The organism is Mesorhizobium sp. M4B.F.Ca.ET.143.01.1.1, assembly GCF_004792275.1.
Classification (GTDB): Bacteria; Pseudomonadota; Alphaproteobacteria; order Rhizobiales; family Rhizobiaceae; genus Mesorhizobium; species Mesorhizobium abyssinicae.
Map to the genome: position 1 here is coordinate 1 of NZ_SRSR01000015.1, position 57,671 is coordinate 57,671.

The following is a 57,671-nucleotide window of genomic DNA, read 5'->3' on the forward strand; positions in this document are numbered from 1 at the left end:
TGATGAGCGAGCTCGCCGGATTTGCCGGAACGCTGCAGGCCGATGGGTTCACCGGCTACAATCAGATCTACAAGGGCGGCGTCATTCGCGAAGCTGCCTGCCTGGCCCATCTGCGCCGCAAGATATTCGACGTTCACGACAGCCAGCCGACCGAGCTCAGCACGACGGCGATGGCCGGCATCCAGGCGATCTACCGGATCGAGGAAGAGATACGGGGGCTCCCGCCGGCCGAGCGATTGGCCGCACGACGAGGGCGGACCCGACCCCTGGTCCGGGCGCTGCGACGACAGCTCATGCGCCAGGCCAAAGGTTTGTCGCGCCACGCCGATATCGCCAAGGCCTTCGCCTATGGCACCAGGCGATGGCGCGCGTTCAACCGCTTCCTCTACGATGGCCAGCTCGAGCCCGACAACCTGATTGCGGAGCGCGCGATTCGTGGATTTACCGTCGGCCGGCGCAATTGGCTTTTCTCGGGCAGCTTCGCCGCGGCCGAGCGGTCAGCGGTCGTGCTCAGCATCATAGAAACCTGCAAGCTCTGCGGCGTCGATGCCGAAGCCTACATGGCCGATGTCGCCGAGCGAATCCAGAACGATTGGCCAGCCTCGCGCTGGGATGAGCTGATGCCGTGGAACTGGGTGCGCCGCCAAGACATGCCGCTCCCCTTGGCGGCATGAGCGCGCTCGATGACATGGCGCTGTCGGACCAGGCGCTCGAGGCCTGGATGGCCGCCAAGGCCAACCCCCGCCCGCTGGTGCGGACCGTCTCGGCGCTGGATGGCTTCGTGACGGCGGCGGTCACCGGGCCGCGGTTCGCGGACCCGCAAGACTGGATGTGCCCGGTCATGGGGTTGCCGCGCGATGTTCTGGCCAAAGGGTCTGCAACCGATCACGCAGTGTTTGCTAGCGTCGCCAGGATCCACAACCGGATCAACGAGACGCTGTTTGACAGACCGCAGGATTATGCACCCCGCTTCACCACCAAGCCTAGCGGCGGCATCGACCCGCGGCCGTGGTGCCAGGGGTTCCACGCGGCCATGAATCTCAACATCAAACGCTGGAAACGGCTGCTCGACCTCAAGAACCCAAACCACGGTCTGCTGCTGCCGATCCTGATCTACTGCGTCGACAAAAAAGGGCGGCCCGTCCTCGGCAAACCCAGGCCGGGGCCCGCGACCGCGCACTTCATCGAGCATGAGGCCTACAAGGACATCGCCCTGGTCATCCCCGCCCTTCGCGAACTCCACTATGTCACCCGTTATGATAACCCGCAGTGATCGCGGCCGGCGCATCAACTAACGGCTGACCGCCATACACGCATCGGGCGACTTCGGGTAAGGTGCCTTGGTGCACCGCTTACCGGTCAAGAGCGGCGGTGTTTTTTGCTTTCTCATGCTGTCGCCTTCGAGGGTAACGCGATGGCCGTTGTGGGTGGAATTGATCGGCAAAGGCCGAGTCGTTGGCCAAGGTTGACATCAATGGCTTGAGGGGGCCGCCTCGGCAACGTTCTCGGCCATCATTGATGACATTCCTGAAAGCCTTGTAGATTCAAAACGTCGCCTTCCTATGTTGCGGGTCGAGCCAGGGGAACCGCCGGGATCCTTGGCTCGCTCCGAGCGCCACAACATAAATTTGGCCACCACATAACGGCTGTAGCCATATCCGCCGGGATGGCTTCCTCGATACTCCTCCCACAAGATGAGGAGCGTGACGCCCGGGCTTCTTTCGACGGCAAGATGGGCCCAGTTCGGCTCTGTCTTGGCAGAGGCCAGCTCAACCCGCCGTACTGCGTGCTATTCCCAGCACGACCGCAATCTCGCGGCCGGCAAGCCGAAGCATTTGTCTCAACTGTCTCATGGTCAGTCTTCTTTTTGCCGGCATCAAAATCTCCCCGTTCGTAGCGAGGTATTTGATTCCCAAGTTGCTCACCCAGGAGGTCATCTTCAGTGCCGAAAACTGGCCGGCCTTTGGTTGGAACGGTGGCCAGCTTCATACCGGAGTGGTGGCCGAACAAAGACCATCGTCACTGTCGAGCCACGACGTTCGCGGATGGGCTCCAATCGATAGCAAATTCTGAAATGTCCACCGCATCCAGGTGCGCGGGGTAAAGGGCCTCTTCCTTGTAGCCGTGCGAAGTGGCAAGCAGGACGACCCGCGCATCACGGGGAACCGCGCACTGGGCGAGTAGCCTTCGCAATCCGGAGAAGGCAGCAACACTCGAACGTTCCAGATACAAGCCTTCCCGCCCCAAAAGCGCCTGATCCGCGGCGACTTCAGCATCGGTCACGGCTACCGCCGAAGACCGCGTCATCTCCAGCGCCTTCAAGGACTGATATGTTACCGTATCCCCGCTGATCGACACCATGCTAGTGCTGCCAGGACAACTGCCGGTCATGCCCTGCCCCGCAAGAGCACGGGCGATCCGTGGCAGGGGCTCAACGGCGTGAACTCTGGGCAATGACCGAATCAGCCCCGCTGCCTGGAGGTCAACATAGCCTTTTGCGATCCCCCAGATCAGATCACCACGCGATGTCGGTACCACGATATCGGTCGGGGCGGCCTGACCAAGCTGCAGATAGAGCTCAAAGGCGATGGCCCGATAGCCATCGACCCCGAAAGGATTGCTCCCCACGGGCGGGGTCAGGTAATTCGTCACAGGATACCATTCGCCGCGGCGCGCCATTTCCCGAACGAGCTTCCAACGATCGTCGGGATGCGCCGTCGCGATGATCCGTGCGCCATGCGTTTCAAGTGCACGCCGCCAGTTCGGCGTGATCTGCGGGGTTGTGACCACCACGCATTCGAGCCCGGCACGGGCCGCATAGGCGGCCGTAGACACTCCGGCATTGCCTGTAGAAGCGACCGCGACGGTAGAAGCCCCAATGTGGAGCGCCCTCTGCACAATCATAGTCGCCATGCGGTCCTTGTGGGAGCCAGCAGGGTTGACGAATTCGTTTTTCGTGTAGAGCGTCCCGACACCCAGGGCATCAGCCAGCCGCTTTATGCCGGAAAGGGGCGTATTGCCCTCACCAAGCCCGGAAGCCATCGGATAGCTGAGCCAGTCGCTGATGCCTCCCGGTTCGAGTGAAGACGGAAGTTCTGCGAAATGGGGGGCGACACTTGAAGGAATACCCGCGTCACGACACGCCGGACATCCTTCGAAGTAATCGTCGATTGAATGGAGCATGTCGCAACGGATGCATTGCATCCCGGCGACACGGGGGTTGAGCTTGACCGCCATACGCTAGGCCTTAGGGGGAAGATGCGATATCCTGTAATAGTTCGAAGAGGCAGTCGCCACGTTTGGTCAGCGTCGGATAGCGCCGGGAGACAACCATGCCCGAACGAGCGAAATAGACCTTCTGCGGCTCTCTATGCGGCCAGTGAAGCGAATGGATCAGCCCGGCCAGCTGCCCTTCCGCTACATCGTGGCCGGGCTCGGCAAGCGGTTCAAAAAGCCCGTCCGTCTCACCATAAACCATGAGCCCGGTGCTGGAACTTTTCATTAGCCGCACAGGCCCGGCCGTCTCGACTTTGCAGGAGGGCAGAATGCCGACATGCTTCAGAAGTCGCATAGCACCGTTCACCGCCAGATCGGTTCCGGCCGGGCTCAGCGTCGCACCGCCGCCAAGCTCAGCCGTGATCACAGGAATACCGCTACTCTCTGCAGCGGCCGGCAGAGTTGTATTGCCCCCCATGCCGGTGCCGTCTGTCAGATAGCCGATCGGGGCGCCGAGCACCTTGAGCAATTCGATCTGTTTCTCATGCTGCTCCGGTGTCTTGCCCGGACGGATCAGACCGCAAGGCATGTAAAGAAGCGAACGGCCTCCCGAGTGCAGATCGACGATGAGATCGGCCATCGGCATGAGAACGGAAGTCACGTAGTGGGCGATCATGGAAGTCGCCGTCCCATGGGCCAGCCCCGGATAAAGGCGGTTGAGATTGCCATCATCGATGGGCGACACCCGACTCCCTGCTTCGACCGAAGGGAAATTCAGGGACGGAACGATGATGATGCGGCCAGCCACGTCTTCGGTCCTGAGATTCCTCGCGAGGCGCATCAGGGCGATCTGGCCTTCGTATTCGTCACCGTGAACGCCGGCGAGAAGGACCGCGGTAGGACCGTTGCCGTTTTTAATGCAGATCAGCGGGATCGGGATCCACCCATAGGCTGAGGTATCAATCGAAATCGGTAGACGCAGGCAATCCTCCTGCTTCCCGTCCATTTCATAGTCGATCGGCGACCAAATACGCGTGAATTGAGACATTTCTTACCTTCTCATGCTGGATTGTTGGCTGCCATGATCGCACCTAGCGCGCAGGTGATTCCTTGCCACACACCGCTGTGCGGTTCATTTCGGCTCCCTGATAGCAAGAGCTACGACGACGACATCCGTAGCTCAGGTCACGGCGTTCACTTGACAAACTCGGATAATTGGGCAGTTCGCGGGACGGAAGGAATTTCAAACATGCACGCCAACTTGTCGAAAGGAGATTCCGTAATACCGTAAATTGTCATTCCCGCCTTATTTGTCGTGATGTGGTAAAGTCGGCGAAGCATGGGGTACCCGCTAGGAACACCAAAGACCTCGCCTGCCTTTCCTGAAGCCGGTACCGCATCAATGAGTATTCTGATATTTGTGATATCGACATTGTGACGACTAAGCACGCTGGTTACAAAACCGGCGCCGAACTCATCAACGATATCGCCGTCGACATCTGCCGACAGATAAGTAGCGTCGTACATAATGGGAGAATCATCCCCAGAGAAGACCATCTTGCGGACGCAGAGCATCGCCACTTCCGGCGGCTCGAATGTCTGCATCGCGGGTTCCGCAATCTTCTCCCGGGCGATCGACAGGAGCCGCAGGTTGGCATTCACAAGCCAAGACATCGAAGCATCCAGCTGGAGAAGAAAGCGTTTGTTGTCCTTTACGAAGGTCCCCTTCCCCGCAATAGACGTCAGCATGCCCAAGGACTGCAGATCACGCAGCGCCCGTTTTACGGTAATGGCGCTGACCCCGAATTCTTCGCTCAGCATTACCGTGGACGGGATGAGCGCACCGGGCTGATAGGTCCCGCCCTTTATCCGCTCCAGAAGTTCTTCCCGGACCGCCTCGTGGAGCGACGGCGCGCTCTGCAACTGAGAAATGCTCACAGAGCTCTCCTATCCTTGTTCCGACCTTACTCGAACCACCCACCATACCGACTCGCCGGGACTCTTCGGGTAGGACCTCAGGACAAATGCTTCGGCACAGCGGTATACCTAGTATAGCGCCGAAGTCAACTGGTTTGCGCAATCCAGGCCTTCCCGAGACCGACACGAAACCATCTAGTCGACGGATGACATCGAGAAGCGCTTTGTTAGCTCATCAGGATTGCCAGATCCTCGGCCAGGCGATCGATCTCACGAATATGTCTAGCGATAGCGGCCCGCTCGTCGTCGGGAAGCACCTGCCACTCGAGCCAGGGAGCCAGGCACGGCCGAGATTGTTGAACAGATCGGCATGCGGGCACTTCGGCACGACGTGCGCCTGCAGTATGCCATGCACCTCGTTCTTCACGCGCGTGCGGTGCCGCACGACCTGATTGCGCCGGGCGACGAGACGGCGAAGCTGGTCGTCGGGAACCCAGACCTCCGGCAGAAAGCCGCTGGCGTGAAGCTGCGCCAGAACACCGCCATCGATCTTTCGGTTTTGATCCTGGCATGGGCGATATCGCCTTCACCTGCATCGGGTTGGCGACAATCACCCGGCCGAGGAAAGGCGACAGCACCCGCACCACCGCCATAGCATTGCCGGTCGCCTCGACAACGACTTCGTCCGTGCTGTTCAAGCTACGGCCATATCCCTCCAGTCCGGAACGGGTCATGTCGACCCGTCCGTGATGGCGCAGCCGGCCATCTTCCCAGAAAACCACTTCCGCAAAGGAGCGATGGATGTCCCATTCCAATTACACGTCTCATTGGCTCCCTCTCCTTGAACAATCGGGAGCCGGCGGGCGACGCGACACTAGGATTCGCGCTCTCGGCGCAACCGGGCAGGTCGCAGGGGCGGCCAGCTACTAACGCGAGCTCGCAGCTCATCGAATACATCGGCCTGCCCGCACTTGGCGTGCTCCCGGTGCCCCTGTCCCGGATGGTCGCACCATACGCCGAAAATCTGGCATCTCCAGCGGGGGATCAGATGGGACCGTCATGATCATACCGGTTACTAATGCAATATCTGCTCAAGGAACGTCCGGACGCGGTCATTGGAGGGATTGCCGAAGAATTCCTCCGGCTCGCTCTGCTCGACGATTTTGCCTGCATCCATGAAAATCACGCGATCCGCGACATTGCGTGCAAAGCCCATCTCATGAGTTACGCAAACCATCGTCATTCCGTCCTTTGCCAATAGTGTCATAACGTCGAGAACTTCCTTGATCATTTCAGGATCAAGTGCGGAGGTCGGTTCGTCAAAAAGCAGCACTTTAGGCTTCATACAAAGTGCGCGGGCAATCGCGACGCGCTGCTGCTGTCCGCCCGACAACTGGCTTGGATACTTCTGCGCCTGTTCTGCTATGCGCACCCGCGCGAGGTTTTCCAGTGCTATGGATTCCGCTTCTGCCTTGGCGATCTTGCGAACGCGCCGCATGGCAAGCGTGCAGTTTTCAATCACGCTCATATGCGGGAATAGATTGAACTGCTGAAACACCATTCCGACATTGCTCCGCACCTCGGCAAGCCCCTTCATCCCGGGCCGGAGTTCTACTCCATTCACGACTACACGGCCCTTCTGATGCACCTCCAATTGATTGATGCATCGGATGAGCGTCGATTTGCCGGATCCCGAGGGGCCGCAAATGACGATGCGTTCGCCATGGGCCACCTCGAGATAAATGTCGGTCAAAACCTGGAAATCTCCGTACCATTTGGACAGGTTCTCGATCCGAATGGCCACGTCAGCCGCTTGCACTGCCTCGCCGCTATGATTCGGCATGTCTTGACGATTGATCGCGATCATGAAGCACCTCTTATCATCTGTCCTTTTCATGCTGTGTGGGATGTCAACCCGAGGCGACGTTCCAACCGGCTGACCAGCGCGACGGCGATCAAGGCCAGAGCGAGGAACAGCACGCCGGCGACAGCCATTGGCTCGGCGTAGCGATAAGTTGCCGAGGACACATCGAATGCGCTTCCCAACATTTCAGGGACCGCGATGACGGCAAGGTATGGGGTCGCCTTTAGAATCGACACGGAGTATGCGCCTAGGGGCGCCGCCACGTTTCGTAGCATTTGCGGTGCAATGACGAAAATCAATACGTCGAGCCAGTTCAGCCCGAGACTGAAAGCGGCTTCGCTCTGCCCCGCAGGGATGGCGTCGATCCCCGCCTTGAACACCTCGGACAGATATCCGGAGTAGTAGATGCTCAGCCCCAGAACGCCGATAACGAAAGCAGGGAGAGTGATCCCGTAAGAGGGTAGAACGAAGTAGATAAAATAGAGCTGGACCAGAACAGGTGTGGAGCGGATTGCATCAATCAGCAGCTGGGCTAAAGGGCGGACTATCCAGTGAGACCTGCGAAGCATTTCCAGGATGAACCCCATAACCGATGCGCCGATGAAGCTCAGTATTGCCACAAGAATCGTGTTGCCGATTCCCTTCAGCACGAGCGGAATGATCTCGATTGCAAAACCTAGGTCAAAGCTCATTGATACGCCTCCGCCCCTTACCGAGCTTTTTCTCCAGATAGCGGCCGAGAATCGTCACGGGGTAGCAGACGATGAAATAGGCCAACAGCAATCCAGAATAGATGCGCACCGGATCGTAGCTGAGTTGCGAAATCTCCTTCGCGCGGAATGTCATGTCGGTGAGCGTCAGCAGCGACACCAGGGCGGTGCCCTTGATGAGTTGGATTGCCAGGTTGATGAATGTCGGCATCATGGCGGCGATCGCCTGCGGTAATTCGATCAGCCGCAGCACATCAAACCGACTCAGCCCGAGAGCCAGCCCCGCCTCCGTCTGCCCCCGATCGAGCGCCTGTAATGCCGCGCGGACAGACTGGCTGCCATATCCGCCGATGTTGAGCCCAAGCACCAGCGCCCCCACGGCAATTCCAGACAGATAGATCCCGAAGGCGGGCAACGAGTAGTAGAAGGCATACAGCAGCACGATGAGGGATGAACTGCGCCAGAATTCGATGATAGCGGTGATGCCGAAACGCGCCCAACCGCGCAGAAAGTGCTGCAAGACCCCCGCAATCAGCGCAAAAGGGATCGCATAGCATAGACCGAGCATGGTCACGACCGCCGTGATGTCGAAGCCTTCGAATATACCCCGCATAATGTCGAAGAAGCTCATTCGTCCTCGCGTCTCTTTATCTGCTTCCTACCCCGACGAAGAACATTTGGTATCGGACGGCTCGCCGCGTGAAAACAGAGTTTCGCGAAGACCGCAGATGCGCGGCCTTGGTCCTTTTCGGAACACAACACTGCGGCGACGGAGATAAAATGGCCTCAGACCAACGTGCCTAAGCACAGTGCCTGTCGGGAAAGTCGCCTCGGGTTGGCCAACCGCCGGCACGATTTTTTGGTATACCCAAGGCATGTCAGCAGGATCTCCCTGCAAAAGCTCGTCTTACCCGCTGTCTCTGCAATTCGCAGGTTCGCGAGCGCCTCACAGCGGCCAAAAGTGGCCGACTTCTGCGACGCACCCCTGGCGAAATTCGCTCCCATTTGACAGGCGCCGAGACACCAACAACAGCACGCGCCAAGCGACCAACTAACATGTCTTGTCTCAACCCTGCTTGAAGAAAGAGAACCCGGGAAGTAGATGGCTCGGCCCCCGGCAAGAAGCCATGACCCGCTGGATGGAAGGGAGGCAGATCATGGCACCAGACGAATCCTTCGGAGTTAGACCAGAATTTCAGGGAATATCTTTTCGGAAAGCTTGGTGATGAGTTCGGCGCCGTCCTTCGTCACCACGGCGACCTCCTCCAACTGGAATACTCCACCGTTCAGTTCGTATTTCGGCTCGACGTGGATGATCATCCTCTCATGCATCACCTCCTTCGAGGTGGCCGCGATCGAGGGTGGCTCCGTTAGGTTGCGACCAGATCCATGGCCGATCCGGGACGCGGTTGCGCTCGGCAGCCCCAACTCAGTCTGCTTGGCAAACGCTTCGAACGCGGCATAGACATCGGCACCGGTCATGCCCGGCTTGATTGCAGATAAGGTCGCGATTGTCATGTTTCGGACCTGCGTGTAGATGCTTTGCTCTTCGTTGGTGACGCGCCCGGCCTTGGCGATCCGATTGACGTCTGAAATCGAACCCAACATTCGGCAACCGATATCGACCCAGATGAAATCATCCTTTGCCAGCGGCCGATCGGTGGGCGGCAGACTATAAGCGAAATCCTTGCGTCCGAAACGCACCGGGAGCCACGGGACCGACTCGGCGCCACGTTCGATCAGCTCCAGCGTCAATGCCTTGGCGAACTGTTTTTCCGTCGTTCCCAGCGTCAAGTTGTTCAGGCAATGGTGGAACGCGTCATGCGCGATCTCGAGCGTAAGCCGCTTCTGGGCAATTTCCGCCGGCGTCTTGATCATTCGGATGGGCCAAATGGAATCCGCACCTTCAACAAGCCGTGCTGCAGGGAACCGAGTCTTCAGCTTGTCGATCAGACTGAGGGAACCGACGCCGAAACTCTCGAATCCGTAATCCAGCGCAATTCTGCGAGGGTCGGCCCGTCCAAGAACCTCGGTGACTTTGTCGACCGCACCCTCGATGAAGCCGGAATATTGCTGGTGCACCAGACCTGCAGGCAGTTCGGACGTTTGAGAAAATGCCTTCGCTTCGGCAGCGGCCGCCACGACCATCACCGCGTCGCTGTCTTTCAGAACGACTAGAAAATACGGCCGAGCTTTGGATGCCCAGAACAGAGACTTGTAGCCGCTGAAATATTCAAAGTTGTCTTGGTCTGAGATCACGAACGCATCAACAGATTGTTCTGCCATGCACTTGCGGAGTGTGTCGATGCGGTCCCGGTACTCATCTGCGCGTACGAGAAACCTGTCGTACATGTATATCACCTTCATTGAAACAACGGAACTGATTCATTATACCAGGTATAATTATTCGTCAAGGTTGTCGCTGCATAATGTTTCGTGAGCACCGCCCCTTCGTTATGCCTGCACAAGTCGCCGCCCCACGCCCTGCTCTATCCGCCAATCCCGGTTCAATGCAGCCGATGCGGAACGCATGCCTTGAAGAGCAGCTTACCCGTCAATGGCGCGAGAACGGTCCCCATACGAATCAATCAGATTATTATTGTTGACTTGTCGGTATACCTGCTATACGGATTCGGAAGTCACCCTCAAACAACTCCAACAAGAGCTTCAGATGGGAATCCTCAGCGTCAATCGCAAAGCCGCAATGCTCATCACCGTAGCGCTCCTCTCGGTTGGTCTGTCGTTGATGGTGGCCAACGCGGAAACGCTCACGCCGCAGGTCGCAAGGGAAGGCAAACTAACCATCGGCATTCACAACCGTTGGCCTTGGGGCTTCAAGAAAGACGATGGCACCGTATCGGGCGTTCATCCGGACGTTCTGAAGGATGTCGTCGAGCCGCTTGGCGTCAAGGAAGTTGACTTCATTGTGATGGACTTCGGCGCGCTAATCCCCAGCCTGATGTCGCGCCGGATCGACGCGGTGGCCTCCGGCATGAACATCACTCCAGAACGCTGCAAACAAGTTAGCTTTTCCGAACCCTTCATGGCCACTGGCGATGCGGCAATCGTGAAAGCTGGAAACCCTTTGAACATTCACAGCTATGCCGACATGGCGAAAAACTCCAAGGTTCGAGTGGGTGATGCGCGCGGCACATCCACGACAGAGAACGCGATTGCCTCGGGGGTGCCGTCGGAGCGGATCCAACTCTTCCAAGACTACAACGAGCTGGTCGCTGCGCTTCTGGCGGATCGCGTCGATGCGATCTTGATGACCAGCGGCACAGCCCTTGGCATTTTGAATGACCCCAAAATCAAGGGTCTCGAGCGCGCCGCTCCGTTCACTGGACGCATCATGAAAGACGGCAAAGAGGCGCTCGGCTACTCGGCAATTGCATTCCGGCCTGAGGACGCGGATTTCCGTGATCGGTTCAACAAGAGCCTCGCTGCCAGAAAGTCCGAAGGCACCGTCTGGGAGAAGCTGTCGTCGTACGGTTTCGTCAAGTCCGAACTGGCCGGTGACGAAATGACCGCAGAGACCATTTGCCAGGGCAACTATCGGTGAGTAACGCCGCGCAGGGCCATATTGCTCCACGGTCGGCTTATGGCCCGGGGCGAATAGCTGAACAGCCCGCCTCCGCTTCTAGGTCCGTATTCGAACCTGACCCGAATTGCCCTGCGCACCGTGGTATTGCTGCTGTGCGGTCAATGTCGCCATTCAGTGACTGACCCGGCGAATTGTAGCCGGTCTGCTCGCTGAGACGCACCAGCCAGTACATAACGGTTCACGACAGATCCATGGAACAGTCCCTCGACCTCCCGACCAACCGCCGCTGGACAGATGTAGATTACGAACTGGACAGCGGCTTTGGTTCGCGCGCACATATCGGAATGGTGGTCATTTCAAATGACCAGACACTGTCTCATGAGGCGCACGCTATGCTCGATCTACCCGGCGTCGCCCTTTACGAAAGCCGCGTGCTGGCCGCGCGGCAGAAAAATCAGGCGGTCACCATGGAGGTGCTTCGGAAACAAGTCGACGACATCGACCTCGCGGTGCGGCAGATTAATAGCCTGCGCCCTTCGGATGTCGTCGCCCTCGGTTGCACCTCTGCCGCGATGATCATCGGCCCCGAGGAGTTGCGCCGGCGCATCCGGAACGTTCATTCGAACGCGTTGGTGACGGATCCATTCACCGGCATTGTGGCCGCCCTTCGCGCACTCGGCTCGCAACGCATCGCATATGTCTCCCCCTACCCTCGCGATATCGCGGAGACGACGATCACGAGGATCGGAGCAACCGGACGTGAGGTCGTCGTGGCGGCGGCGTTTCACAACGCCAGCGGCAATATCGGAGACGAAGCTCCCTTCATCTCACCCGCAAGCATCGAACTTGCGGTGACGCGCGTGATCGACGGAGCGGACGTCGATACGGTGGTAATCGCCTGCACGCAAATGCGCGCCGCCTCGGTGATCGGCAGTATCGAAAAGCAAACGGGCAAGCACGTCATCACATCCAATCAGGCGCTGTGCTGGCATGCCCTGCGTCTTGCCGGTTGCGACGATCCCGTGCCCGGCTGCGGGCGGCTGTTCGAAATCGGCCTCGCGCCAGACGCGGACTGAACCGCGCTGGGTCTGCTAGGAACTGTATCTAAGATGGCGACTTCGCGAAGCGGCGCCTTCGGCGATCATTCTGTTGAGCTCGCTGAGCAGCTTTCTCGCCATAGCGGTTGGTTGGCTTTGACCGGGTTGCCTGCGTCTGCAGCTTCCGCCTGAAGGGGCCCTGAACAACGCGGAGTGCAGACAGCCACGAAGCGCGACAAGATCGAGGACCGTTCCAACGTTTGCTCTGCCGCGCCGATGACGCGTTTCGCCTGACGTTGGCCGCCGCTGGCTAGCCCTTCGACGACGATGCGGAGGCCGTCAAATACGAGGCTCAAATTACCGCTCTTGAACGGGCTCGTCGGCCGGCAGGCTCTGGAACTTGCTTACATTTCGCGCGGCAAACTTAAAAAATCATGCGGACGTCGACAAACCGGACGTCAGCCCCTTTCGCAATCCGTGAGCTGTTGTGAAGGCCAGAATCTTGACACTACTGCACAAATGATATCAACATTGTGAAAATGTGATCACAAGGATCTTGGATACATATGTCTTGGGACGACGGCGAGCTCAAAGCGTTCAGCGGGTGGCTGGACCGAAACGGTCCTGTCGAAAGCATTCAGGCGGTGATCTGCGACTTGAATGGCATCATGCGGGGCAAACGGCTGCCGGTCGAGCAAGCGCCGAGGATTCTCGGGGGCGGGATCCGTATGCCGCTCTCGATTGTTGGCGTCGACATCTGGGGCGAAGACATTATCGGTAGCGAGCAGATCTTGACGACGGGCGATCGGGACGGTCTATGCGGCGTCACCGGTCGAGGAGCCCTACCGGTCAACTGGACGTCACGGCCGAGCGCATTGGTGCCGCTCTGGCTCTTTGTCGAGGAGGGCAAGCCATTCCCCGCCGACCCGCGGCAGGCGCTCGCGGCCATCGTCAGCGGGTATCGCGAACTGGGCCTCCGGCCGGTCGTTGCGACGGAGCTGGAGTTCTACCTCATCGACCCGGAACCCGGCAGCGCGGTTCCCCCGATCTCGCCATATACCGGCAGGCGGCTGGACTCCGACGCGATCCTGTCGATCGACGAACTCGACGACTTCGGGGAGTTCTTCTCCGACGTTTACAAGGAATGCGCTCGTCAGAACGTGCCGGCCGATGCGGCGATCGCGGAGAACGGCATCGGCCAGTTCGAGATAAACCTGTTGCACACCGACGATCCGCTTAAGGCGGCGGACGACGCAATCTTCTTCAAGCGCATCGTCAAAGGAGTCGCCCGGAAGCATCGGCTCGCCGGAACCTTCATGGCCAAGCCGTATGGCACTCGCTCTGGAAGCGGTATGCACATCCATTTCAGCCTGCTCGACCAGGACGGCAACAACGTCTTCAACGACGGCAGCGACGAGGGCTCGTCCGTGATGAAGCATGCAGTGGCAGGTCTGCTACAGGGCATGGCCGAGACCACGCTCGTGTTTGCGCCGCATTTCAATTCCTACCGGCGGCTCAGGCCCGACACGCTTGCGCCCACCTCTGTCTCCTGGGGTTATGAAAACCGCACGTCCGCAATCCGCATTCCGGGTGGAAATCCCGTCGCACGTCGTATCGAACATCGGGTTGCCGGCGCCGACGCCAATCCCTATCTCGTCATTGCTGCGATCCTCGGGGCCGCCTTGGTTGGAATCCGCAACAAGTGGAAGCCACCAGCGCCGGTCGAAGGACAGGCTTGTTCGGTAGAGAAATTGCCCAAAATTCCTGCCGAGTGGGGGCAGGCGGTCGATGCCTTTGAGACGGGGCCGATTGCCGCCGAAATCTTCGATCCCGTGCTCCGTTCGATGCTGATCGCCTGCAAACGCCAGGAGATCGCCGGCTTCGCCGAGCAAGTCACGGATTACGAATTCAGCGCTTATCTGGAAATTGTTTGATGCTCACGAGACAGAAATCCTACGCTGGCGGCGGCAACTATCCTTCTAGAGCAGATTCGACTTACTCCGGGTCATAGCCGGCTGCCTCGAAATAGTGCCTGCATTCCTCGGCTGTGAAAGCTGCGAGGCAGTTGGCCACGACCGACCAGAGTTCGTCGATGGTTCGGGCTGCAGCCTTTCTCAGGAGGGCCTTGAGTTTCGAGAAAGCCATCTCGATCGGGTTGAAGTCGGGCGAGTATGGCGGCAGGAACAGGAGCCGCGCGCCAACCTTCTCGATCGCCTCGCGCACCCCGCTGATCCTGTGGGCCGGTAGATTGTCCATGACCACGATGTCGCCGGGGCGAAGCTCGGGTGCAAGGACCTGCTCCGCATAGGCGAGGAAGGCAGAACCATTCATAGGGCCATCGAGCAGCATTGGCGCCGCCAAGCCGCCCAGCCGCAGGCCGGCCGTGAAGGTGGTGGTCTTCCAATGGCCGTGAGGAACGGCCGCCCGGCATCGTTCGCCGCGCAGGCTGCGTCCGCGCAACCGCGCCATCTTTGTGGAAGCCGCGGTCTCATCGATGAAGATCAGCCTCTCGGGGCGAGATCGAGCTGGTCATCGAACCAGGTCCTGCGGCGGCGCAGGACATCGGGGCGCTGCTGTTCGGCGGCGTGCGCCGTCTTTTTTTAAACGTGATGCCGCGACGCTCGAGGAACAGCCAGACCGTGGACGGCGCTACCCGAACGCCGCACTCGGCGGCAAGGCGCTCCCCGATCTCGGCAAGCGTGATGTCCGGCGCGTGCTGGATGAGGCCAAGAATGAAGGCCTCATGCGCATCGAGCTTCGAACGCGCCGGCTGGCCCTGCTTGCGCGCTTCCATCTCGCCGGTCTCGCGATAGCGGCGATACCAACTCCCGGCCGTCGAAATACCGATCCGGAAGCGACGCGCCGCCTCCCGCGTCGAAACCCCGTCTTCAATGGCCGCAATCACGCGCCCACGAAGGTCCGCGCTCAGGCTCCTCGTCATCATCACCTCCTCGCAAATCACCGGGACAGTGAATCAGACAGGATCTATCGCGTGAAGGTCCTCAAACCGACTCTGTGTTCATCAAAGATGCTCTAGCTACTATGCCGCCTCGCGAAACATCATCCGAACGCCGGTTCGGCTTCAAGGCCGGATCGAAGCCGATATCTCCGTCGTCGGCGCCGGCTATTCCGGGCTCTCGACGGCGATCCATCTTGCCGAAAAAGGCTACAAGGTCGTCGTCATCGAGGGAGGGCATGTGGGCTGGGGCGCTTCGGGTCGCAATGGTGGCCAGATCGTCAACGGCCTCAATGCCAGCCTCTCAACGATCCTACGCCGCTATGGCGAGGATGCCGCGCGCTTCATCGGCGGGCTGGTGCAGGAGGGCGGCAAGATCATCCGTCGCCTCGTCAGCCAGTATCAGATCGACTGCGACCTGAAGCCGGGGAACATCTATGCCGCCTATACCCCGGCGCATATGAAGGAACTCGAAGCCAAGCAGGCGCTCTGGCGCAAATACGGCATGGACGATCATCAGCTTCTCGACCGAGAGGGGCTACGCAAGCTGGTTAACTCGGACGCCTATTGCGGCGGCATGCTCGATACGACCGGCGGACACATGCATCCGCTCAATCTCGTGCTCGGCGAGGCGCGTGCGTTCGAAGGCATCGGCGGCACGATCTACGAGCAGTCTCCGGTCACGCGGGTCGACCACGAGGCGGCGCGGCCTGTTGTCTATGCGGAGGGCGGCGAGGTTCGGCGCGCATCGTCGTGCTCTGCGGCAATGCATATCTCGGTGACGCAGTGCCGAAGCTCATCTCACGCGTCATGCCGGTCTCGACGCAGATGATCACGACGGCGCCGCTCGGCGAAGAGCTCGCACATTCGTTGATCCCGAGCGACATGTGCGTCGAAGACGTTCGCTGTATCCTCGATTATTTTCGCCTGTCTGCCGACAAGCGGGTAATCTTCGGCGGCGGCACCGTCTATGGAGGTACCGACCCGGCCGACGTCGTCGCGAAACTCAAGCCCAATCTCGCGAAGGTGTTCCCACGTCTCAAGGGCGTGAAGATCGATTATGCCTGGAGCGGAAACTTCGCGCTTTCCTTCACCCGTGTGCCGCAGATGGGCCGGATCGGCACCATACCTATTTCGCCCACGGCTATAGCGGTCACGGCGTGACCGGCTCGCATCTCTTCGGGCGCACTCTCGCCGAGGCGATTGACGGCGATACGACGTGCTACGATGCCTTCGAGAAGCTGCTCTGGTATCCGTTCCCCGGCGGGCGCATGTTCCGGGCGCAATATTCGACGCTGGGCTCGTGGTGGTACATGTTGAGAGATGCGGTCGGATGGTAGCGGCACCTCTTTGCAGGTGACAAGCCAACGGAAGAGAGCAAATTGCTCGACAAGAGAAAATTCTCCATAACGGGGAATGGGTAGTACTAGCCACGCAGAACGATTTTTTATGGTCAATCCGGCGACCGAAACGCCCGTCGATGCCATTGAGCCACAGGTGGAGAGCCGCATTAGGCCTATCGGAAATTATATCGTCGCGACCGCTCATTGAGTCCCGCGTTCGGGGCGTAGCCGGAATGGGGGCGACTGACTTATGGTAAAGCTTGAGACGTGTCCGCTAAGCTGTGTGTGAACGCTTAGCGCAGCCATAGGACGATTGCCGCAACAGTGGCGACGGGGCGGTAATTTACGGGCGGTTTCTCGAAGCGGGTTGCGACCCGGCAGAACTGCTTGAGCTTTGGATAAGCACCATTCGACGAGGTGACGCCGGACATAGAGGTGCCGGACACCATCACCGCGTAAAGGAGGAACAAGGCAGCGAGGTAGGCCGCCATAGGCGCTGCTTGTTCGAGATCCCGTCGCTGGGACGAGGGCTTCGCAAAGTCGGGAGTACTGCTGTGAAAGCTTCGGCAAATCACGCGTCCTAGATGACCTGCCGGCTCAAGGATCTGATGGGATGATGTGGCAGTCTTGGTGCTGACCACGGACAGAAGCATCATCCCAGCGGCGTGATGATTACTCGAAGGGACTTGACGAGTAAGGGCCCATTACAGAAGACTACTAGCCCGCAAGCGCTAGGAGCTTGCCGATTGCCTGTTTATCGAAGCCGCCGATGCCCTCGCAAATGTCGGCTCCGATCGCCTCGGCAACGGCATCCTCGTCACGCTGTCGCAGAGCCTCGATGGCTTCGCGATGGCGATCAATGACATAGAGTTGTGTGACGTGATCCATTGCGATACCAAGGATCGGACCGAGTTGCAGCCAAACGCTTTCAATCAGCGGCATAGCCACCTGGTCGGGATTTGCCATGTAGATTTTTCGATGGAATTCCTGGTTGGCGATCAACGCCTCAGCCTTTTCGCCGGCTAGAATCGCCACTTCGATCGCGTCATCAATCGCGACTATCACATCGATCTGGCGATCGGAAAGATAGGCTACCGCGCGGCGCGCAGCATGGGATTCAAGTACGAGTCGGAGCGAGATCAACTCTTCGAAGCGGGTTGGCGTCATTTTCGGCACAACAATGCGGCGATTTTCCAATAACTGTAGTGCGCCGATCGAGGTAAGTCGCCGTAGCGCCTCGCGCACCGGCGTCGAACTGCTCTCCAACGCCTCGGCGAGCCCGCGGATAGTGAACGAAGTTCCCGGCGGAAATGCGCCTACCATAATGGCCTGTCTAAGCCGCTCAAAGGCATAGTCATGCGTTGTCATGCCTTCCGACCGGGGAAAAGCAGGCAGTGCGGGCATTTTCAAGCTCATTCTCGCCTTCCGCTTCGAGACGCAACTGATTTAGTATAGAGAGCCTGACTCGAGAATGAACACCATGTCAAATTCGATGGTTTGTGATCACAATTGTTCTCGGACGCGGCCAACTTGTTCGCATCCAAGAGTAAGATGGCACAATCGCGGTTATTGACATTTCGACCGCTCCTGATTCGTGGCGCCGGGCGATGGCGAGTGAATGAGAGGACCTCGTTGCACGGATAGATCTTAAGTCATGTTTCGGGCGGCGAATGAGTTGTTGGTGACTGGGAGCGTGACGCAGCAAGCTTACGAACATCGACGCCTTGTCGGCATGTGCGAGTAGCCGCCTTCCGGAGCCACCTTCAGAAAAGGACCGGGCGGGGAAACTCACGTGAGTGTAGATAACCGGGTCACGCCCCGGAGACCAGCGCAGGGATGGCCAAAGCTGCATTCGACTCATCAAGAATGGAGAAACTGTATCGGCCCTGTGCATCGAGATCGACCGAGTAGCTCAGGCGATCGAGTATGTGGTTGTCCTGGTCCAAGGTGACGATCCGCGGCTTCAGCGAGGTGATATGCGCTTCGTCCAGGTAGATGGAGTTGCAGGCAATGATCTGGTCGTCGGGCTGGCAGGTGCGGGCCGCAGCACCATTGAGGATGCAGCATCGTGAGCCTCGCTCGCCGAAAATGACATAGGTCGAAATCCGCGCACCGGAATTCTTGTTCCATATTTCCACGAACTCCATCGGCAGGATCCCGGCTGCTTCGCAGTGGTCGGGGTCCAGCGTTATCGAGCCATGGTAGTCGAGGTTTGCTTCGGTGACGTGGATGCCGTGCAGCTTGCCGGCGACTATTTTTCGCATTGATTCCATCCATTTCAAACAGCAATGTTGATGTCCCGTGGGCGTTTGCAGCCGACTAAATTGCGACGACGGGCGCGCCTCCGCTGAGACCGGCGCCCGCTGCCGCCAAAAGAATCTTTTCGCCCCGCCGAAACGGCTCCGTCTGATGAGCCAGAGACAGGGAAAGCGGGATCGTCGCGGCGGAAGAATTGCCGTAGTCCGCGATTGTCTTGATGATCGCTTGATCGGCTATGCCGAGGTTTCGCCCCACAGCATCGAAAATACGGGCATTTGCCTGATGCGGCACGAACCGATCGATGTCTTGTGGCCGCATTCGGGCAGCGGCAAGCACATTTTTCGAGCAGGCGGTCATCATGTCCACGGCCTTGCTGAACACGTCGCGGCCATCTGTGATTGTCATTCGGGTTTGCTCGATGTCGAGGTCGCCATGGAACGGCTTGTTGCTGCCGCCTGCCGGGATCTGGATCAGCCCGTATCGCGAGCCGTCCGAATCCACCGAAGCGCCGAGAATGCCTCGATCCGGGTCCTCGCAGGGGCCAATCACCAGCGCGCCGGCGGCATCGGCGAAAAGGACCGCGCTGGCCCGCTCGGCCGGATTGATGCGGCGGCTGAGAATGTTGGCGGCGATCACCAGCGCTGATTTGCCGTGCACGCGGGTGAAGCCGTCCGCGAATATCAACGCATAGATGAAGCCGGCGCAGGCGCCGGTCAGATCGACAGCGCCGGCCCGGCTCAGTCCCAGCCGGTGTGCGACCAGCGGCGCGCTGGGTGGCAACAGGTGGTCGGGCGTCGACGTGGCAAGCAACAGCAGGCCGATGTCGCTTAGGTCGATGCCGGCGCTCGCCAGCGCCATGACGCCCGCATGCGCGGCAAGGCCAGACAGCGTGTCTTCGTCCGTTGCCCAGAAGCGCGACCGAATCCCAGTCCGCCGCTCGATCCAGCCGGGTTCGAGCCCGAGACGATTTCGATTTCCGGGGTCTCCACCTTGCGCGCGGGCGCATGATGACCGAACCCGACAATGCGCGACGATCTGATCATGGCCACGAACCGAAGCGTTCGCCGGCCTCCTCGATCGCGTCATAGAGTCGATCGAGTTCGTCGTCGGTTATGCAGTAGGGCGGGAGAAGGTAGAGGACATTGCCGAGCGGGCGCACAAGCAGGCCGCGCTCGAGGAAAAATGTGCGCAGCTTCGGACCGATCTCGGCGAGATAGCCGGCTGAGCCGGCGCGCAGATCGAGGGCCGCGATCGTGCCGGTCGCCCGGCTACCGGTGAAGTTGGCATTGTCGCGAAAGCGCCGAAGCCCCGCGGCCTGCCTCGCGCTCAAACCTGCTATCCGTTCGGCCACCGGTTCGTCACGCCAGATCTCGACATTGGCGAGTGCTGCCGCGCAGGCAATCGGATTAGCGGTGTAGGCACTCGAGTGGAAAAAGGTCTTCTGCCGGTCCACGGAATAATGGGCCTGGAAGATGGCATCGGTGGCGAGCGTGGCCGCCAGCGGGATCGCGCCGCCGGTCAGGCCTTTCGAGGTGCACAGGATGTCGGGATTGGCGTCCAGGATGCGCGTGCCGTCGGCCTTTTGGAGATAGGCGCCTTCAGTCAGAACGATTTCAGGGATCGCCGGCTCAAGCGCGTGCTGAGTGAAGGGATGCCAGACTTGAGATTGCGGCATCATTCAGCTCCGGCGATCTGGTCGAGGTCGAAGCCGGCGACCATCGCCTGCCAGCGTTTCGTCCGTCAGCGGATCAAGGTGCGGCAGCCTGCCGAGCTGTGGCACGCCGCTGAATTCCACAATTGTCCTTTGCGTGTCTGCTACCTCGTCGCCGATGAAGGCGACGCCGATGATTGGAATAGAGCGGGCACGCAGAGCTTCGATTGAGAGGAGCGTGTGGTTGATGGTGCCGAGCGCGGTGCGGGCGCACAGTATGACCGGCAGCCGCCATTGTGCGAATATGTCAATGAACCTTGTCTGTCGGTTGAGCGGCACCATCAGCCCGCCAGCGCCTTCGATGACAAGCGGACCCGGCAAGGCTGGAAGCGAGAGCTTTGCCGCCTCGATCGCGATGCCGTCGATTTCGGCTGAACGATGCGGCGACAGAGGCTTGCTCAAGCGGTAGACCTCCGGCAGCACGCGCCCTGGCGGCAGGCCGGAGGTCTACCGCGCAACCACCTCGCTGTCGGTCTCGTCGTCGAGACCTGATTGCACCGGCTTCCAATAGAAGCTGTCGAGCAGGCCGGCTAGGCCGGCCGAAAACACGGTCTTGCCAATTCCGGTGTCTGTCCCGGTGATGACGATGCGTTTGGTCATGCCGAGGCCAACACCTCGGCGAGCGCCTCGACCATCGCCGAGGTGTTGGCGTCATCGACGTGAGCGTCAGCGAAATGCGCAGGCGCGATGTGCCCTCGGGCACGGTCGGCGGACGAATGCCGCGAATATCTAAGCCGCGGGCCTGCAGTGCCGCCGCCATGGTGCGGCTGACGTCGCCGATGACAACTGGCTGGATCTGCGAGCCGCTCGGCTTCACGCCGCAGCGCTCGGCCAATTGGCGGCCCGCGAAAGCAACACGCTCATGCAGCCGAACACGTCGCATGGACTCATCTGACAGCATGGCGAGCGCTTCTCGTGCCGCCACCGCCATCAGCGGCGATGGCGCGGTGGCGTAGATGAATGGTCGGCACCGGTTGACGAGATAGTCGCACAGGCGTTCGCGGTCCGGTGACCAGTGCGCCGGAGGCACCGACCCGCTGCATCCCGTTCGTCAGTCGATCATGAGCCCCGATAATCGAGGCCGATATCCAGGATAGGCGCGCTGTGGGGTCAGCCAGCCGATGGAAATCAGATCGACGCCGGTCGCGGCGATGGCTGGCGCCGTCGCGGCGGTGATCCTGCCTGACGCTTCGGTGATTCCCCGGCCGGCCACTATCACAATTGCCCGGCGAATTCGTCAAGCAGGACAGCGTGAGGGGTCAGGGCCAAGGCTTTCTCCAGTTGGGCCAGCGTATCGACTTCGATCTTGACGAGATGGGGCGCTTCATCGAGCTGACTGAGAGCCGGCGGAATATGGCCGTTCATTGGTTTCGTCTTTTTCCCTCGAGGAGATCGACGACCGCACGCACGGAATCCAAGACGTGCGTTCCAGGGCCGAACACGGCGGCGACCCCATGGTCCATCAGGAACTGATAATCCTGGCGCGGCACCACACCACCGCACACAACGATGATGTTTTCGGCGCCTCTCGCCTTCAGTGCCGCGACGAGCTGCGGCAGCAGAGTCTTGTGTCCGGCGGCAAGGGAGGATACGCCGACGACATGAACCTCAGAGGCCACTGCCATGGCAGCGGCTTCTTCCGGCATCTGGAAAAGCGGCCCCGCGACCACATCGAAACCGAGATCGCCGAAGGCCGATGCGATCACTTTGGCCCCGCGGTCGTGGCCATCCTGACCGAGCTTGGCCACCATCAGCCTCGGCCTCCTGCCGAGCGACACGGCCACATCCCCGATTCGGGAAACCAGCGTCCTATATTCCGGCTCGTCCCGAAACGCAGACCCGTAGACTTCCGTGATCACCTCGGGAACGGCCACATGATCGCCGAAAGCCTGGCGCAAGACGTCGGAAATCTCGCCCACCGTCGCGCGAGCGCGTGCTGCTTCTACGGCCGCCGTAAGAAGGTTGCCCTTGCCGCTGGCCGCGGTCTCACCAAGCACGGCAAGGGCTGCGTCGACGCGCTTGGGATCGCGCTGACGCTTTGTTCGTTCGATACGGCGAATCTGCGCCTCGCGCACCGCCGCATTGTCTATCTCAAGAACCTCGATCGGGGCTTCGTTCTCCAGCCGGTACTTGTTGAGGCCGACGATCACCTCGTCGCCGCGATCGATCGCCGCCTGGCGGCGGGTCGCCGCCGTCTCGATAAGGCGTTTTGGTAAACCTTCGATGACGGCTTTGGCCATGCTGCCGATGGCCTCGATTTCCTCGATGAGCGCCCACGTCTTCTGCGCTAGCTCATTCGTCAGGCTCTCGACGTAATAGGAGCCTGCGAGCGGATCGATGACTTTGGTCACGCCGGTCTCGTGCTGGAGGATCAATTGAGTGTTGCGCGCAATGCGCGCCGAAAACTCAGTCGGCAGCGCAACCGCCTCATCGAAGGAATTGGTGTGGAGCGATTGCGTGCCACCGAGCACGGCAGCCAGCGCCTCATAGGCGGTGCGCACGATGTTGTTGTAGGGGTCCTGCTCCTGCAGCGATACGCCGGAGGTCTGGCAGTGCGTACGCAGCATCAGTGATGAAGGGTTCTTCGGATGGAACTCTTCCATGATACGCGACCACAGAAGTCGCGCCGCCCGCAGTTTGGCGGCTTCCATGAAGAAATTCATTCCGGTGGCGAAGAAGAATGAGAGCCGTCCGGCAAAATCGTCGACGTCGAGGCCCTTCCTCAACGCCGCGCGGACATATTCGCGTCCATCGGCCAGGGTGAAGGCGAGTTCCTGCACCAGCGTCGCCCCCGCCTCCTGCATGTGATAGCCGGAGATGGAGATCGAGTTGAACTTCGGCATCTCCTTTGCGGTGTACTCGATGATGTCGGCGACGATGCGCATCGAGGGCTCGGGCGGGTAGATGTAGGTGTTGCGGACCATGAACTCCTTCAGGATGTCGTTTTGGATGGTCCCGGAAAGCTGGGCCGGCGAGCAACCCTGCTCCTCGCCGGCGACGATGAAGCAAGCAAGGATCGGGATGACCGCACCGTTCATGGTCATGGAGACGGAAATGTCCTTGAGCGGTATGCTCTCGAACAGGACCTTCATGTCCTCGACGGAATCGATTGCTACACCCGCCTTGCCGACATCGCCGACGACACGCGGGTGGTCACTGTCATAGCCGCGATGCGTGGCGAGATCGAACGCAACTGACACGCCCTGCTGGCCCGCCGCAAGCGCCTTGCGGTAGAAGGCGTTCGACTCCTCCGCGGTCGAGAAGCCGGCATATTGCCGGATCGTCCACGGCCTGCCGGCATACATCGTGGCACGCGGTCCGCGGACGAAGGGTTTCAGCCCGGGCAGCGTGGCGAGGTGGTTGATCCCATCCAGGTCGTCTCCCGTGTAAAGCGGCTTGACGTCGATGCCTTCGGCCGTGCGCCAGACCAGGGCATCGGGGGAGGCCTTTAGTTCCCGCTCGGCAAGAGTGCGCCAGTCGGCCAGTTTGGCGTCGGCCATCATTCGAACTCCAGAATGGGTTCGTCAACGGCAAGGCTTGCTCCCGCCTTGGCGGCGATCCGTTTGACGACGGCCCGCCGTTCGGCGCGCAGGACGTTCTCCATCTTCATGGCCTCGACGGTGGCGAGCACCTGTCCAGCCTCGACCGACTCTCCTTCGGACACGGCAATCGCGGTGACCACACCGGGCATCGGGCAAAGCAGCAGCTTGGAGGTGTCCGGCGGCTGCTTCTTCGGCATCAATCGCGCCAGTTCGGCGATAGGTGGGCTGCGTACATGGGCGACAACATCCATGCCGCTCCAGCGCAGTCGGTAGCCGGTTCCTGATCGCGACGTTTTGATCGACGTGGTTTCGGCGCCGATTTGAAAGTGCGCGATATGCCGTCCCGGCAGCCAGTCACTTGCAACGCTCAGAACCGAGCCGTCATCGAATGACACCGCGGTTCCGTCTTCCTGATCGCACACGGCGACCGCATAGGCATGGTTGTCAAGCGCGACCATCCAATCGCTAGGGACTTTGCGACGATGATTGTCCATCGCCCCGGAGATCAGGACATTGCGGTGCTGGAGTTTCCAGTTGATATGTGCCGCAACCGCCGCGAGCTTGCGCTCATCCGCATCAGTTGGGGACACACCAGCGAAGCCGTCGGGAAACTCCTCAGCGATAAAGGCTGTGCTTAGCCGCCCCTCGCGAAACCGGGGATGGTTCATGACAGCGGAGAGAAACGGCAGGTTGTTGCCGATGCCTTCCACTTCGAAATCATCCAACGCCGCGCCTATGGCGTTGATTGCGCCCAAACGATCGGGCGCCCACGTGCAGAGCTTGGCGATCATGGGATCATAGTGCATCGAGATTTCCGAGCCCTCGACCACACCGGTATCGTTGCGGATGAGTGAGCCGTCCGCCCGCGCACCTTCGGCGGGCGGCCGGTAGCGTGTCAGACGACCGATCGAGGGCAGGAAATTGCGATACGGGTCTTCGGCGTAAAGCCGGCTTTCGATCGCCCAGCCGTTCAGCTTCACATCCTCTTGGCCAAAGCGCAGCTTTTGGCCGGCGGCGATGCGGATCATTTCCTCGACCAGATCGACGCCGGTTACAAGTTCCGTGACCGGATGCTCGACCTGAAGCCGGGTGTTCATCTCGAGGAAGTAGAAGTTGCGGTCGCCATCGACGATGAATTCAACCGTACCTGCCGAGTGATAGCCAACCGCCTTAGCAAGAGCAATGGCCTGCTTTCCCATCGCATGTCGAGTTGCTTCGTCGATGAATGGTGATGGGGCTTCCTCGATGATCTTCTGGTTGCGGCGCTGGATCGAGCATTCCCGCTCGCCGAGATAGACGATATTGCCGTACTGATCGCCGAGCACCTGGATTTCGATGTGACGCGGCTCGGTCACGAATTTCTCGATGAAGATACGGTCGTCGCCAAAGGCGTTCTTCGCCTCGTTTCGCGAGGACTGAAATCCTTCGCGCGCCTCGATCTCGTTCCAGGCAATGCGCATGCCCTTGCCGCCACCACCGGCGGATGCCTTGATCATGACAGGGAAGCCGATGTCTCCGGCGATGTGCACCGCTTCCTCAGCATCCTCGATCAGTCCCATGTGGCCGGGCACGGTGGAGACACCGGCGGATGCCGCGATCTTTTTCGAGGTGATCTTGTCGCCCATCGCCTCGATGGCGACGGGCGAGGGCCCGATGAAGGCGATGCCCTTGGCTTTGAGCGCATCGGCGAAATTCGAATTCTCAGACAGGAAACCGTAGCCTGGATGAACCGCATCAGCGCCCGTGGCGATGACGGCATCGAGGAGGTTCGCAATGCGAAGATACGACCGAGCTGAGGCGGCGGGACCGATATGGACCGCCTCATCGGCTTGCCGGACGTGCAAGGCGTCTCGGTCAGCGTCAGAATAGACGCCAACCGTGGCTATGCCAAGCCTCTGCGCCGTTTTGATCACCCGGCACGCGATCTCGCCACGATTGGCAATCAGGATCTTCTTGAACATTTTTGCGCACTCAAAGCGGGATCGTGTCGTGCTTCTTCCAGCGGGTTTGGACGCTTTTTCCCCGCAGAGCGGCAAAGGCACGCGCGATCCGCTTGCGTGAAGAATGTGGCATGATCACCTCGTCGATGAAGCCGCGCTCGGCGGCAATGAAGGGGTTGGCGAAGCGCTGCTCGTATTCCTTGGTACGAGCCGCCAGCCTCTCGGGATCGCCGAGTTCGGACCGATAGAGGATCTCGGCAGCGCCCTTTGCGCCCATGACCGCGATTTCGGCGGTCGGCCAGGCGTAGTTGATGTCCGCGCCAATATGTTTGGAAGCCATCACGTCGTAGGCGCCGCCATAAGCCTTGCGTGTGATCAATGTGACCATCGGCACGGTCGCCTGGGAATACGCAAACAGGAGCTTAGCGCCGTGCTTGATGACGCCGCCATATTCCTGGGCGGTGCCCGGCAGGAAACCTGGCACGTCGACGAGCGTCAGGATCGGGATGTCGAAGGCGTTGCAGAAGCGAACGAAACGCGCCGCCTTGCGGGAGGAATCGATGTCGAGGCATCCGGCCAGCACCATCGGCTGGTTGGCCACCACCCCTACCGTCCTGCCCTCGATCCGAACAAATCCGGTGATGATGTTGCGGGCGAAGGCGGCCTGAAGCTCGAAGAAGTCGCCTTCGTCGGCGATGGCGAGGATTAGTTCTTTCATGTCGTAGGGCTTGTTGGCGCTCTCCGGCGCCAGCGTGTCGAGGCGCAACTCGATCCGCTCGGGATCGTCATAGAACGGCCGCACGGGCGGTTTTTCCAGGTTGTTCAGGGGCAGGAAATCAAAGAGGCGGCGAACCTCTTCCAGAGCCTCGATATCGTTTTCGAAGGCCCCGTCCGCAACAGAGGACTTTTGCGTATGAGTTGCCGCTCCGCCGAGTTCCTCCGCGCTCACGATCTCGTTTGTGACCGTCTTGACCACATCGGGGCCGGTCACGAACATGTAGGAGGAATCGCGAACCATGAAGATGAAGTCGGTCATGGCCGGGGAATAGACCGCGCCGCCGGCGCAAGGACCCATGATCACCGAAATCTGCGGAATGACGCCAGAAGCATCGACATTGCGCTTGAAGACATCGGCGTAGCCGGCAAGTGAAGCGACACCTTCCTGGATGCGGGCGCCGCCGGAATCGTTGAGGCCGATCACCGGCGCCCCGTTGCGCACCGCCATGTCCATGATCTTGCAAATCTTCTGAGCGTGCGTCTCGGACAGCGATCCGCCAAGCACCGTGAAGTCCTGAGAGAAGACGTAAACAAGCCGGCCGTTGATCGTACCCCAGCCTGTGACCACGCCATCGCCGGCGACCTTCTGTTCAGCCATGCCGAAGTCCGTGGCGCGATGCGTGACATACATGTCGTATTCTTCGAAGGAGCCTTCATCAAGAAGCACCAGCAGGCGCTCCCTGGCGGTAAGCTTGCCTTTGGCGTGCTGGGCATCGACACGCTTTTGCCCGCCGCCCAGGCGGGCCTGCGCACGACGGACCTCGAGTTGTTCAAGAACGGCCCGCATCAGCGCGCAGCCCTTGCTTCGAGCATCTTCAAACCCGTCTGCAGCCGCCGTGCGGTGAGCCGGCTTTGCCTCGAACTCGGGTCTGCTTCGCTGCACGGTCGCATGAACGTCTCCAACGGAATTGCGCTCCGCATTAGTTCGTCGGCAAGGAAGGGAAAAGGATTGACCGAGTGCGATTGCAAAATGTATGAATTTGCAAACAGCACCATGCGAATTTGCAAATGGCTAACGGTAAGCTTTTCATCGGGCGCCGCGTCCGCGAGTTACGGGACGCCAGCAAAGCCACCCAGGCGGCCTTTGCCGAGCGGCTGGGGATTTCGACGAGCTATCTGAACCAGATCGAAAACAACCAACGACCGGTCTCAGCCGCAGTGCTTCTTGCGCTGGCCGAGAAATTCCAAGTCGATATCGCTTCGATCGGCGGCAGTGACGCAGACCGGCTGCTCTCGGCATTGAGCGAGGCACTTGCCGACCCCGTATTCAGCGGAGTTTCAGCCGGATTTCAGGAACTCAAGCTCGTTGCCCAAAACGCACCGTTGATCGCTCATGCGCTGATCACCTGTCATCAGGCATATCGCAGAAATAGCGAGCAGCTTGCCAGCTTCGACGACCAGCTGATCCGAACCAATGCTTTTGCCGAGCCGACACCCTACGAAGAAGTGCGGGACTTCTTTCACTTTGTCGACAACTACATCGATGAACTCGACCGGGCGGCCGAGCATCTGGCGAAGGCCTTGGGCGTGCCGGATCGAGATGTCGGTACATCGTTGGCGGATCACCTGGAACAGCATCATCACGTTCGCATTGCGCGCGCCGGCAATGGCGAACGGGTGATCAGGTGCTTCGACGCTTCAGCGCGCGTGCTCTACTTGAACTCTTACTCGCCTGCATCGACGCGCAGGTTCCAGATGGCATTTCAGATCGGCGCCCTGGAGCACCGGGCGGAGATTGACGCCATCATAGAGCGAGCGCGATTCCGGACCTCCGAAGCGGCGGAGATATGCAGGATCGGTCTGCAGAACTATTTTGCCGGCTCGCTTACGTTGCCGTACGGTCCCTTCCTGGCCACGGCAAAAGAACTTCGGCACGACCTGCACCTGCTCGCAGTGCGCTTCGGTGCCAGCCTCGAGCAGGTGGCGCATCGCCTTTCGACGTTGCAAAGGCCGCGAATGAAGGGCGTCCCGGTTTTTTTCGCGCGTATCGACCGAGCTGGCAACATCACCAAGCGCCACAGCGCCGCAAAGTTGCAGTTCGCCCGCTACGGTGCAGCTTGCCCGTTGTGGAACGCCCATCAGGCGTTCGAAACCCCAGGCCGCATAATTTGCCAGCTGGCCGAGACGCCGGACGGCGTCCGTTATCTCAGTATCGCCACGGAAATCACCAAAGCGGACGGTGGATTTGGCTCTCCTCATCGACGCTATGCGATCGCGCTCGGATGCGAGATCTCCGATGCCGCGGATTTCGTCTATGCTGACCGGCTGGACTTTGCCAACAGTTCAGCTTTCGAACCCATCGGTGTTTCATGCCGCATTTGTGAGCGGATGGATTGCATTCAACGAGCCGTGCCGCCGCTTAAGAGCACGATTACAGTTGATCACAACCGACGCAGTGAATTGCCGTACACGATTTGCTAATTTGAAGTGATGATGGCTGGGCGCGCAACATCTAATCTCTCGTAAGCCAAATCGTCCATTGCCTGGGCTCCTCGACCGGCCGATGGTGCCGGTCAGCAACGACACGCTGTTGTGTGGGTCGTGCGGCTGCGAGCGAATCTGCCTAATAACCAGCTGAATGTGACCGGCGTCGACCATTGGGCGTGGCGTAGAAATCATCGCTACGGAACGATCGTTTATAATCTTGAGCGGCGGCGAGCCCTGACGCTCTTGCCCGACTGCGAGATTGCGACCGTGGAGGCGTGGATCGCCGATCATCCCGAGATCAAAATTGTCTTGAGCGACCGCGGACCGCGGCGGCGGTTACGGGGTGGTGACGAAGGCGTTGCCTCAAGCCAGCCAGGTCGCCGCCCATTGTCACCTGGACGCGGAAATCAATGCGCGCGATTCGCATGGCCATGGGCACCACCGCGGTCAATGGAAATCGTGCGCGATGCGTTGCGAACCGAGCGCGCGAGGGGCAGCCACAATGCCGGCGAATGGAAAACTCCGGCAGAGGCACTTGACGAGTTGCTGCCATGAGTGAACAAAGTCGGTGTTGCGACGACCGCTTGAATCCGTCTTGGCTGCCGCGATCGCTGTGATGGATAAGGCCGCCGCCGTGGTCGGGACGCCGATCATGGAGAGCCTGTTACAGGGCATCGAGAACGAAGCCAGCAGCGCGGTCCTGTTTGCCCGCCAGCCGACGATCCGGCGGGCATAGGCGTCGATAACGAAGGCCACGTAAACGAAGCCGATCCAGGTCGCGACATGGGTAAAATCCGAGACCCAGAGCCTGTTCGGTGCCGGGGCATGGAACTGGCGATTGACCTGATCGAGCGGCAAGGCGCCGCCTTGTCGCTCACTGTGGTGCGGATCGGCTTGCCGCGGATCGGCCCTTCAAGGCCCATCTCCCGCATCAGCCGGGAGATGGTGCAGCAAGCGATGTCGAAGCCTTCCCGCCGCAACTGCCGCCAGACCTTGCGCACGCCGTAGACGCGGAAGTTCTCCTCGAACACGCGCCGCACTTCGATCTTCAGGACTTCATCCCGCTTCGCCCGGGCAGACCGCCGGAAGGGATCGCGCCGCTTGGCAACATGGCCGTGGTAGGTGGACGGGGCGATCGGCAGCACCTTGCAGATCGGCTCGACCCCATGCGCCTCGCGGTGATCGTCGATGAACGCGATCATGGGCTTGAACCGGCGGTCGAGCTCCGCCTGGGCAAAATACGCGGAGGCCTTGCGCAGGATCTCATTGGCCGCGTTGGCCTGCCTCAGCTCCCGGTTCTCTCGCTCCAGGGCTTTCAGCTTCTCGGCGACCTCGGTGGGAAGGCCGGCGCGGACGCCGCTATCCACCTCCGCCTTCTTCACCCACTCATTGAGCGTCTGCGCCGTGCAGCCGATTTGGCCGCGATCGAAGACACCACCGCCCAGCGCGATGGATGATCCTTCTCGTGATCGAGAACCAGTCGCACCGCGCGGGCGCGCACCTCGGGAGAAAACCTGTTCGTCGTCTTGCTCATGATGGCTCCACCTTCTCAAGGTTGAAGCCTCCGGCAAATCCGGCGCGGGTCAGGATCCCCCTTCAGATGGCAGAAGATCAGCCGTAAGACTTGGGCATCACGACCGCTTTCTTGACGTGCGGCGTTTCGTCATTCAACATGCTCTAACTCTACCGAGCATGCCAGCCGGTCAAATGGCGATTCTGCAATTCCAAAGACCGAGAAGGAAGGGTCTGCGGTGGTTAAATGGTAGAGGCGTCGGAGTGTTGGATATCCATTAGGAATCCCGAATGCCTGCTGTGCCTCCTCTGAGGCTGGTGCGGCATCAACAAGCAGTTTTGTCTTCCGAAAGCGCCTCCCTTGATCGCGCAGTGCATCGCTTACAAACTTCTCTCCAAACTCATCAACGACTTTGTCGTTCAAAGAAAGCGGCAAGTAGGAAGTATCGAACATGATCGGCGTTTCCTCGGCCGATATAATTCGCCGCATGCAAAGCATTTTTCCGGTTGGTGCATCAAACTCACTGAAGGCTGGATTGCGGATTCTCTCCCTTGTCACCGATGTCAGTTGAATCGACGGTCTCTGCCCAAATCGCAGAGAATCTCCAGTTGATGTGACGCAAAAATTGAGGTCACGAATGAACCTGCGCCTCTCTCGTACAAAGATTCCAAGTCCAAGGACGGAACGCAGGATTCCTGTGGGTTGAAGGTCTCGCAGCGCACGCTTGATAGTTATTGCGCTTACACCGAACTCCTCGGCCAATGCAGCGACGGATGGCAGAGGTTCCCCTACCTTGTATTCGTTTTCGGTCACTCGCCGCATGATCTCTTGTCGGACCTTTTCGTGCAGCGTAACCGTAATTGATCCATTCATTCAGCAATGTCCTAATAGGTATAGTAATCGCAAACTAAAGCGAGTTCCAAGTCGAGCTACGGCCCGATTGATCTGATCTTGCCGGAGACAAAAACGGCCGACAGCTGCCGTCGTCAACATCGAGCGCGTGCCGCAGGGCAATTAGAAGAAGAACTCCGAACGAATAGAGGTTTTGCCGTGAACCAGACAGAGGCGGCACCATGCCCGATGGGAGACTTTGCGGCCGACAGCGTCGGCCTCGCGTTCTCGGCAGTTATGCCCCAATTGGCGATGCGATCGTATCCAGGATGGCGCTCTCTGCCGTCTCGACGTCGGAAACATGCTCGACCGCCTGCGAGCTTAACAGTCAAAGCCATCCCGATTTTGTGTCCGGAAGTCAAAAAAGAAAAATTCAAGTTTAACTCGTTATTTCGAGCCGACTGTACATGCAAGTATGTTCTGAGTGCCGACTGGGCCACAGTAGGTACCGCCTGTGTCCCAAAAGCCAGACCTTAGATAAACTTTTCTAGCTGTCATATTGCGAACGTTTACTGCAAGCATGAGGCAGTCGACCCCGGGTCGGTTGGTTAAAATCCATTGGGCGGCAAGTCTCATGGCTGCCCTACCATATCCACTGCATTGATATGCAGAACCCACGCGAAGGCTGTGCAAAGTGATCACGTCTGGTGGTGCCCACTCCGGCACTGCCGCTTTTTCACGCAGGACAAAAAATCCAACAGCTTTATCGCGGACGACGATCGAGAAGGGATGCTCAAGTTCGGGACAAGAGCTATTTCGAAGCTCCGAGAACACCACGTCCAACGAGTCCACGAACTGTTCCTGCTCGGGATTAAGCTTCAAATGGACGACTGCAGCGTCATCAAAGCGAGACAAAGCTCTCAAGGTCGCACCGCACGCTTCGGAAGTAGGTGTATTCGCCCTGCAGTGTACCCCCCCAGTGGGTTCCAGGGGATTTTGCTTTATCGACTGCGGAGGCAAACGGGTTCCGGAAGATGACCGGAGGAACGAACGTCCGGGCGCATGGTCCATTGGGCTGGAAAGCACTTCGTCTAGTGTTCGCCTGCCCCAGGCGAAATAGGACCAGCTCGTCAGTTCTTCCGTGGGCGCTGCGACAGCCACTGGCTCTTCGCGCATCGACTGAAGCCATCCCGAAACGGACGCGAGCCAGTCCTCGTTATAGACGGTCTCGACATAACGATGTCCCTCATCAGGAAAGATGGCGACGACCTTCTTACCAGGATTCCTCTGTGACCACCAGTTCGCAACTCGGTATGCAGCACCACCGGTAGGTCCCATAAATAGACCGTGATCCCGATGTAACTGGTGAGTCGCATGAAATGCTTCTGCTGGCGTCAGCCAATGCACTTCGTCGAAGTGTCTGTGATCGACGTTAGAGGGAACGATGCTACCTTCCAGCCCCCTAAGGTGTCGCTTGCCACTAGGCTGCCCAAACAGACCTGACTTTGGCGAATCAACGCCAATGGTATGCAATCCGGGGAACGGCACTCGTAGGTACTTGGACGTGCCGCACATGGAGCCGCCTGACCCGACGGGGCCAACCAGGCAGTCGATCTTTCCCACTCTCTCGATGAGCAACTCCGCTAATTTCGCATAGGCGAGCGGATTGTCCGGATTTGAGCGATGCGAGGGCCAATAGCTGCCGGGTATCTCTTTAAGATACCTGGTCAGCCTGTCCAAGCGCGCCTGCTGAAATCCGCCACCGCGCGCTGGCTTGTCGACAACGTCCACGTGCACATTAAGCTGGACGAGACGTGTATGAAGGTGCCGATCAAGCGCCGAGTCGCTCACCAGTATAAGTTGGTAGCCATACTGTACAGCAAGCATGGCCAAGGCGAGCCCAAAATTCCCCGAAGACGCCTCGCAAATGCTGGCACCTGTTTTCAATAACCCTTGCTCCACGGCCCGTTCTAGGATGAACCGGGCAGGAAGAAGCTTCATGAGAAAAAAGCTGGCGCCATACAGGCCATCTCTCAACTCGATGATTCTGGGATTCTCGAAATCCTCAAGGTTGCGCATTAGAGCTCGGCTAACCACTTGTTGCTCCCAGGTCCCAATTCAGTGTCGGAAGATCGAAGGCTCTAAACCTAACTTTCTCAGGTCACGCATCGCTAGATCCATGTTTTCGGTGCTCCTTTGGTTAGCTGGGTCGAACATTAAGCCGACAACTGTCCCGCTGTGGGCAACCTGTACGCCGAGAGCGCCGTAGCGAGTACCAATCGCTTCGATATCGTGCAGGCGGGGTTTTGGGAGGAATCTCTCGTTTATTAGAGCGCTTGCGGTAGCAACTCGCCCAAGCAGACCAACGTCGGAGTCGTTGATCGCTCTACGCATAACACTCCGGAGCGGCCGAAAGACTCCGATCTCAAACGGATTATATTGAGCCGGCTTGAATAAGAGAGTGTCAACAGTTTGGCTGGGAGTTGTGTCTACGCTGATGACGTCGATCGGCGGAAGCGGGTTTCTGAACGACTCTATCACAAATCCTTCGCGATGCGCGAAGAGCACCGCTTGCTGTGAAAACAGCGTCGAATCGCATGCTGTCTCCGCGCTTACTGCAATTTCCATTACGCGATCAGGTGTTGATTGGAGGTCCAGGTAATTGAGAACGGCCAAGATGCTGGCCAGCACATCCGCGGTGGATGAGCCCATGCCGCGCCCAATAGGGATGTTGCTTTCTATAGTCAGATGTCCGCCGATTGTGATCCGGGCGAATGTCTTGAGCGCGAGCTCCACGGCGCGTTTTGCCTTTTCGCAATGCCGTGGGGTGACGGACAATCTCTCTTCGCCGTTCGTCCTGAATTTCGCCTTCGACTTGAGGTGGCGGCAAGGCAGCGATATCAGGCCGCGATGCAGACGAGCATTTTGGTCCTCAAAAATGCCTTGAACGAGCTCGCCGTGATGACCGATAGCTTCACCGCACCCTTCTGTTGCGCGCATGGTAAACCTCGCCATATAATTGAATACCTGAGTGAGACTTACGTTTGCTGCCCGCGATCAACTCCAGGGCTTGAGGGCGACAAGGGCATGGCTTTTTCTTGGGGTGCAAATTGCGGTTGCTCCTCCCCATACGATGCAAACTGATGCGGACCTGACATTTTCTTTCCTTGTTCGTTCCGTCGATATCAATGCTGCACGACATCAAATCGGTTGGATTTCTACCGCCTCACGACGAAAAGTTTCAAAAATCGTGCCAACTACACAGAAGGAACCCTGAGAAGATAGCTTTCTGTTTCTGTTCAACGGCTTAATGAGAAAGTCTGAGGAAGGCTGTCCGAATAGCACTTGTCACAGACCTAACAAGCACAACAGTAGTGTCGGTCACCGTCATTTGGCCAAGCGGTCGTTTCGGTGGCCCATAGGAATTTCAGATGAGGCTCTTCTCACCCCATCGCTCAACGCCGAACCCGACACTGCTAGGGAGCCGAGCGACATGCCGTGAAACGCGTTTGTGAAGGCCACGGCGCTCCGCGCGGCCGGAATGTTTTCGCGCCAGCGCCTGCGATGCTTCGTTCGCATTTGTGCTGGTCGGCCCAGGAAACGGTAGCGTTTAAGAAAGGTCCATGGGTTTCAGGATCGCATCGACAAACACATCAATGAATTCACTTGCCGCTGTATTCAAGCGCCAAAAGAATGTTCTATAATGTTCTCGCCAACGAGATATCCAATTGCGGGTGAAATAATATTCGGGTTGTGTGTCCGTAGTTGAGTGCGCCCCGGGCCCCACAAGGAATTGAACATAAGGCTTACCGGTCTCGTCCCAGACTGTTGAAGTGGACCCTAATCGCGGGACCACGGGGCCATGAAATTAAGGTGCGATCTGGCCTGCTCCATCGTTTGCGCCGACCGCGAGATGATCCGCTACCAGTCCCGCCGGCCGCCAGCGACGGAGCTGCGCAGCAGGCTGCGACCTGGCCAACGAGCGGCGGCGCTTCGGCTAGGCGGCTAGGCAAGACGAGCGACGCTGGGTCGAAAAGGCCAAGACGACCTATACCCGCTTCGTCGCCGGCTGGAATCCGCGCGGCCCGAAGAAGGCACGCACACATGTCCGCGAATTAGCGAAACCGATGTCCCGTCTTTCTGAAATCCGCAATAAAAGTGCGCGTCCAACGACATTTCACGGATCATACCCAGCCGGGCGGGGCATCGGATCACTCCCGGCGACATCTCGGTATCTGCGTCGACCCCATTTGAATCGACACCATCCCTCCGATACCTCTTCTGGCGAAGAAATATCCCTTGGCCCTCCCCAATCCCGAGCAAGGTCCTCATTCCAGTTGTTCAACCATCTGGGATCAAACATCGTCTCCACATAACGAACGCCGTGGTCTGGGAAAATGGTCAGAACGTGCTGCGAAGGCTCCTGAGCTGCACGCCACTCTGCGACAGCAAGAGCGGCACCGCTCGATGGCCCGACAAGCATTCCAGTTCGTCGATGGAAATCGTGGACCTTTTGAACCATTTTCGGAATAGGTACCCAATGAATTTCGTCGCAGAGTTCAAAATTCACATTGCCCATGGGAATTCCTGCTCCCATCGCGAGAATTTGTTCGAACGTTCCCCTGCACATCTTGCTGATCCGCGTGGCCTGGGCACCAAAAATCACGCTTCGGTTGTGGTCGACAGCAATTACTTCTAAATCGGGGTTCTCGCGTTGCAAGATGGATGCAATTCCAAAGAGCGATCCCCCGCTACCGACCGTACCAACCACTGAATGAATTTTTGGCTGTGTCAGGAGGGCTCGCTCGGCAATCGGTCTATAAGAGAGAGAATTCAACGGGTTCGTGTACTGTTGCGGCCAAAAACTGTCGGGCATTGATGAGCGTAACTCGGACAACACCTCCAGACGCGCTTGCTGAATCCCACCTTCGCAATTATTGCTGGCGTGAACCGTATGCAGGGCTGCGCCCAAATTCTCCAGTCTCCAGCGAACGATTTGCGACGTTGGCCCAGTAACAAGCGTCAGGCGCAGGTTATATAAAGAACACAGGATAGATAGAGCTAAGGCGAACGTGCCGGAACTGCTTTCAATAACATGGCCGCCCACTCGCAACTGTCCGCTCGCCAGTGCAGTATCGAGAATGTGCTTCGCGGGTGTAAATTTCATCAGGTCGAATTTCGCGGCGACGAGATTATGCGCGACTTGTACGAATTTCGGGAAGGAAAGCTCTTCGATGACGTTCGCACCAAACGATTTTGCGGGTACATCCATGATTCGATTGCCTCACTTTAGGACTTTGAAATAGCGAAACGGTAGAACTACTGCCTTACGCGCCGTCTTGTTCGTTTTACACCGCTGCAGGCCGACGGTTCTTCACCTCCCGAGTGAATTGGGCCAGCGACGATGCCGGAGCGTGGAGGCAAATTGGCACTTGGCATTCCGCCCTTCGCTCCTTCCGTTGCGATGCTGTGAAGTAGTGCCGGTAGACAGCTCTCGCAGCTCTGTCCTGAATGATTCAAATCTCATGCCAATTCGGATTGATCGAGCTGGAGAAAGTGAGATGTGATTGCATTTCAACTATTTAGCCTGTCTTGTACACGACGGTGCGTTTGAAGGATTGGCTGATGCGCGTGCGACTCCCGCCATTTTGTTCCATCAGTCGTGGCCGGCCATCGCCAGCCCCCAGTCCACAGCCTTGTTTGTCGTGAACTACTACTCGCGTCGATTTGGCTGACTTGATGACCGGGACACGTTCGGGGAAAAGCAGCAGTCGTCGCCCTACTGTCGCCATCCCGCCGGTGCGCTTGCCGAGTATGGTAATTGCCGGAAACTCGTTCGCCAGATCGAGGCGATTCTCATGTTCAGCAAAGGGTCGCAACACTTCCAGGCGGTGCGCCCAGGAAGCCGGTGTGGCATTCCGCGCTACTCCTTAACCCAGGCGAGCACGGCGCCGTCGTGAGTGGGCCGACATGTCAGTCAGATCCGCGGTCTCCTTTCCGAGCAGGTATCGTCATCGCCGACGACATCGCGCAGCTGCACCGCCGCCTCGCTGAGATTGTCGGGGGCAGCGATGACGGGCCCAGCGATCTGGTCCGGTCGCTGATAATCGAATTGCAGGCGGAAAATGGTCGAGCTCTATCCGCTCATCGCCGTCTCTGGCCGGCGAATACGGGACGTCTTCCGCAACAGCGAGCACTTACAGAGCCTGAGCAGGATCGAGGGTATTGGCCGATGACGGCGACAGCGTTGATCGCGGCGGTTCGGACCGAATCGGTTTCAAGAATGGCCGCCAGTTTGTGGCATGGCTGGGCCTCGTGCCGAAGCAGCGATCGAGTACCAATCCTCGGCGACAATCAGCTTTTACCCGGCGACGCCTGCGCTGTTGCGGCGAGGGGAGGGCTTGCAGATTGTGGCTATTCGCCAAGGGTCGGAAAAGGTTTGATCGACCAATCGATTAAGTCGACGCCACGCTGAAGTGCAATCTCGGTCTCGGCAAGGCTCGGTGAAGCGGCGATGACATGTCCGATCATGTCGCGGTAATCGCCTTTCCTGACGATCGGCGTCTTCGGTCCAACATACAATTTGACCTCGGCGACACCTAATACAGCAGCCGCCCTGTCGCCATTGATCGAGTCGAGGATGCCATCGCGATCAGGAACTAGAAACCGCGCGGCCGCAGTGTGCGAATGCCTTCTGCGCAAATCCCATTCCTCGCCGATGACAAGCTTGATGTGCTCGGTAATGAGATCGACACCGTAGGCCAACTTAACCAGTTGAGGAGTGGGCGCACCAGGGAGACGCGGATTGACTTCAATGACGACTGGGCCGCGCTTCGTCCACCGGAATTCAACATTCGTTGGCCCCCAGCCAAGGTCGAGAGCTCGCAAACAGCTCAGCGAAACATCGGCGATACGTTTATGCTCCTCATCAGCCAGCGGGGCCGGAAAGCTCACCCCATGAAAGACGAAATGCGGCGGGGGGCCGAAGTCAGCGGGCGCAATCCCAACGACTTCATTTCCCATTATCTCGGCGCCATATTGTGGGCCTTGTGCGAATTCCTCGACCAGTATCCTTGGCGAAGTCCGCCATATGTGCTTCCCGCTTAATAGATAGGCCGTATGTTCGGCTAACTCATCGAGATTGCGGCACAATCGGACACCACTGCTGCCGCTACCCACGACTGGCTTCAGAACCACCGGCAGGCCGATCTCCGCGGCAGAGCTTTCTACGTCCGCCGCATTCGCTGCCAAGCGATAGGCAGGTATTGGAACGCCAGCCTCGGCGAGGAGCTGACGTTGAACTAATTTATCGCAGCATCGTTCGATGGATACGGGATTCGGCCCCGGTAGATCGAGTACCGGCAGAGCTTGCCAACTGTCGCATAGACCGTCTCCTGGGCGCTGGTAATGCCAGCAATGTTATAGGTCGCGCGCAGCCGGGAACATTCGCTGATCAGCGCATCGAGATTGTCAGTATCGACGCGGATTGCCTCAATATTTTCCGCCGCAAGATAGTCGTACCCGGCTGGATCTGCCGACAAGAAAATTGGATGAAGACCCAGACGCTGGGCCGCTTGGACGTATGGCAGACCATTACCCCTTGTGCCTTCAACCAGTATGAGCGCTCTTTTTGCCATTGGCGTTGACCTCCGTTGCATGGCGTGCGGCAGTCGTGAACTTACCATTCTCAGCGACTTGCGGTTGTAAAGGTTCTGTAAAGTTATTTGAAAACTTGGCTAGCCAGTCGGAAACTCGATTTGCCCTCGTTTTGGACTGAACGAGTAGCGATCGTGAGGGGCCCCGTTCGGCGAACAATTTACGGCTGTAAGGGCCTATTGATTCGACCGGTGGCGATTCTATTGTCTGCACGCGGGTGAGCTTATCGATGAGGCGGGGAAAGCGGCCGTCGAGGCGGGCGAGCGCCAGATCCTCGAACAGACGGGGCACGCGCGCGTAGAGAACGGAATGATCGAGCCTTGCCGTCTGACGACCGAAGGCGCGGCCAACCATGACTTGCCTTTGCCGGTCTGGCCGGAGCGCTGCGAGCGGCGGACATGGCTGGCGGCCGCGGGTTCGGCAGGATGGTGGTGTCGTAAGGCTCGGCCATCGCCGCAAAGGTCGCGTTCAGCGTCGGCTAACAAGCGCCCCGTCGCCGTGATCGGCAACGCCGTCCGCGGGCCGCGTCCACACCGGTTCCGCAGGGACAAATCCGACGAGCTCCGCCACGCGATCAAGGCACTCGGCAAACCTGCGTCTGACCATCCTTTGTCTGATCCTCTATACATTCCGCCCGACCAACTTGCGCATGTCCATGTGGGAGTCAGCGGATTGGGCATCTTGAGTTTATCACTATGATATGTAACCCACATTGAGCGTCCAAGCCTGCTGGGGAGGGCTTCGGGAGGTGTCGTCGCCTCGCAACTCCGAAGGCTTCGCGGCAGCTCGGGTTCATTCGCCGATTGCCAGAAAAGCCGTTCGACCGGCTCGCCGCCGTTCTGATCGACAACCGTTTTCGAGTTATGCGTGGCGCGGTCATTCGATATGAGGTCGTCCAGCCTCTCGCCTCCTATGTGGACAGCGTGAAGGCCTGGCGATTCATCCTGCGGGAATCGGTGTGGGACCTGCCGGGTGTGACCGATGTAACGGCAGAGCTGCAAAGGCCGAACAGGCAATCTAGGAGGACGCATGAGTGCTTGGCTGATTCAAGGATACGATGGACTGGAGCTGATGTTCCAGCGGCGGTTCTCGCCGGTGTTCAGCGAGCGCGAAATTGCAGCTCTGCTACAGCGACTTGCCGCCCGCGATCTGTCGGTCGCCGAAGTTTTGAACGCATCGCTGCGTCGCTCGATGAAGGAGTACAGCCCATTCTTGGAAGTGAAACGGGAGTCGGGTCCAAGAGTTGTCTTGTCGTGCGGCGAAATCCCCATTACATCGCGAGCATGCCACACCGATGTGGAACTAAGTAAGGATCTCGACCATCGAACGCGGGATGAAGCTGCGCGCTTCATCCCCCGTGATCCTGCCGTCGTCGACCAGCTTCATGACTGAGTGCGCAAGCGGCCGGGCAATGATCTTGCTCGACTTCATGCCTTCCTTCAGGAGCTGACGGACGACAGCGGACCAACCGTCGATCGGCTTGTCCAGGAACCGGTCGCGAACGTCGTCGTCAAAGACCAGGAATTCCCGCACGGCATAGCGCCGCGAGCCGTCGGTCGTGCGGATCAGGTGCTGGACGATGAAAATCTGCAAGGAGCTGATCAGGTCGAACGCCCTCGATGCCTGTTCCTCGGGCGGGAACTCCATCGCCATGCGTCTCAGGCCTTCGGCAACAGAAGGGGCATGGGTGGTCGTATTGACGATGTGCCCCTGAATGCTGGCGGCAATACAGCCGCTCATGGAACCGCGATCGCGCGCTTCACCGACGTTTATGATCGCCGGCGCCCGGCGCAAGGAAGACCAAATGCCCGTCGCAAAATTCGGAAGATCACGGCCCTCGCCGATCTCAGTCTGGCCGATAAAGCTCGGGCAATCTCCCTGCTCGCTGAGGATATCGGCAAAGGTGAATTCGATTGGCGCCTGAAAGTCCACGATCTTCCGGGGATTCCTGGAGTTCTCCAGGTGCATCCGCGTAATGGCCGCCATCGTGGTCGATTTGCCGTGGCCCGTAGCGCCCGCGATCACGATGATTCCGGACTTCGGGCTGAGAAACGGCCGCAATTCATGCTCGAACTGGACATCGTCTAGGGTCGGCGTTTTCGCCGGTAGGGATCGAAGGGTCAGCTCGATCCCTGCCCCGCCGTTTTTTCTGATCGGCGTGGCATTCACGCGGAACCGATGTCGCTCATGCCGGCTCACCTGCACTTCATAGGAGAAGTCGAGGCAACGGCCCTGGCGCAGAATGCTCGGTGCATCGCTCGATCGCCAGATGTAGGACAGCAGCAAGTCCACCTCCGATCGGAGGAGGATCCGCTTGGTGCCGTAATGCTGGCGTGAGTTGATCTGGATGCGCGGCCGTGCCTCTGATTGGATGGTGATGTCAGATGCACCGCGTTTAGCCGCGCCGACAATGAAGGTGTCGAAGATCTCCGGCGCCGTGTCGAACCGTATCGGCTCCTCTTTGAGAACCGGCACGAAGGAGGCGGTTGTCGAGAATTCAGACTGATCAAGCAGAGATTCGTCGATCATCGCCATTAGGGCCTATTGAAACGCCACCACAGCGCAACGACGACCACGGCGACCATCAGGGTCAGGATGGCAATCAGAGCGCCAAAAGTTTCCTCGCGACTACGCAAGCCGATCGGATCGGCTGGATCAGCCGCGGCTGTCTGACGGTTGGTCGAATAATCCCATTGAATATCCGACATTATTTCGTCACCTCGAACCGGCGTGTGATCGGCTTCCAACGCCCCGGATCGGAAACGAAGGTTGCTGCGTTTTCGATCTTCACGCGGCGCTGCCCGATAAACAACTCGTCAGGTGTGCCCTTCGCGCGAACCTCGCTCGACGACACGACCAGGCTCCTGATCAGCCCCGCATCGACCAGACGCCGATACTCGATCATCCCAACATAGTCCCTGCGCAGGAGGTTCATGTTCTCTTTAAGCGCTTCCTCGGCCTGCATGCGGCCTTGGCGCCAGCCCTCCGCCATATACCGGTCCCAGATCTTCCGCTCTTCCTTGTCCGACGGCAGGAATTGGTCCGAAGGGTCGGATGCCTTGTCCACGCCCATGACCAGATAATCGCGCCAGGTCGGCACGACGCCGACGAGCCGGCCGGGCCTCTCAATACGGTAGTATTCATCCGCGGCGACGCTCTCACGGCCGCCCTTGGTGATCGTGATGGCCTCTTTCGCTCTGCTGACGACAGGAGGCACGACATACCCGGCTTCCTTGGGCGCTTTGTAGACGATATCGTTGTAATTGAATTCCTGCGACAGTCGCGACGATTGCGCCTCGAGCTCCCGCAAGATCTCCCAGGAGCGCCGCTCGTAAGCAGCCTGTGCCGAATAAGCGAGCGCCGCCTCGCGCAACGCGGAATAACGTTCCGTATCGACGGCGTTTGCACCGGTCCCGCTGCGCGTCCTGCGGGCAAACTGCTCATAAGTGAGCGGTGCGGCGGACCCTTGCGTGAGATTGTCCACGCCCCCAACAACGGGCGGCGGAGGCGGCTCCTCGGGATTTTGCGTCGTGGCGCAACCGGCCAAAGCGACGGAAACGGATAAAGCGGCAAAGATCGAACGGAACTGCGTCATAGGGTGGTGTCGTCCAGATGAGGAACCGGGCTCTTTTCCGGCCGGGCATAGTGGATCGTCATGACGCGCTGGACCTGATCGATTTCCAGCCACGCGCGTCCTTTCCCTTGGCCGAAAGCCTCCCGCAAGAGACTGACCAGAGTCATGTCCGCCCAATGCACGGAAACCATGATTGGAGATCCCGACCGCTCTCCGTCGGCGCGAACGGCATAACCAGCCATGCGAGCGGCCTTCCGGGTTACGTCGTCGAGAGTGCCGTTCCACCCGGCATCGACCGGCTGCAACAGCTCTTGGCCAGCGACTTCGGGATGTAGCTTGAGAGTATTCCTGGCAAACGGCTCGATTGCGCGCGGATAGAGGGAAGCATATCGCTTCTCTTCATTCACATCCTCTAATGAGGCATCGATATATTTCCTGACCGACAGTGTGTTGAAATTATCGGTCTTGTCCGCACAGGCACTCGTTAGGAGTGCCAGTGCCACAATCACTGAGTACCGCATCAAGAAGTCGCCCTGTCGTTTATCATCGACAGGCGATCAAAAGACTGATCACCCTCTCCACCCCAGTCCTACCCAAATCGCGAGATTTTGCAATATACAGCATAACGAAAAACGTGCTTCTTTTGCCACAATCTCAGTGCGAGATGTCCTGATCCCTTCGCTTTCCCAGGTTGTGTTGCCACTCATGGCTTATCTGGACGCTATGGGCCCGTTGCGCAGCCTGAACGGAAGTCACGATCTGCTCGGCCCGCTTGAAGCCTGCGGCGAAAGCCTCGATTCGTTGCTGATCGGCACTCGGCATTGCCTGCGCCAACCGGTCACGGTCAAGCTCATGTGAACCGGCCGCACCGAAGCGCTCTCGCACCGTTGCGACAAAGCTGCGCAGCTCCGCGAATGCTTGGCTTTCGTCGGCCGCGCGTACGAGCATAGCCAGCCGATCTGCCGGCGTTTGCTCGATGCGCCCGACAAGAGCGCGCGCCGCCGGCGACAAATCGTTGACGGGCTCCTGCATCAGCGTCCGGAACTGCTGCTCATCGCGCGTGAGATCATTTCTGAGCGTTGCGCGAACCTGGCCGTAGTCCTGCAACGCAGAGACTGCCAGGGGAACGGCCGCAATCGCCTTTTCGCGCGCGCTGTCGTTGCGGCCGAAGAAGTTCCGACTACCTTTGAGATCACCAAGGGAAGCCGGATCCTCGCGTATGGCCTGAGATAATTGCGGGACCGGAACACGCTCAAGGTCGATCCGGGTCCGCATCGTCGAAAGCACGGCTTCCGGCTGCTGCCAGACCGCGGCGACGACCGTCTCGAGGCGGCGCATTGCCGCCTGCATGGCAGATCGAGATTCCATACGCGCCGCCACGGCCGCTTCGACGCTCTCGCGCCAATCGGTTACCGCCGCAATAAGCGGCTTCTCAGGTGTCGCGAACATGGCCTGCTTCCTCTCATATTCGTCTATGACCAGCCGCTCTTTCGCATCAGTAACAAGAAGCCGCGCCGCCTCGAGCCGTATCAGATCGTGAGCGGCCTTTTGCCCCGCATGGACCAAAGGCCAGTTCTCGATAAAGGCCTGACGTACAGGCTCTGGTATGAGCGACCGAGCGCGGTCGCGACTATCAGCATTGATGTCCGGGCCAATTGAAACGATCGTTGCCTGCGGCACGATCGCTGCGATTTCACGGTTAAAGCGCTCAAGGTCGCTCGCTGTCGATCCGTCCTGCATCTCGAACGCGAGATTGGTGAACCACCGTCGGCGGGCGCGATCGGTATCGGCCATCTCCGCGTGATTGAGATTGTGTTCAAGCCTGGAAAGGGCCTGCCTTACAGCGGTCGTCAATTCAGGGAAGACGACCGCCGGCGCAGCCTGCTTCTGCTCCGGCCGTGGCTGCTGGCCCGGGGCCTGACTGGCCGCGTTTTCCATGCGCCGTTCCGGTCGGATCGTGTGGGCGAATTTCGCGCCAAGAGCCTCCAGGCGCCCGACGGCATGATTGAAACGTTCGCGCAGCGCCGCGAGCTGTTGGCGAAACATTTCGCTGATTTCGGAAAGCGACGGGAAGCCCCTGCGCTCGGCAAATTCGCGAACACTCTGCTGATAGTCATCCAGGTGCTCGTACGCGAGTGTCGTATCCTTCATCCGCTCACGAGAGAGCACGCTGACCAGTTTGTCGATCGACGCAAACTCGTCGGCACCTGCATAGAGAGTTGCCGTTTCACGATGTCGGCTCATCGCCACATAGGCCATGTGCGCGTCCATAGTGCGGCTCGCCAGGACATGGACACGATCAACCGTCGCGCCCTGGCTTTTATGGATCGTTGCCGCATAGCCATAGTCGATATTGGCGAAGTCGTTCTGTGCGACGATCACACTCAGGCCGTCAGACAAGCCCACTACAAGCCGCCCGCGCCTCGCTTCCTCGACCGTGCCGAACGAGCCGTTCTCGACACCAAGCCCCCGGCTTTTTTCGAGAAACACGATCCGATCGCCAACGGCGAATTGCCGCTGTCCTCGTGCCGTCCGGAAAGCGTGCTCGTCCTGCAGTCCGCCCTGTTGCTTGATCACCGATCGCGCCGCCATATTGAGCGCCAGCACGTCGGCATTGCGATGCGCCAGCATCAAGACATCAACGCCGGCTTCCCAATCCTGCCGCCAATTGCCGACGAGCGCACCGCGGGCGGTTTCGTTGTCATTCTCGAGCAGCACAAGATCATGGTCGATATAGCGGCTGAGCGCGGCCGCGGCCTCACCACGACCGAATTCGATAGTCGCATTCTGCATCCATTCTTCGCGCTGGCGACGCACGCCGGTTAGCTCGATATATCCCGCATCGTTGGCGATCGCGCGGAATGCGGCGCCAGCCTCGATCGGCTGCAACTGACGCGCATCACCTAGGAGAATGAGTTTCGCACCGGCCCACTCCACGGCCGTAACAAAGCGCTGCATTTGGGCCGATCCGACCATGCCGGCTTCATCAAGAACGAACACGTCGCCCGCCTCCAATTGGCGAAGTCCGTTCTTCCAGGAGGCCTCCCATGACGCGAGAGTGCGGGACTCGATCCCGGCACTTGTCTGTAATCCGACCGCCGCCTTGCCTGCCAAGGCGCCACCAACGACGCGACGGCCTTCGGCCTCATAGACCGCTCGCACGGCGTTCATGACCGTTGATTTTCCCGCACCTGCGTAACCGACCATCACGGCCACGCTAAGAGACTCGGTCAGCCGGGATATCCCCATTCTCTGTTCAGGATCGAAACTGAACTCGGCCTCTTTCTCGACTTCGCCGATGACCTTCGTCGCCTGCTGTCCGTCAACAGAAAAATCGCCCCGGGCGACAAGAGCCCGAGCCGAAGTGATCATGTTGCGCTCTGTATCAAGAACCTCCGTCGTCGTGTATTTCGGCCGTTCGAGCATCTTATTGGTCATCGGGTCGAAGATCGGCGGTGAGATCATCACCTGATTTTCGAGCGTGCCTACGCGGAAATAGAGCGCCTGAAAGTCCCCATAGCTGTCCGTATAGCGATGGACTACGCGCGCAACGTCGCGCTCATCGAAAACGGACTTTTCCGCCGTGATCAGCTTAAGAATGATGGAAGGATCATTCATGACCTGTTGGCGTCGTCTCGCTTCAATCTCGTCGTTGATCTCGATGCGATCCGACTTTGCGCCACGCCGGTCCATGCCCTCGGCAGTCGGGCCTCGGTGCATCGTCGGCTCGATCTCAATTCCCTGCTCTCTATAGGACCGATGATCCACCCGCACATCGACCCCATGAGTGGCCAGATGGTGGTTTTGGACATCGGCCCATGCTTCCCTGAGCGCGGGAATAAGCTCTTTATCTCCAGCGAATTGACGGTAGAGCGCATGACCGTTCTTTGAGAACTTCGGCTCACCATTCTCGTCAAGAGCCCGATTATTTTTCGCTCCGAACCCCTCTTCCGTGAGAGGGCGAAGCGCGGTCATGATGTGGACATGCGGGTTTCCCTTGATGTCGTGGTAAGCCCAATCGGCGACAATCCCCTTCATCGAGAAATTCTCGTCGACGAATTCACGTACCAGCGCGATGTTCTTTTCTCGCGTTAGCTCGACCGGGAGACCAAGTGTCATTTCCCGTGCGAGCTGAGAATCCTTACGTGTCTCGAAGGCCTCGACACGATTCCAGAATGCCTCGGACGCCTGGACGGTTGGGAACGCCGCCAGCTCCTGCGCCCACTGTGGCGCGTTGGCCGGCAGCGCCAGCTCACTGTGAACATTCCCGCGCTTGTTCGAGAAATCGTGGGAGCGTCCGTAGGTCTCGTTCGTCATGGCGGCGCAATGCCGATAGGCGGCCGCGGCGACCGCGCTTTGCCCGGCCGCCCGACTAAGAACCTGGGCATGGAGATGGAAAATCGCCATGCCCACACCGATAGCAAAGCAAGTATCGACTTGTCGATACATAAGTGCGCTTAGAAATCGGGCGCTGCGCGGCCCGATCCGGGACTTAGCACTGCGTTGGCTCCGCCAACTCTTCTTTTCCAGATGGTTCGGGTTCTGCTCGCGCTGGTTTCAACTTGCTCCTTCTTGCCGTCTCTGACGTGCACCATTAACAATGCTGCGGTGTTCACATTGCAATGGCGGTCATCTGTGGCTCGCACTACGAAGGTTTCGAAGATCCAGGAGGAAATCGCCAAGCTGCAAGAGCAACTGAGGGCGGCTCAGGCGAAAGAAGCGGAACGGCTTGGCGATTTGGCCGTGAAGGCCGGTCTCTCCGATCTCGATGTTTCCGATCGCGATTTGCTCAAGGCTTTGAAAGAGGTTGCCGACCGATTTCGCAAAGCACCCGCTCAATGAGTGTGGTCGAATTGCTCTGACCCTGTCGAAGCGACAACGGGAGTATCGTGACCGAATGGCAGCCAATCGACAGAAGGACGCTCATGAGAAGATCCTGCTCGGCGGCCTCGTCGTCAAAGCAGGATTGCGTGACGAAAATCGCGCCTTCCTTATGGGCGTACTGCTGACGGCGGCTGAACAGAAGGACAACGAAAAGCTCCGAGAGGCGATGATCGAAAAGGGCCGGAGGGCTTTTGAGAAATGATACGGAACCCACCGGAGCCGCCGTATAAGCTTCTCCTGCTGGCTGCTGTCGGTGTTGCGCTCATGACGCCGGTCTTTTGGTACATTCGCTTCGTCCGATTCGCGTGGCCCACCGTTCACGGCGAAGCGCGCCAACTGAGTTTGTCGCAAGCTTGGGACTGCCTCGCGATCTGGAAGTTTGGCGCGTGCCGTGCTCATCTTGAAGCGATCGGGACGCCCCTCGCCTCGGCTGCGATGCGCAACCAGATGTGGGTGATCGCTCCGCTTGTTGCCGCAGTGGCCTTGCTTGGTATTTGTGCCTACCTGAGATGGTTTGTCATACAGCGCCGCGTCATCATTTCCGGCATGGTGGTCGAGGGAATGGACACGCTGCTGAAAGCGGGCGCCCATGAACAGAAGAATAACCGCTATGCCAAAACACGCGGCATTCATATGTTCAATGGGTGGCATTATACGCTACAACGTGAGACCAATCATACCTTCATCCTTGGCGCTCCAGGCGGCGGCAAAACCGTCACGTTTCGAAGGATGATCGGCTCCGTTGTGGCCCGCGGCGACAAGGCGATCATCTTCGACGAAAAGGGCGATTACACGCGGATCGTGCCGCCTTCCGTCCGCGACGGGAAGGAGATCCCGCCTCTTCTGATTGCTCCACAGGATGATCGATCGGCCGTGTGGGATATCGCGGCCGATCTTGTCGTTTCGCAAGATGCGGTCGAGCTCGCGCAGCGCATCATTCCAGACAACGGCCATCCGTTCTTCACCCAAAGCGCGCGTGCGGTTCTTGCCGGCTGCGCGATCAAGCTTATGGCAGAAAAGCCCAACACTTGGACTTGGCTCGATCTTCTGAATGAGACGCGCCAGGATCAGGAGCAATTGCTGCGCATCATGCTCAAATATCAGCGCGGCGCCGACATTTTCCTGACGGCCGATTATAAGCAGGTAATGTCAACGCTCGGCCAGCTCGAAACGAATATGCGGTTGCTTGAAATGCTCGCAACCGCGTGGCCGACCTATGAAGGCCGTCAGCGCTTTCGGTTGCGCGAATGGCTCGTCAACAAGACCGATCAGCGGACGGTCATCATCCAGCATTCGGGGCGCTACGCCGAACTTTCCGATGGCTGGATATCCGCGCTCTACGCTGTGGCCGTTTCGACGGTGACCGATAGCAATCTGCTCTCGGACAACGATCTCCGCCGCCTCTGGTTCTTTCTCGACGAGTGGGGCCAGTTGCCCGAAATTCGGGATTTCGAGCGCTTCGTCACCCTTGGCCGATCCAAGGGCGTGTGTGCGGTTCTCGGGCTGCAGGATCTCTCGCAGATCGCCAAGAATTACGGGCAGGAAGTGCTCGATATCCTCATGGCCTCGGTTGGAACCAAGATCATCACGCGCATCAACTTCGGCCCGACGGCTGAACGCATGGAACGCGACTTGGGCGAAACCACCTTCTACGAATATCGTCGCGATATGATGTCCGATCGATCGGTGAAGTGGATCAAGGAAACCCACGCTGCCAACCCGATCGAGCGCTCCGAATTCGACACAATGCTAGGCGTTGACGACAAGGGCGTGTTGGCCTTCGTGACCGGCGTCGGCAAGAACGTCTATCACGTCAAATTCCCGTTCGCCGACGATGGCAGGGATCATCGTCCGTCGAACGTTCCGGCCGCATGGACGTACACGTTCAAGCCGACCGGAACCTTCACCAGTGACGCCGATATCGACCTCTATGTGAAGGCGGTCCTCGGCAACAAGACGCCGCCACCTCGCGGCGCTTTGCCGGCCGGAGCAGCCGACCAGGAGGACGAGCTGCCGCTGGAAGAAGCCTTCAACGCGGCTGCAAAGGAGGCGCGCGAAAACGCCGATGCAGGACCGAATCCGGACTCGTCCGGAAAGGGAACTGCATCGGTTGATCTATTCGAAAATTACCGTTGATAGGTGCCGCGGCATTGCTTTAGATCAAAGCTAAACACGCCGAAATGGTCGGCAAAACTATCTTCGCGATCCTGATCGTCGCGATCTATGGGATTTGCCGCATAGTTCAGGTGGGCATTTTGCCTGCCGGCTAGCCGAATGGCACGATCCTGGTCGCGGGCGGCGTCCTTTCCGCCATAGCGGCCTTTGCCGACATGCGAGCAATCGAAAGCGGCGCGGGCCGGAGCTGGGGCAAGGCGTTATCGGGGTTCGGCGGGCTGATCCCATATGCTTACGCACTATACGTGATGGGCTATGTGGGGCTTTGATCTCTCGTCCAGCTTTTGACCGTCGAGTTCACCGTGACGGGACTGCTTCTTGGTATCATCGGCAGCTTGCTTGGATACCGCATCCTAAACACCTTCAACGACATCACAGAACTCGGCAACGCGCAGCATGCGGCCGAAAACGATAAAATTGAAGTCCGCAACGTAGCTGCCCGCCAGCGAGCCGGCGGGCAGCGCGAATCAATCAGACGGGATACCGCTCTTAGTGGTAGGCCACGAGCTCGGAGGCAACGCGGACGTCGATCGCGGGAAGCTTGACCACGTCCCCTTTTTCGTCCTTCATGATCAGCATCTTCGGACTGTAAGCATACACCCCGTTATAGTTGACGCGGTAGATAACTCCGATCTTTTGCCAACGTTTTTTCGCCCTAGCGACTGTATCTCGGAAAACCTGGAGTTTCGCCGCCATCTCGTCGTTTGTTGGTGCCGTGCCATCTGAGCGTGGATTCATCACCATCTCCCGGATCATAGCCGGCCAATGCTTGTTCTTTGGTGGTGGATTCTCAGATAGCTCATTCAACCATGCAAGATTTACTCCCGCTTGACCGGGTTTAATCTTGTCTGGATCAGGCGGGCCGTCAAACGTCACAACCCTTATTTTTCCTTTCATCTTCTCCGCCAGTGTGTTGGTTCCCAGATTCGACTTTATTTGGTTCGCTTATATTTGTACTATTATGCAAGGAACGCACCCTAACCGATAACATTTTCGCGGGGGGAGTCAACGCATTTGCCGCATCCAGCAAAATGGAATCACATTGATAAATCGCGGAAAATCATCGTCAAATTCGCCCTCTGAAAGGAGTTTTCTTCCCTCTGGCCGCAGATTTCCATCTGGAGCGACATGCCGGTAAAGGGTTGATCGCGTGATCCCTCATTCCTAACATGGTTCCGAAATCTTGGTTTATGGTTGCCCCATCGCGTCCATAGCCAGGCGGGGCTTCGCGCTCGTCATCTTGGGTGACCGTCCGCCTACCCTTCCTCGTGCCCGGGCGGCCGACAGTCCCGCAACTGTCCGCTCGATCGTCAGGTCTCACTCATACTCGGCCAGCGCCGCGAAGATGCCGAACACCATTCGCCCAGCCGACGTTGTCGTGTCGATCGACGCGCCGTGCCCGGTTAGCACCTCAAAACCGATGCCCCGCGTCGTCAGGTCGTGCACCGTGCTAACCAAATTGCGCAGATCACGGCCGAGACGATCCAGTTTCCAGACCACGAGCGTATCGCCAGGGCGCAAGGCTTTCTCACACATGGCAAAGCCCGGCCGGTCATCGCGCTTACCGGACGCCATATCCTCATAGATGTTGTTGATTTCGACGCCCGCCCTGACGAGGCTGTCACGCTGCAGGTCCAGGCTCTGCGAGCCGTCCACCTTCGAAACACGCATGTAGCCGATCAGCATTCAGATTCAAAAGCTCGGACAACAATCGGTGCCTGTCAGTTTCAGAAGACACCTTCATTGACGATCGTTGTTTCACAACAGTTTTCGGCAGCATACTGACGTGCTGATCTTCGGAAGACGTCTTCAGTAAACGGCTTCTTTACCAGAAGTGCTGTTCATTGGGAGGCATGTCGACCAGAAGTCCCCTTCAGCAGCCGGCGGCTGCGAGCACCCATATAGACCCCGAAGCATGGGCGAATGCCGTGCCGGAACGGGGAACGCTGACGCTTTCGGAGCGCGCCTGGATTGAGGCGAAGCGGCGGGCAACTGTGATCGTGCCGCTTGCCGCATCCGATCGTATTCCTTCCGTTGTTGCCCGTGCTGCCAGTGAGGAGTTAGGCCTGTCTGAACGATCGATCTACGCTCTCGTTCGGCGTTATCGGCGCGCGGGCGGCCTCCTTTCCTCGCTCGCACCGCAGAGCTCGCCCGGTGGCCGGGGCAAGGCTCGCCTGTCGCGAGCGGCGGAGCAGATCATCGCGGATGCGATTCGGGACGAATACCTGACCCGACAGAAGAAGCGTGCCGAGGCCGTGGTGCGGGCGGTACGTGAGCGCGCCATAGCCGCGGGCATTACGCCGCCAGCGGCGAATACGGTGCGGGCACGGGTCGGGGCAGTCAAGGCTGAACTCGCGGCGCGTCGCCGCGACGGCGCGCGTTCGGCCGCCGCTCGCCGGCTCGCCCCATCAGCGGGAATGACGCCGTTGGCTGTACGGCCGATGGCGGTTCTGCAGATCGATCATACTCCGGTCGATCTGATCCTGGTCGACGATGCATACCGCAAATCCGTCGGCCGTCCCTGGCTGACAGTTGCGATCGACGTCATGAGCCGCTGCATTGCCGGCTTTCTCGTCTCGTTCGATCCGCCCTGCGCCACCAGCGTTGGCCTGTGCCTCACCCATGCCGCGTTGCCCAAGGATGGGTATTTGCGTCACCTCGGCATCGAAGGATTTGACTGGCCCGTCGAGGGCAAGCCGGAGCGGCTCTACGTCGACAATGCAGCGGAGTTTCATGCCGATGCACTTACTCGAGGCTGCGAACAGCACGGCATCGAGCTCGATTATCGGCCGGTCGCTACGCCGCATTTCGGCGGGATTGTGGAACGGCTGATCGGCACCCTCATGATGATGGTGCATGAACTGCCCGGAACCACCTTTTCCAATCCTGCCGAACGCGGTGAATATGACAGCGACGCGACCGCCTGTCTCACGCTCGCCGAACTGGAACGCTGGCTCGCGCTCGCGATCGTCGGGCGCTATCATAATGAAGTTCACGACGGCATCGACGAACCGCCGCTAACGCGATGGCGCCGTGGCGTCTCAGCATCCGGATCGGCATGCCCGGTGAGCGATCCACGCGCGTTCCTGGTCGACTTCCTACCCGTCCTTCGCCGTCCGGTGACGCGTGAGGGAGTCCGCGCCGACCACATTGCCTACTACAGCGATGCGTTGCGCCCGTTTATCGCTGCACGGGAGAGCTTGCCTTCGTTCGTGATCCGGCGCGACCCACGTGATCTCTCTCGCATCTTCCTGCTCGACCCGGAGGACAATACTTATATCGAGGTGGCGTGCGCCCGTCAGGAACGGCCGAGCATTACCCTTTTCGAGCACCGGCAAGCGGTCGCCCGGCTCAAAGCCGAAGGATTGGCCCAAGTGGATGAAGAGGCGATATTTCGGGCCGTCGCCGAACAGCGCGAGGTCGCCCGGACCGCAGCTGCGCGGACACGTTCGGCTCGGCGCAGGATAGCGCGTACCGAACAGATATTGGCCGCCGCCCCGCCTGCCCGGGACGTTCCCACCTCCGCAAAGTTGTCACGGGAGCAAAAGAGCGACGACAATTTGGTCGCCGTCACCCAGCTCTATCCCGTAACGCGATGGTGAGGAAACGGCCATGACGCACGAAGATCTTGGTCATCTGCTGGTCGACGCCCAGCGTATCGCAGCGTTGCCGGATGATACGCGCCTCGATTTCATCGAGGCAGGCGAATGCTGGATCGGCTATCCACGCGCGGAAGCCATTTTGACGCGTCTTCACAAGGTCTTCGTTTATGGACCGAACCGCGTGCGGCCACCCAACGTGCTCCTCGTCGCGCCGAGCAATAACGGAAAGTCGACGCTCATAGAGCGCTTTCGGCGCGACCATGATGCTCCGCCCGACGCCGGAGACGACGCCGAAGCGGAAGTGATGCCAGTCGTGGTGGTCCAGATGCCCACTGAGCCAACCGTTTCGCGGTTCTATGCCGTCTTGCTCGATGAACTCGGCGCACCTTCGATACGCCGGATCGGCAGAGGCGCGCGCAAGCATGATCTGGAACGCCTTGCCCTTGATATTCTGAAGAGCGTCGGGACGCGCGTTCTGGTCATTGATGAACTTCACAATCTGCTTGCCGGACGCCGGGATGACCGGCTCGAATTCCTCAACCTGCTCCGTTATCTCGGTAACGCCTTGCGCATCCCGATCGTCGGCGCGGGTACTCGCGACGCCCATTTTGCGATCCGGACCGATCCGCAGCTCGAGAACCGTTTCGAGCCGCTCGCGCTGCCGTTATGGGAGCCTGGCGCGGAGACAGCGACCTTGATCGCCAGCTTCACGGCCTCGCTTCCTTTGCGTCGCCCCTCGCCAGACCTGTGCCGGGCCGGAACCTTACGAGGCATCATCGAGCGCACCGGCGGCACCATTGGCGAGATACTGACGCTGATGCGAGCGGCCGCGGTGATCGCGATAGAGAGTGGAGAAGAGGCGATTACACCCGCCACGCTTGAGGGGGCCGCCTATCTCGGACCCGACGAACGTCGTTTCAGGCTTGAGCACGATCTGCCTCGTAGTGCTGCCGCCTGATGAAAGCACGACGCTTGCCTCTTCACCCTCGGCCGCTCCCGCACGAGGCGCTTTCTTCTTGGATTTGCCGCCTGGCAGCGGCTTACAGAATGAGCCCGCACCGTTTCATCGAAGCCGCGCTGTCGCCTAGTGTAAATCTCGGGATCCTCGATAACAATCCTGAGAACGGACTTGTTGATCGGCTGTCGGAACGCACTGGCGTGCCGATCGAGCGCGTGCGCGCCATGACGCTTTCCGGCTACGGCAGCATGCTCATGGGAGGCCCTGCTGAGCAGTTTACCGAATATGTTTGCCAGTTCGCCAGTCTTGCTCCCGCGGCCCCTCGGCGTGAGAGCCCGGTTGCCGGCCTCACCCCGGACTGGCGACCCTGGGTCTGTCACGACCTTCTCGATGACTATCCCCGCTCGTGTCGGCAATGCCTGGCCACGGATCAAATTCCATATACGCGCATTCACTGACGGGCGGCCTGGCTGATGAGTTGCCCCTTGCATGGCGAGATGCCGGAACCAATCTATCAGGGGACCGAAGATCCGGCCACCTCCTATGAATGGATGCCGGCGCGTCCGGCCGCCGCCGAACTCCTCGCTCTCGACCGGCTGACCCTCGCGGCCGTGACGACGGGCACGGTTGATCTTCCCTCGGGCGATCGGGTCCACGCCGGCATATGGCTGAGGACCATGCGGACGCTGACCGATGAGATAACCCGGCCCGCAGCACTCCTGCGACGTGGCGGCTATGACCGCATCACCCGGCTCTGGCGCGACGCAGGGCGCCAATTCCACTGCAGCCTTGGACGTCTGGTGCCGTTCGAGGCCATGCTCCCGAGCGGCGCGAACTCGTCTTGACCATAACCAGCCTGGCGGTTTCAGCCCTGTTCACCGGGAAGCTCACGGCGATCGAAGAAAACGCTTCCACCATACTGAGGCCGCCACCTCGCATGGACCTGCCGGATCTCATATCGCCTCGACCGCCCAGGCAGCGTTGGCCACGTGTACCCTGGTGGGACAATTGGATCGCCGAGGCAAGGCGTGACCCCCATATGGCGTGGCGCGTGCGAACGCTCCTCAATCTGTCGGCAGGCCGGCATGAGCGGGCGGAGATGGACAGCTATCTCGAAATGATAGGCGTCCCGATCGTGACGAGCCCGCCAAATGTGCATGCTGCCGCCTGAGATAACGACAAACAAGTGATTGTCGTCACTTTACAAGGCAGACTTCGGGAGCGTCGTTTCAGCCCCGCTTTTTATGCGGCAAACCCTGTCGGATTGTGGCAGTGTACGAGAACGTCTAATTCGAGGTTTATCGTACATGCTGATTGGCTACATGCGTGTTTCATCTGCGGACGAACGTCAATCGGTCAACCTGCAACGTGATGCGCTCATCGCCGCCGGTGTTGACGAACGTCATCTGCATCAGGATAGAGCCTCCGGCGCTCGCGACGATCGTCCGGGGCTAAAGGCTTGCATGAAGGAGCTACGATCCGGCGACATCCTGGTGGTGTGGAAGCTCGATCGCCTCGGACGTTCCCTTTCACATCTGATCCGGATCGTCGACGAGATGAAGGAGCGTGGCGTCGCTTTCCGCTCGCTGACCGAGCAGATGGATACCACCACGCCCCATGGGGAATTTCTGTTCAACATCTTTGGCTCACTCGCTCAGTACGAGCGGGCCTTGATAACGGAGCGGGTGACCGCAGGCCTAGCAGCCGCCCGACGGCGCGGGCGTAAAGGTGGTCGGCCACCCGCGCTGGACTCCGAGAAGATCGAACAGATCATCGCAGCTCTTGACGGAGGCGCCAGCAAGGCCTCGGTATGTCGCAGCTTCAAGGTGCCGCGATCGACACTCATCGACACACTGGAGCGCGTTGGTTGGACCGGGGCCGGAACAGACGCGCCAAAAGCCAAGCGCGTCGCCGTAAGAAAACAGTCTGCTTGACCTACTGAAGACGTCTTCTGGTCACTACTGAAATCGTCTTCTGAAATCGACAGCCCAAATGGGTGGTCTTTTGGCGCATGGCCAAATAGACTCGCTCTTTCAATTAATGAGCTAGGCCCGTAAGCTACGCGCATTGAGGTATATCTAAATGAGCCGAGAGTGCACGTCCCCGAACCGTTCGCGCAGCCGATCCATCAGTCCGGCATGAAAGCCCTATCGGGACACGTACAGCGTGCTGCACAAACATACCACCGGCCGATGTTCCAGTGCTTCGCGATGAAGTCGCTCGGCGATCGTTCTCTGGCTCCAAGGTTAAGCAAGCCGTTTCGGTAGACCTAAAGAATCGAGCTTAGTTGCTCTGCCCAACCTTTTTGATGTACTCGATCGGATGGGGTGCGAAAACGCGGCTTGGCATGTTCAGGCCAATTGCCGCACCTATTTCCGTTGCGAAGGTGGTGCAGTCGCTGAAGCCTAGCATGTAGTTCCCGGACGACTTCCATCTTTCGAATACCGTCCTTGCCTTCTCGTAAGCATCCGAGTTCACCGAGACGATGACCACATAATCCGGCTTCTCCCTTGAGTCGTCGAATATCTGCCCCGGCGACAACCCGAAGACTGCTTCGTATTTGGTCTTATCGGCTTGCGGATAGAAGCCTACGACCTGCTGGACAGTCATGTTCGCTGCGCTGTCCCCCTTATTCCAGATCACGAAGGCGTGGCCGAGATCGCCGTCCTGCGCAGCAAGCGAAACCGCGTATTCGGTGCTCTCGGAGCGGACTTTCTTATCAATGGATTTCTTTTCGGCAGCGATGGATGGCACTGTGGAAACTGCTAGCAGCAGCGCTGCAAGGTTTACAGTGAAACTACGCATGTATAGCCTCCAGTGATCCTGTCATTCTATGCGTCCGCCTCAGAATGAGATTCCTTTTAGGGTCGCTGCATCTGCATCATGTCCGGTCTGTTGGCTCTCGAGGGACTTGTATCTGGGAAGCACCGCGGCGGCGGTCTTTTGGGTTGACCGCGAGCCACAGCGTTCTTGTCATGCCGCGTATAAGGATCGCTGTCTTTTCATCACCAAGTTTTGTGAGCGCTACAGCCAGATCTGCCGGAAGATCTCGAGCTCTTGCAGTGCGGCTTTCGTCGCATCTCTGTCCGACTCTGTCCCCGTGCTTCAGCTTTCTCTGCCGCCGCAACTGCTGCCACTTCGAGATCCATCGACGGCCGCGTTGTTCTTTTTGCCCAAGGCTGGGGCGCAACGATGTGCCGGCCCATCCGTCGGGCTCCGAGAGATTCGACAGGTT

40 protein-coding genes, 13 pseudogenes and 1 other annotated feature are annotated in these 57,671 nt (G+C 59.1%); of the genes and pseudogenes, 17 read left to right on the forward strand and 36 right to left on the reverse strand.

Features of this window, described 5'->3' with window-relative positions:
• Positions 1–674 (forward strand): IS66 family transposase (locus EN786_RS27950; protein WP_135909082.1); only part of this gene is annotated, 674 nt, incomplete at its 5' end.
• Complete coding sequence (locus tag EN786_RS27955; RefSeq protein ID WP_135909084.1) at positions 671–1,273, forward strand: UPF0149 family protein; 603 nt, start codon at positions 671–673, stop codon at positions 1,271–1,273. The genes EN786_RS27950 and EN786_RS27955, both read left to right, overlap by 4 nt.
• Positions 1,274–2,019: 746 nt before the next feature.
• Here EN786_RS27955 and EN786_RS27965 read toward each other — a convergent pair.
• The 8 genes from EN786_RS27965 to EN786_RS28000 all read right to left on the reverse strand — a co-directional run bounded on the left by EN786_RS27965 (position 2,020) and on the right by EN786_RS28000 (position 10,059).
• Positions 2,020–3,237: a pyridoxal-phosphate dependent enzyme gene (locus tag EN786_RS27965; protein WP_128346789.1), complete on the reverse strand. Its 1,218-nt coding sequence runs from the start codon at positions 3,235–3,237 to the stop codon at positions 2,020–2,022.
• 10 nt (positions 3,238–3,247) lie between these two features.
• The gene (locus EN786_RS27970) at positions 3,248–4,264 is read right to left on the reverse strand and encodes a succinylglutamate desuccinylase/aspartoacylase family protein (RefSeq protein ID WP_128346790.1); all 1,017 of its coding nucleotides are present in this window, start codon (positions 4,262–4,264) and stop codon (positions 3,248–3,250) included.
• Positions 4,265–4,410: 146 nt separating this feature from the next.
• Positions 4,411–5,154 carry a GntR family transcriptional regulator gene (locus EN786_RS27975; RefSeq protein ID WP_210214580.1) on the reverse strand — a complete coding sequence of 248 codons (744 nt, stop codon included), beginning with the start codon at positions 5,152–5,154 and terminating at the stop codon, positions 4,411–4,413.
• 206 nt (positions 5,155–5,360) lie between these two features.
• A complete protein-coding gene (locus tag EN786_RS27980; RefSeq protein WP_245493487.1) occupies positions 5,361–5,948 on the reverse strand; it encodes a hypothetical protein in 588 nt (195 codons plus the stop codon).
• Between the two features lie 260 nt (positions 5,949–6,208).
• Positions 6,209–7,000 carry an amino acid ABC transporter ATP-binding protein gene (locus tag EN786_RS27985; protein ID WP_281035787.1) on the reverse strand — a complete coding sequence of 264 codons (792 nt, stop codon included), beginning with the start codon at positions 6,998–7,000 and terminating at the stop codon, positions 6,209–6,211.
• 26 nt (positions 7,001–7,026) lie between these two features.
• Positions 7,027–7,689, reverse strand: coding sequence for an amino acid ABC transporter permease (locus EN786_RS27990; protein ID WP_128161169.1), 663 nt, complete (start codon positions 7,687–7,689; stop codon positions 7,027–7,029).
• Positions 7,679–8,338 carry an amino acid ABC transporter permease gene (locus EN786_RS27995; protein ID WP_128161172.1) on the reverse strand — a complete coding sequence of 220 codons (660 nt, stop codon included), beginning with the start codon at positions 8,336–8,338 and terminating at the stop codon, positions 7,679–7,681. Before EN786_RS27995 ends, EN786_RS27990 begins: the two co-directional genes overlap by 11 nt.
• A 551-nt stretch (positions 8,339–8,889) precedes the next feature.
• Entirely contained in the window at positions 8,890–10,059 is a 1,170-nt protein-coding gene (locus EN786_RS28000; RefSeq protein WP_189379787.1) for a M24 family metallopeptidase, read from the reverse strand.
• A gap of 319 nt (positions 10,060–10,378) precedes the next feature.
• Between EN786_RS28000 and ehuB the strand changes: the two genes are divergently transcribed.
• From ehuB to EN786_RS28015, 3 genes are all read left to right on the forward strand, one after another.
• Positions 10,379–11,269: an ectoine/hydroxyectoine ABC transporter substrate-binding protein EhuB gene (gene ehuB / locus EN786_RS28005; protein ID WP_135909086.1), complete on the forward strand. Its 891-nt coding sequence runs from the start codon at positions 10,379–10,381 to the stop codon at positions 11,267–11,269.
• Positions 11,270–11,502: 233 nt separating this feature from the next.
• Complete coding sequence (locus EN786_RS28010) at positions 11,503–12,327, forward strand: Asp/Glu/hydantoin racemase (RefSeq protein ID WP_128346930.1); 825 nt, start codon at positions 11,503–11,505, stop codon at positions 12,325–12,327.
• Positions 12,328–12,854: 527 nt separating this feature from the next.
• Entirely contained in the window at positions 12,855–14,222 is a 1,368-nt protein-coding gene (locus EN786_RS28015) for a glutamine synthetase family protein (protein WP_128346929.1), read from the forward strand.
• 61 nt (positions 14,223–14,283) lie between these two features.
• Here the strand turns inward: EN786_RS28015 and EN786_RS28020 are convergent.
• Positions 14,284–15,229, reverse strand: a pseudogene (locus EN786_RS28020) (IS630 family transposase).
• Positions 15,230–15,320: 91 nt separating this feature from the next.
• Here EN786_RS28020 and EN786_RS28025 point away from each other — a divergent pair.
• A pseudogene (locus EN786_RS28025) lies at positions 15,321–16,584 on the forward strand (FAD-binding oxidoreductase); the annotation flags it as partial.
• A gap of 296 nt (positions 16,585–16,880) precedes the next feature.
• Here EN786_RS28025 and EN786_RS28030 read toward each other — a convergent pair.
• From EN786_RS28030 to EN786_RS28080, 11 genes and pseudogenes are all read right to left on the reverse strand, one after another.
• Positions 16,881–17,025: pseudogene (locus tag EN786_RS28030) on the reverse strand (IS5/IS1182 family transposase); the annotation flags it as partial.
• A 279-nt stretch (positions 17,026–17,304) separates the two neighbouring features.
• Positions 17,305–17,997 carry a GntR family transcriptional regulator gene (locus EN786_RS28035; protein WP_128347063.1) on the reverse strand — a complete coding sequence of 231 codons (693 nt, stop codon included), beginning with the start codon at positions 17,995–17,997 and terminating at the stop codon, positions 17,305–17,307.
• Between the two features lie 401 nt (positions 17,998–18,398).
• Positions 18,399–18,851, reverse strand: a complete 453-nt coding sequence (gene panD / locus EN786_RS28040) for an aspartate 1-decarboxylase (protein ID WP_128347181.1) — start codon at positions 18,849–18,851, stop codon at positions 18,399–18,401.
• 55 nt (positions 18,852–18,906) lie between these two features.
• A pseudogene (locus tag EN786_RS28045) lies at positions 18,907–19,889 on the reverse strand (beta-ketoacyl-ACP synthase III).
• Positions 19,886–20,521, reverse strand: coding sequence for an aminotransferase class III-fold pyridoxal phosphate-dependent enzyme (locus tag EN786_RS28050; RefSeq protein WP_128347060.1), 636 nt, complete (start codon positions 20,519–20,521; stop codon positions 19,886–19,888). Before EN786_RS28050 ends, EN786_RS28045 begins: the two are co-directional and overlap by 4 nt.
• Positions 20,521–21,157, reverse strand: a pseudogene (gene bioD, locus EN786_RS28055) (dethiobiotin synthase). Before bioD ends, EN786_RS28050 begins: the two are co-directional and overlap by 1 nt.
• A pseudogene (locus EN786_RS38765) lies at positions 21,154–21,591 on the reverse strand (aminotransferase class I/II-fold pyridoxal phosphate-dependent enzyme); the annotation flags it as partial. The pseudogenes bioD and EN786_RS38765, both read right to left, overlap by 4 nt.
• 25 nt (positions 21,592–21,616) lie before the next feature.
• Positions 21,617–21,874: pseudogene (locus tag EN786_RS28065) on the reverse strand (nicotinate-nucleotide diphosphorylase (carboxylating)); the annotation flags it as partial.
• 44 nt (positions 21,875–21,918) lie between these two features.
• Positions 21,919–24,057 carry a methylmalonyl-CoA mutase gene (gene scpA, locus EN786_RS28070; RefSeq protein WP_135909088.1) on the reverse strand — a complete coding sequence of 713 codons (2,139 nt, stop codon included), beginning with the start codon at positions 24,055–24,057 and terminating at the stop codon, positions 21,919–21,921.
• Positions 24,057–26,060 (reverse strand): acetyl/propionyl/methylcrotonyl-CoA carboxylase subunit alpha, encoded by a 2,004-nt coding sequence (locus EN786_RS28075; protein WP_135909090.1) that lies wholly within the window; start codon positions 26,058–26,060, stop codon positions 24,057–24,059. The genes scpA and EN786_RS28075 overlap by 1 nt, the downstream gene beginning before the upstream one ends.
• 10 nt (positions 26,061–26,070) lie before the next feature.
• Positions 26,071–27,603, reverse strand: coding sequence for an acyl-CoA carboxylase subunit beta (locus EN786_RS28080; protein ID WP_128346768.1), 1,533 nt, complete (start codon positions 27,601–27,603; stop codon positions 26,071–26,073).
• Between the two features lie 221 nt (positions 27,604–27,824).
• Between EN786_RS28080 and EN786_RS28085 the strand changes: the two genes are divergently transcribed.
• Positions 27,825–29,237: a helix-turn-helix transcriptional regulator gene (locus tag EN786_RS28085; protein ID WP_128346767.1), complete on the forward strand. Its 1,413-nt coding sequence runs from the start codon at positions 27,825–27,827 to the stop codon at positions 29,235–29,237.
• 453 nt (positions 29,238–29,690) lie between these two features.
• On the opposite strand, the gene EN786_RS37870 is transcribed toward EN786_RS28085, so the two are convergent.
• The 5 genes and pseudogenes from EN786_RS37870 to EN786_RS28105 form a co-directional block, all read right to left on the reverse strand.
• Positions 29,691–29,897, reverse strand: a complete 207-nt coding sequence (locus EN786_RS37870) for a hypothetical protein (RefSeq protein WP_189379743.1) — start codon at positions 29,895–29,897, stop codon at positions 29,691–29,693.
• A pseudogene (locus tag EN786_RS28090) lies at positions 29,839–30,777 on the reverse strand (IS3 family transposase); the annotation flags it as partial. The pseudogene EN786_RS28090 and the gene EN786_RS37870, both read right to left, overlap by 59 nt.
• Positions 30,371–30,488, reverse strand: a sequence feature (AL1L pseudoknot). Its footprint overlaps the pseudogene before it by 118 nt.
• 129 nt (positions 30,778–30,906) lie before the next feature.
• Entirely contained in the window at positions 30,907–31,629 is a 723-nt protein-coding gene (locus EN786_RS28095; RefSeq protein WP_135909093.1) for a GntR family transcriptional regulator, read from the reverse strand.
• A 405-nt stretch (positions 31,630–32,034) separates the two neighbouring features.
• Positions 32,035–33,666, reverse strand: a complete 1,632-nt coding sequence (locus EN786_RS28100; protein WP_210214571.1) for a pyridoxal-phosphate dependent enzyme — start codon at positions 33,664–33,666, stop codon at positions 32,035–32,037.
• A 39-nt stretch (positions 33,667–33,705) separates the two neighbouring features.
• The gene (locus EN786_RS28105; protein ID WP_128346648.1) at positions 33,706–34,587 is read right to left on the reverse strand and encodes a GHMP kinase; all 882 of its coding nucleotides are present in this window, start codon (positions 34,585–34,587) and stop codon (positions 33,706–33,708) included.
• Between the two features lie 883 nt (positions 34,588–35,470).
• Here EN786_RS28105 and EN786_RS28110 point away from each other — a divergent pair.
• A pseudogene (locus EN786_RS28110) lies at positions 35,471–35,585 on the forward strand (IS3 family transposase); the annotation flags it as partial.
• A 179-nt stretch (positions 35,586–35,764) separates the two neighbouring features.
• On the opposite strand, the gene EN786_RS28115 reads toward EN786_RS28110, so the two are convergent.
• Positions 35,765–36,859, reverse strand: coding sequence for a pyridoxal-phosphate dependent enzyme (locus tag EN786_RS28115; RefSeq protein WP_128161203.1), 1,095 nt, complete (start codon positions 36,857–36,859; stop codon positions 35,765–35,767).
• A 939-nt stretch (positions 36,860–37,798) separates the two neighbouring features.
• Between EN786_RS28115 and EN786_RS38785 the strand changes: the two are divergent.
• Positions 37,799–37,923, forward strand: a pseudogene (locus EN786_RS38785) (transposase); the annotation flags it as partial.
• Positions 37,924–38,001: 78 nt separating this feature from the next.
• Here the strand turns inward: EN786_RS38785 and EN786_RS28125 are convergent.
• The 7 genes and pseudogenes from EN786_RS28125 to traA form a co-directional block, all read right to left on the reverse strand.
• Positions 38,002–39,224: pseudogene (locus tag EN786_RS28125) on the reverse strand (acetyl-CoA carboxylase biotin carboxylase subunit family protein).
• Positions 39,225–39,450: 226 nt separating this feature from the next.
• A pseudogene (locus EN786_RS28130) lies at positions 39,451–39,623 on the reverse strand (ATP-binding protein); the annotation flags it as partial.
• A gap of 922 nt (positions 39,624–40,545) precedes the next feature.
• Positions 40,546–41,778, reverse strand: a complete 1,233-nt coding sequence (locus EN786_RS28135) for an ATPase, T2SS/T4P/T4SS family (RefSeq protein WP_245493538.1) — start codon at positions 41,776–41,778, stop codon at positions 40,546–40,548.
• A complete protein-coding gene (locus EN786_RS37875) occupies positions 41,778–41,951 on the reverse strand; it encodes a hypothetical protein (protein WP_189379807.1) in 174 nt (57 codons plus the stop codon). The genes EN786_RS28135 and EN786_RS37875 overlap by 1 nt, the downstream gene beginning before the upstream one ends.
• Positions 41,951–42,838 (reverse strand): type IV secretory system conjugative DNA transfer family protein, encoded by an 888-nt coding sequence (locus tag EN786_RS28140; protein WP_128347033.1) that lies wholly within the window; start codon positions 42,836–42,838, stop codon positions 41,951–41,953. Before EN786_RS28140 ends, EN786_RS37875 begins: the two co-directional genes overlap by 1 nt.
• Positions 42,835–43,326: a DotD/TraH family lipoprotein gene (locus EN786_RS28145; RefSeq protein ID WP_189379806.1), complete on the reverse strand. Its 492-nt coding sequence runs from the start codon at positions 43,324–43,326 to the stop codon at positions 42,835–42,837. Before EN786_RS28145 ends, EN786_RS28140 begins: the two co-directional genes overlap by 4 nt.
• A gap of 145 nt (positions 43,327–43,471) precedes the next feature.
• Complete coding sequence (gene traA / locus EN786_RS28150; protein ID WP_189379709.1) at positions 43,472–47,224, reverse strand: Ti-type conjugative transfer relaxase TraA; 3,753 nt, start codon at positions 47,222–47,224, stop codon at positions 43,472–43,474.
• Between the two features lie 228 nt (positions 47,225–47,452).
• On the opposite strand from traA, the gene EN786_RS37880 reads away from it, so the two are divergent.
• The 3 genes from EN786_RS37880 to EN786_RS28165 are packed head-to-tail and all read left to right on the forward strand — an operon-like array spanning position 47,453 to position 49,837.
• On the forward strand, positions 47,453–47,659 hold the full coding sequence (locus tag EN786_RS37880) for a TraC family protein (protein ID WP_189379708.1): 207 nt from the start codon (positions 47,453–47,455) through the stop codon (positions 47,657–47,659).
• Positions 47,660–47,714: 55 nt separating this feature from the next.
• A complete protein-coding gene (locus EN786_RS28160; RefSeq protein WP_085044129.1) occupies positions 47,715–47,903 on the forward strand; it encodes a conjugal transfer protein TraD in 189 nt (62 codons plus the stop codon).
• Positions 47,900–49,837, forward strand: coding sequence for a type IV secretion system DNA-binding domain-containing protein (locus tag EN786_RS28165; RefSeq protein ID WP_128346575.1), 1,938 nt, complete (start codon positions 47,900–47,902; stop codon positions 49,835–49,837). The genes EN786_RS28160 and EN786_RS28165 overlap by 4 nt, the downstream gene beginning before the upstream one ends.
• Positions 49,838–50,365: 528 nt before the next feature.
• Here EN786_RS28165 and EN786_RS28170 read toward each other — a convergent pair.
• Complete coding sequence (locus EN786_RS28170) at positions 50,366–50,773, reverse strand: hypothetical protein (protein ID WP_128346574.1); 408 nt, start codon at positions 50,771–50,773, stop codon at positions 50,366–50,368.
• A gap of 108 nt (positions 50,774–50,881) precedes the next feature.
• Positions 50,882–51,562: pseudogene (locus tag EN786_RS28175) on the reverse strand (recombinase family protein).
• A gap of 242 nt (positions 51,563–51,804) precedes the next feature.
• Between EN786_RS28175 and EN786_RS28180 the strand changes: the two are divergent.
• The 5 genes from EN786_RS28180 (at position 51,805) to EN786_RS28200 (ending at position 56,370) form a co-directional block, all read left to right on the forward strand.
• Positions 51,805–53,478 carry a Mu transposase C-terminal domain-containing protein gene (locus EN786_RS28180; protein ID WP_189379706.1) on the forward strand — a complete coding sequence of 558 codons (1,674 nt, stop codon included), beginning with the start codon at positions 51,805–51,807 and terminating at the stop codon, positions 53,476–53,478.
• 10 nt (positions 53,479–53,488) lie between these two features.
• Positions 53,489–54,436 (forward strand): TniB family NTP-binding protein, encoded by a 948-nt coding sequence (locus EN786_RS28185; protein WP_135909098.1) that lies wholly within the window; start codon positions 53,489–53,491, stop codon positions 54,434–54,436.
• Positions 54,436–54,894, forward strand: coding sequence for a TniQ family protein (locus EN786_RS28190; RefSeq protein WP_128347183.1), 459 nt, complete (start codon positions 54,436–54,438; stop codon positions 54,892–54,894). The genes EN786_RS28185 and EN786_RS28190 overlap by 1 nt, the downstream gene beginning before the upstream one ends.
• A 27-nt stretch (positions 54,895–54,921) precedes the next feature.
• Positions 54,922–55,281 carry a hypothetical protein gene (locus tag EN786_RS28195; RefSeq protein WP_128347182.1) on the forward strand — a complete coding sequence of 120 codons (360 nt, stop codon included), beginning with the start codon at positions 54,922–54,924 and terminating at the stop codon, positions 55,279–55,281.
• Positions 55,282–55,743: 462 nt separating this feature from the next.
• Entirely contained in the window at positions 55,744–56,370 is a 627-nt protein-coding gene (locus EN786_RS28200) for a recombinase family protein (protein WP_128346997.1), read from the forward strand.
• 349 nt (positions 56,371–56,719) lie between these two features.
• Here the strand turns inward: EN786_RS28200 and EN786_RS28205 are convergent, their stop codons facing one another.
• On the reverse strand, positions 56,720–57,241 hold the full coding sequence (locus EN786_RS28205) for a hypothetical protein (RefSeq protein WP_128346996.1): 522 nt from the start codon (positions 57,239–57,241) through the stop codon (positions 56,720–56,722).
• Between the last annotated feature and the right edge of the window lie 430 nt (positions 57,242–57,671).

What these genes read in the sequence shown, in the direction of transcription:
- EN786_RS27955 (WP_135909084.1), top strand. Translation starts at nt 671, where the DNA reads ATGAGCGCGCTCGATGACATGGCGCTGTCGGACCAGGCGCTCGAGGCC.
- EN786_RS27965 (WP_128346789.1), bottom strand. Translation starts at nt 3,237, where the DNA reads ATGGCGGTCAAGCTCAACCCCCGTGTCGCCGGGATGCAATGCATCCGT.
- EN786_RS27970 (WP_128346790.1), bottom strand. Translation starts at nt 4,264, where the DNA reads ATGTCTCAATTCACGCGTATTTGGTCGCCGATCGACTATGAAATGGAC.
- EN786_RS27985 (WP_281035787.1), bottom strand. Translation starts at nt 7,000, where the DNA reads ATGATCGCGATCAATCGTCAAGACATGCCGAATCATAGCGGCGAGGCA.
- EN786_RS27990 (WP_128161169.1), bottom strand. Translation starts at nt 7,689, where the DNA reads ATGAGCTTTGACCTAGGTTTTGCAATCGAGATCATTCCGCTCGTGCTG.
- EN786_RS27995 (WP_128161172.1), bottom strand. Translation starts at nt 8,338, where the DNA reads ATGAGCTTCTTCGACATTATGCGGGGTATATTCGAAGGCTTCGACATC.
- EN786_RS28000 (WP_189379787.1), bottom strand. Translation starts at nt 10,059, where the DNA reads ATGTACGACAGGTTTCTCGTACGCGCAGATGAGTACCGGGACCGCATC.
- ehuB (WP_135909086.1), top strand. Translation starts at nt 10,379, where the DNA reads ATGGGAATCCTCAGCGTCAATCGCAAAGCCGCAATGCTCATCACCGTA.
- EN786_RS28010 (WP_128346930.1), top strand. Translation starts at nt 11,503, where the DNA reads ATGGAACAGTCCCTCGACCTCCCGACCAACCGCCGCTGGACAGATGTA.
- EN786_RS28015 (WP_128346929.1), top strand. Translation starts at nt 12,855, where the DNA reads ATGTCTTGGGACGACGGCGAGCTCAAAGCGTTCAGCGGGTGGCTGGAC.
- panD (WP_128347181.1), bottom strand. Translation starts at nt 18,851, where the DNA reads ATGCGAAAAATAGTCGCCGGCAAGCTGCACGGCATCCACGTCACCGAA.
- EN786_RS28050 (WP_128347060.1), bottom strand. Translation starts at nt 20,521, where the DNA reads ATGCCGCAATCTCAAGTCTGGCATCCCTTCACTCAGCACGCGCTTGAG.
- scpA (WP_135909088.1), bottom strand. Translation starts at nt 24,057, where the DNA reads ATGGCCGACGCCAAACTGGCCGACTGGCGCACTCTTGCCGAGCGGGAA.
- EN786_RS28075 (WP_135909090.1), bottom strand. Translation starts at nt 26,060, where the DNA reads ATGTTCAAGAAGATCCTGATTGCCAATCGTGGCGAGATCGCGTGCCGG.
- EN786_RS28080 (WP_128346768.1), bottom strand. Translation starts at nt 27,603, where the DNA reads ATGCGGGCCGTTCTTGAACAACTCGAGGTCCGTCGTGCGCAGGCCCGC.
- EN786_RS28085 (WP_128346767.1), top strand. Translation starts at nt 27,825, where the DNA reads ATGGCTAACGGTAAGCTTTTCATCGGGCGCCGCGTCCGCGAGTTACGG.
- EN786_RS37870 (WP_189379743.1), bottom strand. Translation starts at nt 29,897, where the DNA reads ATGATCGGCGTCCCGACCACGGCGGCGGCCTTATCCATCACAGCGATC.
- EN786_RS28095 (WP_135909093.1), bottom strand. Translation starts at nt 31,629, where the DNA reads ATGAATGGATCAATTACGGTTACGCTGCACGAAAAGGTCCGACAAGAG.
- EN786_RS28100 (WP_210214571.1), bottom strand. Translation starts at nt 33,666, where the DNA reads ATGCGCAACCTTGAGGATTTCGAGAATCCCAGAATCATCGAGTTGAGA.
- EN786_RS28105 (WP_128346648.1), bottom strand. Translation starts at nt 34,587, where the DNA reads ATGCGCGCAACAGAAGGGTGCGGTGAAGCTATCGGTCATCACGGCGAG.
- EN786_RS28115 (WP_128161203.1), bottom strand. Translation starts at nt 36,859, where the DNA reads ATGGATGTACCCGCAAAATCGTTTGGTGCGAACGTCATCGAAGAGCTT.
- EN786_RS28135 (WP_245493538.1), bottom strand. Translation starts at nt 41,778, where the DNA reads ATGGCGATGATCGACGAATCTCTGCTTGATCAGTCTGAATTCTCGACA.
- EN786_RS37875 (WP_189379807.1), bottom strand. Translation starts at nt 41,951, where the DNA reads ATGTCGGATATTCAATGGGATTATTCGACCAACCGTCAGACAGCCGCG.
- EN786_RS28140 (WP_128347033.1), bottom strand. Translation starts at nt 42,838, where the DNA reads ATGACGCAGTTCCGTTCGATCTTTGCCGCTTTATCCGTTTCCGTCGCT.
- traA (WP_189379709.1), bottom strand. Translation starts at nt 47,224, where the DNA reads ATGGCGATTTTCCATCTCCATGCCCAGGTTCTTAGTCGGGCGGCCGGG.
- EN786_RS28160 (WP_085044129.1), top strand. Translation starts at nt 47,715, where the DNA reads ATGGCAGCCAATCGACAGAAGGACGCTCATGAGAAGATCCTGCTCGGC.
- EN786_RS28165 (WP_128346575.1), top strand. Translation starts at nt 47,900, where the DNA reads ATGATACGGAACCCACCGGAGCCGCCGTATAAGCTTCTCCTGCTGGCT.
- EN786_RS28170 (WP_128346574.1), bottom strand. Translation starts at nt 50,773, where the DNA reads ATGAAAGGAAAAATAAGGGTTGTGACGTTTGACGGCCCGCCTGATCCA.
- EN786_RS28185 (WP_135909098.1), top strand. Translation starts at nt 53,489, where the DNA reads ATGACGCACGAAGATCTTGGTCATCTGCTGGTCGACGCCCAGCGTATC.
- EN786_RS28190 (WP_128347183.1), top strand. Translation starts at nt 54,436, where the DNA reads ATGAAAGCACGACGCTTGCCTCTTCACCCTCGGCCGCTCCCGCACGAG.
- EN786_RS28200 (WP_128346997.1), top strand. Translation starts at nt 55,744, where the DNA reads ATGCTGATTGGCTACATGCGTGTTTCATCTGCGGACGAACGTCAATCG.
- EN786_RS28205 (WP_128346996.1), bottom strand. Translation starts at nt 57,241, where the DNA reads ATGCGTAGTTTCACTGTAAACCTTGCAGCGCTGCTGCTAGCAGTTTCC.